Annotated in this window: 53 protein-coding genes (1 of these 53 cut by a window edge); 31 read left to right on the forward strand and 22 right to left on the reverse strand. The window is 72.7% G+C overall.

The genetic code is table 11. The features are described 5' to 3' along the window. Positions 1-15: 15 nt before the first annotated feature. The 9 genes from Mco01_RS13140 to Mco01_RS13180 form a co-directional block, all read right to left on the reverse strand. Entirely contained in the window at positions 16-606 is a 591-nt protein-coding gene (locus Mco01_RS13140) for a cob(I)yrinic acid a,c-diamide adenosyltransferase (protein ID WP_204057177.1), read from the reverse strand. Positions 607-680: 74 nt separating this feature from the next. After that, complete coding sequence (locus Mco01_RS13145) at positions 681-1,220, reverse strand: TetR/AcrR family transcriptional regulator (RefSeq protein ID WP_239103580.1); 540 nt, start codon at positions 1,218-1,220, stop codon at positions 681-683. A 294-nt stretch (positions 1,221-1,514) separates the two neighbouring features. After that, entirely contained in the window at positions 1,515-2,132 is a 618-nt protein-coding gene (locus tag Mco01_RS13150) for a response regulator (protein WP_204057251.1), read from the reverse strand. 32 nt (positions 2,133-2,164) lie between these two features. After that, positions 2,165-3,382 (reverse strand): sensor histidine kinase, encoded by a 1,218-nt coding sequence (locus tag Mco01_RS13155; protein ID WP_204057178.1) that lies wholly within the window; start codon positions 3,380-3,382, stop codon positions 2,165-2,167. Further along, positions 3,379-4,224 carry an ABC transporter permease gene (locus tag Mco01_RS13160; protein ID WP_204057179.1) on the reverse strand — a complete coding sequence of 282 codons (846 nt, stop codon included), beginning with the start codon at positions 4,222-4,224 and terminating at the stop codon, positions 3,379-3,381. Before Mco01_RS13160 ends, Mco01_RS13155 begins: the two co-directional genes overlap by 4 nt. Positions 4,225-4,242: 18 nt before the next feature. Further along, on the reverse strand, positions 4,243-5,073 hold the full coding sequence (locus Mco01_RS13165) for an ABC transporter ATP-binding protein (RefSeq protein WP_204057180.1): 831 nt from the start codon (positions 5,071-5,073) through the stop codon (positions 4,243-4,245). A gap of 88 nt (positions 5,074-5,161) precedes the next feature. Further along, positions 5,162-5,836 carry an endonuclease NucS gene (nucS, locus tag Mco01_RS13170; RefSeq protein ID WP_036327388.1) on the reverse strand — a complete coding sequence of 225 codons (675 nt, stop codon included), beginning with the start codon at positions 5,834-5,836 and terminating at the stop codon, positions 5,162-5,164. Positions 5,837-5,989: 153 nt separating this feature from the next. Further along, positions 5,990-6,763, reverse strand: a complete 774-nt coding sequence (locus Mco01_RS13175; RefSeq protein ID WP_204057181.1) for a GNAT family N-acetyltransferase — start codon at positions 6,761-6,763, stop codon at positions 5,990-5,992. 48 nt (positions 6,764-6,811) lie between these two features. After that, the gene (locus tag Mco01_RS13180) at positions 6,812-7,792 is read right to left on the reverse strand and encodes an RNA polymerase sigma factor (protein ID WP_204057182.1); all 981 of its coding nucleotides are present in this window, start codon (positions 7,790-7,792) and stop codon (positions 6,812-6,814) included. Between the two features lie 488 nt (positions 7,793-8,280). On the opposite strand from Mco01_RS13180, the gene Mco01_RS13185 reads away from it, so the two are divergent. From Mco01_RS13185 to Mco01_RS13205, 5 genes are all read left to right on the forward strand, one after another. Next, positions 8,281-9,792 carry a 3-hydroxyacyl-CoA dehydrogenase family protein gene (locus tag Mco01_RS13185; protein ID WP_204057183.1) on the forward strand — a complete coding sequence of 504 codons (1,512 nt, stop codon included), beginning with the start codon at positions 8,281-8,283 and terminating at the stop codon, positions 9,790-9,792. Positions 9,793-9,861: 69 nt separating this feature from the next. After that, complete coding sequence (locus Mco01_RS13190) at positions 9,862-10,179, forward strand: Rv1322 family protein (RefSeq protein ID WP_036327378.1); 318 nt, start codon at positions 9,862-9,864, stop codon at positions 10,177-10,179. 27 nt (positions 10,180-10,206) lie between these two features. Further along, positions 10,207-10,911: an alpha/beta hydrolase gene (locus tag Mco01_RS13195; RefSeq protein ID WP_204057184.1), complete on the forward strand. Its 705-nt coding sequence runs from the start codon at positions 10,207-10,209 to the stop codon at positions 10,909-10,911. 75 nt (positions 10,912-10,986) lie between these two features. Further along, a complete protein-coding gene (locus Mco01_RS13200) occupies positions 10,987-11,757 on the forward strand; it encodes an alpha/beta fold hydrolase (protein WP_204057185.1) in 771 nt (256 codons plus the stop codon). Between the two features lie 148 nt (positions 11,758-11,905). Continuing rightward, positions 11,906-13,102, forward strand: coding sequence for a cellulose binding domain-containing protein (locus Mco01_RS13205; RefSeq protein WP_204057186.1), 1,197 nt, complete (start codon positions 11,906-11,908; stop codon positions 13,100-13,102). 96 nt (positions 13,103-13,198) lie between these two features. Here Mco01_RS13205 and Mco01_RS13210 read toward each other — a convergent pair whose 3' ends face one another. After that, positions 13,199-14,497, reverse strand: a complete 1,299-nt coding sequence (locus Mco01_RS13210) for a DivIVA domain-containing protein (RefSeq protein WP_204057187.1) — start codon at positions 14,495-14,497, stop codon at positions 13,199-13,201. A 186-nt stretch (positions 14,498-14,683) separates the two neighbouring features. Beyond that, the gene (gene mce / locus Mco01_RS13215; RefSeq protein ID WP_204057188.1) at positions 14,684-15,106 is read right to left on the reverse strand and encodes a methylmalonyl-CoA epimerase; all 423 of its coding nucleotides are present in this window, start codon (positions 15,104-15,106) and stop codon (positions 14,684-14,686) included. Between the two features lie 104 nt (positions 15,107-15,210). Here mce and Mco01_RS13220 point away from each other — a divergent pair, with 104 nt between their 5' ends. Then, positions 15,211-16,404 (forward strand): acetyl-CoA C-acetyltransferase, encoded by a 1,194-nt coding sequence (locus tag Mco01_RS13220; RefSeq protein WP_204057189.1) that lies wholly within the window; start codon positions 15,211-15,213, stop codon positions 16,402-16,404. Between the two features lie 19 nt (positions 16,405-16,423). Then, positions 16,424-17,422 carry a methylmalonyl Co-A mutase-associated GTPase MeaB gene (gene meaB, locus Mco01_RS13225; protein WP_204057190.1) on the forward strand — a complete coding sequence of 333 codons (999 nt, stop codon included), beginning with the start codon at positions 16,424-16,426 and terminating at the stop codon, positions 17,420-17,422. Between the two features lie 52 nt (positions 17,423-17,474). Here the strand turns inward: meaB and Mco01_RS13230 are convergent, their stop codons facing one another. Together Mco01_RS13230 and Mco01_RS13235 are read right to left on the reverse strand one after the other, a co-directional pair. Further along, positions 17,475-18,164 (reverse strand): DUF4230 domain-containing protein, encoded by a 690-nt coding sequence (locus Mco01_RS13230; protein ID WP_204057191.1) that lies wholly within the window; start codon positions 18,162-18,164, stop codon positions 17,475-17,477. 31 nt (positions 18,165-18,195) lie between these two features. Beyond that, positions 18,196-20,208: a hypothetical protein gene (locus tag Mco01_RS13235; RefSeq protein ID WP_204057192.1), complete on the reverse strand. Its 2,013-nt coding sequence runs from the start codon at positions 20,206-20,208 to the stop codon at positions 18,196-18,198. A 398-nt stretch (positions 20,209-20,606) separates the two neighbouring features. Between Mco01_RS13235 and Mco01_RS13240 the strand changes: the two genes are divergently transcribed. Beyond that, a complete protein-coding gene (locus tag Mco01_RS13240; RefSeq protein ID WP_239103581.1) occupies positions 20,607-21,152 on the forward strand; it encodes a MarR family transcriptional regulator in 546 nt (181 codons plus the stop codon). A 57-nt stretch (positions 21,153-21,209) separates the two neighbouring features. Here the strand turns inward: Mco01_RS13240 and Mco01_RS13245 are convergent, their stop codons facing one another. Next, positions 21,210-22,949: a S8 family serine peptidase gene (locus tag Mco01_RS13245; RefSeq protein WP_239103582.1), complete on the reverse strand. Its 1,740-nt coding sequence runs from the start codon at positions 22,947-22,949 to the stop codon at positions 21,210-21,212. Positions 22,950-23,146: 197 nt separating this feature from the next. Here Mco01_RS13245 and icmA point away from each other — a divergent pair, with 197 nt between their 5' ends. From icmA to Mco01_RS13270, 5 genes are all read left to right on the forward strand, one after another. After that, positions 23,147-24,826: a coenzyme B12-dependent isobutyryl-CoA mutase large subunit gene (gene icmA / locus Mco01_RS13250; protein WP_204057193.1), complete on the forward strand. Its 1,680-nt coding sequence runs from the start codon at positions 23,147-23,149 to the stop codon at positions 24,824-24,826. 144 nt (positions 24,827-24,970) lie between these two features. Next, the gene (locus Mco01_RS13255) at positions 24,971-25,888 is read left to right on the forward strand and encodes a tetratricopeptide repeat protein (RefSeq protein ID WP_204057194.1); all 918 of its coding nucleotides are present in this window, start codon (positions 24,971-24,973) and stop codon (positions 25,886-25,888) included. 41 nt (positions 25,889-25,929) lie between these two features. Continuing rightward, the gene (locus tag Mco01_RS13260; RefSeq protein WP_204057195.1) at positions 25,930-26,559 is read left to right on the forward strand and encodes a cytidylate kinase-like family protein; all 630 of its coding nucleotides are present in this window, start codon (positions 25,930-25,932) and stop codon (positions 26,557-26,559) included. A gap of 137 nt (positions 26,560-26,696) precedes the next feature. Next, positions 26,697-28,106: an NAD-dependent malic enzyme gene (locus Mco01_RS13265; RefSeq protein WP_204057254.1), complete on the forward strand. Its 1,410-nt coding sequence runs from the start codon at positions 26,697-26,699 to the stop codon at positions 28,104-28,106. Between the two features lie 103 nt (positions 28,107-28,209). Beyond that, positions 28,210-28,785 carry a YqgE/AlgH family protein gene (locus Mco01_RS13270; RefSeq protein ID WP_036327350.1) on the forward strand — a complete coding sequence of 192 codons (576 nt, stop codon included), beginning with the start codon at positions 28,210-28,212 and terminating at the stop codon, positions 28,783-28,785. Positions 28,786-28,877: 92 nt separating this feature from the next. Here the strand turns inward: Mco01_RS13270 and Mco01_RS13275 are convergent, their stop codons facing one another. Both Mco01_RS13275 and Mco01_RS13280 read right to left on the reverse strand, forming a co-directional pair. Continuing rightward, positions 28,878-30,299, reverse strand: a complete 1,422-nt coding sequence (locus Mco01_RS13275; protein WP_204057196.1) for a cellulase family glycosylhydrolase — start codon at positions 30,297-30,299, stop codon at positions 28,878-28,880. Positions 30,300-30,535: 236 nt separating this feature from the next. Continuing rightward, positions 30,536-31,201, reverse strand: coding sequence for a TetR family transcriptional regulator (locus Mco01_RS13280; RefSeq protein ID WP_204057197.1), 666 nt, complete (start codon positions 31,199-31,201; stop codon positions 30,536-30,538). A gap of 133 nt (positions 31,202-31,334) precedes the next feature. On the opposite strand from Mco01_RS13280, the gene Mco01_RS13285 reads away from it, so the two are divergent. The 6 genes from Mco01_RS13285 to Mco01_RS13310 all read left to right on the forward strand — a co-directional run bounded on the left by Mco01_RS13285 (position 31,335) and on the right by Mco01_RS13310 (position 38,493). Beyond that, positions 31,335-32,900, forward strand: coding sequence for a DHA2 family efflux MFS transporter permease subunit (locus Mco01_RS13285; RefSeq protein WP_204057198.1), 1,566 nt, complete (start codon positions 31,335-31,337; stop codon positions 32,898-32,900). Between the two features lie 77 nt (positions 32,901-32,977). Further along, the gene (locus Mco01_RS13290) at positions 32,978-33,229 is read left to right on the forward strand and encodes a DUF3039 domain-containing protein (RefSeq protein ID WP_036328960.1); all 252 of its coding nucleotides are present in this window, start codon (positions 32,978-32,980) and stop codon (positions 33,227-33,229) included. A 71-nt stretch (positions 33,230-33,300) separates the two neighbouring features. Then, a complete protein-coding gene (locus tag Mco01_RS13295; RefSeq protein ID WP_204057199.1) occupies positions 33,301-34,602 on the forward strand; it encodes a zinc metalloprotease in 1,302 nt (433 codons plus the stop codon). 228 nt (positions 34,603-34,830) lie between these two features. Next, positions 34,831-35,511 (forward strand): hypothetical protein, encoded by a 681-nt coding sequence (locus Mco01_RS13300; protein WP_204057200.1) that lies wholly within the window; start codon positions 34,831-34,833, stop codon positions 35,509-35,511. Positions 35,512-36,070: 559 nt separating this feature from the next. Further along, positions 36,071-36,511 (forward strand): hypothetical protein, encoded by a 441-nt coding sequence (locus Mco01_RS13305; RefSeq protein WP_204057201.1) that lies wholly within the window; start codon positions 36,071-36,073, stop codon positions 36,509-36,511. Between the two features lie 230 nt (positions 36,512-36,741). Then, the gene (locus Mco01_RS13310) at positions 36,742-38,493 is read left to right on the forward strand and encodes a DEAD/DEAH box helicase (protein WP_204057202.1); all 1,752 of its coding nucleotides are present in this window, start codon (positions 36,742-36,744) and stop codon (positions 38,491-38,493) included. A gap of 61 nt (positions 38,494-38,554) precedes the next feature. Here the strand turns inward: Mco01_RS13310 and Mco01_RS13315 are convergent, their stop codons facing one another. From Mco01_RS13315 to Mco01_RS13325, 3 genes are all read right to left on the reverse strand, one after another. Further along, positions 38,555-39,163 carry a hypothetical protein gene (locus Mco01_RS13315; protein WP_204057203.1) on the reverse strand — a complete coding sequence of 203 codons (609 nt, stop codon included), beginning with the start codon at positions 39,161-39,163 and terminating at the stop codon, positions 38,555-38,557. 131 nt (positions 39,164-39,294) lie between these two features. Beyond that, entirely contained in the window at positions 39,295-39,867 is a 573-nt protein-coding gene (locus Mco01_RS13320; protein WP_204057204.1) for a nicotinamidase, read from the reverse strand. Positions 39,868-39,925: 58 nt separating this feature from the next. Next, complete coding sequence (locus Mco01_RS13325) at positions 39,926-41,209, reverse strand: nicotinate phosphoribosyltransferase (RefSeq protein WP_275410488.1); 1,284 nt, start codon at positions 41,207-41,209, stop codon at positions 39,926-39,928. A 39-nt stretch (positions 41,210-41,248) separates the two neighbouring features. Between Mco01_RS13325 and clpS the strand changes: the two genes are divergently transcribed. From clpS to Mco01_RS13350, 5 genes are all read left to right on the forward strand, one after another. Then, positions 41,249-41,536, forward strand: a complete 288-nt coding sequence (gene clpS, locus Mco01_RS13330; protein ID WP_204057205.1) for an ATP-dependent Clp protease adapter ClpS — start codon at positions 41,249-41,251, stop codon at positions 41,534-41,536. A 20-nt stretch (positions 41,537-41,556) separates the two neighbouring features. Beyond that, complete coding sequence (locus Mco01_RS13335) at positions 41,557-42,081, forward strand: DUF2017 domain-containing protein (RefSeq protein ID WP_036327329.1); 525 nt, start codon at positions 41,557-41,559, stop codon at positions 42,079-42,081. Between the two features lie 9 nt (positions 42,082-42,090). After that, positions 42,091-42,504, forward strand: coding sequence for a M67 family metallopeptidase (locus Mco01_RS13340; RefSeq protein ID WP_204057206.1), 414 nt, complete (start codon positions 42,091-42,093; stop codon positions 42,502-42,504). Between the two features lie 231 nt (positions 42,505-42,735). Next, complete coding sequence (locus tag Mco01_RS13345) at positions 42,736-43,014, forward strand: MoaD/ThiS family protein (RefSeq protein ID WP_036327325.1); 279 nt, start codon at positions 42,736-42,738, stop codon at positions 43,012-43,014. Continuing rightward, positions 43,015-43,962, forward strand: a complete 948-nt coding sequence (locus tag Mco01_RS13350; RefSeq protein ID WP_204057207.1) for a PLP-dependent cysteine synthase family protein — start codon at positions 43,015-43,017, stop codon at positions 43,960-43,962. Positions 43,963-44,240: 278 nt separating this feature from the next. Here Mco01_RS13350 and Mco01_RS13355 read toward each other — a convergent pair whose 3' ends face one another. Next, positions 44,241-45,878: a DUF3352 domain-containing protein gene (locus Mco01_RS13355; RefSeq protein WP_204057208.1), complete on the reverse strand. Its 1,638-nt coding sequence runs from the start codon at positions 45,876-45,878 to the stop codon at positions 44,241-44,243. Between the two features lie 160 nt (positions 45,879-46,038). Here Mco01_RS13355 and Mco01_RS13360 point away from each other — a divergent pair, with 160 nt between their 5' ends. The 7 genes from Mco01_RS13360 (at position 46,039) to Mco01_RS39080 (ending at position 54,172) form a co-directional block, all read left to right on the forward strand. After that, entirely contained in the window at positions 46,039-46,833 is a 795-nt protein-coding gene (locus tag Mco01_RS13360; RefSeq protein ID WP_204057209.1) for a thioesterase family protein, read from the forward strand. Between the two features lie 66 nt (positions 46,834-46,899). Further along, positions 46,900-47,736, forward strand: a complete 837-nt coding sequence (gene murI / locus Mco01_RS13365) for a glutamate racemase (protein WP_036327319.1) — start codon at positions 46,900-46,902, stop codon at positions 47,734-47,736. Next, a complete protein-coding gene (locus Mco01_RS13370) occupies positions 47,733-48,485 on the forward strand; it encodes an MBL fold metallo-hydrolase (protein ID WP_204057210.1) in 753 nt (250 codons plus the stop codon). Before murI ends, Mco01_RS13370 begins: the two co-directional genes overlap by 4 nt. A gap of 5 nt (positions 48,486-48,490) precedes the next feature. Further along, positions 48,491-49,216 carry a ribonuclease PH gene (rph, locus tag Mco01_RS13375; protein WP_204057211.1) on the forward strand — a complete coding sequence of 242 codons (726 nt, stop codon included), beginning with the start codon at positions 48,491-48,493 and terminating at the stop codon, positions 49,214-49,216. Continuing rightward, positions 49,213-49,815 (forward strand): RdgB/HAM1 family non-canonical purine NTP pyrophosphatase, encoded by a 603-nt coding sequence (gene rdgB / locus Mco01_RS13380; protein WP_204057212.1) that lies wholly within the window; start codon positions 49,213-49,215, stop codon positions 49,813-49,815. The genes rph and rdgB overlap by 4 nt, the downstream gene beginning before the upstream one ends. A gap of 76 nt (positions 49,816-49,891) precedes the next feature. Next, on the forward strand, positions 49,892-51,631 hold the full coding sequence (locus Mco01_RS13385) for a molybdopterin-dependent oxidoreductase (protein ID WP_239103583.1): 1,740 nt from the start codon (positions 49,892-49,894) through the stop codon (positions 51,629-51,631). Between the two features lie 132 nt (positions 51,632-51,763). Continuing rightward, complete coding sequence (locus Mco01_RS39080) at positions 51,764-54,172, forward strand: toxin glutamine deamidase domain-containing protein (RefSeq protein ID WP_239103584.1); 2,409 nt, start codon at positions 51,764-51,766, stop codon at positions 54,170-54,172. A gap of 95 nt (positions 54,173-54,267) precedes the next feature. Here the strand turns inward: Mco01_RS39080 and Mco01_RS13395 are convergent, their stop codons facing one another. Together Mco01_RS13395 and Mco01_RS13400 are read right to left on the reverse strand one after the other, a co-directional pair. Then, positions 54,268-56,745 carry an ABC transporter permease gene (locus Mco01_RS13395; protein ID WP_204057213.1) on the reverse strand — a complete coding sequence of 826 codons (2,478 nt, stop codon included), beginning with the start codon at positions 56,743-56,745 and terminating at the stop codon, positions 54,268-54,270. Between the two features lie 3 nt (positions 56,746-56,748). After that, positions 56,749-57,079, reverse strand: the end of a protein-coding gene (locus Mco01_RS13400; RefSeq protein ID WP_204057214.1) for an ABC transporter ATP-binding protein. Its footprint extends 413 nt past the window's final position; the window shows 331 of its 744 coding nt (coding positions 414-744); the start codon falls outside the window, past its right edge — the gene reads right to left on this strand; its stop codon occupies positions 56,749-56,751.

Genomic DNA, 57,079 nt, shown 5'->3' on the forward strand with positions numbered 1-57,079 from the left:
CGGGCGAGGCAAGTGTTACCGCGTGGCGCCGGGTTTCCAGAGGATCTCCTGGCCGGCTGACGCGATCCGGCACAGGATGAACATGAGGTCGGACAGGCGGTTGAGGTAGGTCGCCGTCACCGGGTTCACGTCGTCGTGGGCCTCCAGCGCCGCCCAGGCCGACCGCTCTGCCCGCCGTACGATGGTGCGGGCGAGATGGAGGAACGCCGTCGCCGGGGCGCCGCCGGGGAGGATGAAGCTGCGCAGCGGCGTGAGGGCGGCGTTGAAGAGGTCGCACTGCTCCTCAAGCCAGGCGACGTACGTCTCCTCGATCCGCAGCGGCGGGTACTCGGGGTCCTCCACGACCGGGGTGCACAGGTCCGCGCCGACGTCGAAGAGCTCGTTCTGCACGCGCGCCAGGACGGCCGTCACGTCCTCGGGCAGCCCGCCGGCGGCGAGGGCGACCCCGATGGCGGCGTTGGCCTCCTCGACGTCGGCGTACGCCGCCAGCCGGGCGTCGGTCTTGCGCGTGCGGCTCATGTCGCCGAGAGCGGTCGTGCCGTCGTCGCCGGTCTTTGTGTAGATCTTCGACAGCACGACCGGCTTGTCGTTGTCAGCTCGGGTCATGCGCTCAGCGTAGCCACCGGCCCGGCTCCGCCCGCGCCGTCACCGCTCACGGCGGAGTGCGCGAACGGTCCGGGTCATGTGGCGAAGGTGCGGCGGAAGATGTGCACGGACGCGTCGATCAGTTCGTCGATCGGCGGCGCCGGGTCGGCAAGCACCCACTCGATGAGCAACTCGGTGATGGCCCCGATGAGGCCGAGCGCCAGCAGGTGCAGGTCGATGGGGAGCGTGTTGGGAAGCTCCTGCACCGAGCTCTCGATGATCTTCGTGAACGCGCTCACCGCGTTCTGCCGGGCGCCGCTGAGCACGTCTCCCGCCCGCCGGACCTCCAGGTGCATGATGCGTGCCCGCCGCACGTCCTTGGTGACGAAGCGGACGTACTCCCCGATGCCGGCCACGATCCGGTCGTCGAGGGTGGGCGGGGCGCTGTCGATGGCGCCGTTCACCGCGTCGAGCGTCTCGTCCACGCAGCGCTCGTACACGGCTCGCATGAGGTCCTCGCGACTGGAGAAGCACTCGTAGAAGGCGCGGTTGGAGATGCGGGCCGTGGAGCAGAGCCGCTCGATCGTGGTGGCGTGGAAGCCGGGATGGGCGAAGAGGGTGTAGGCCGCCGACACCAACCTTTCTCGACGGTCGGCCAGCCTTTCCGCGGCCGACATCCCCCGGTAATCCCGTCCCACCACTTTTCACCTCACGTTGTCATGGCCCCCCCAGAACTCACCATTATGAACGCAAGATCCTTTATGCGGAAGTGCCGTGAAATCAGCAGCTCCCGGTCATGCCAAAGACGCTGGTCAGCTTGACAGCCCCGTCAAGTATGTTTCAAATTGAGCGCAGTTACTCCACCCGGTCTGTGCAATTGCATTTGCATGTGATTCGGCAAGAGCAGGTGGTAAGCCCCTCAACGAGGGTCACAGCAGACCCCGGTCGAGGGCCGTGGTGACGGCCGCCGTCCGGTCGGAGACGCCCAGCTTGCCGAAGATCCGCAGCAGGTGGGTCTTCACCGTGGTCTCGCTGATGAACAGCTCCCTGCCGATCTCGGCGTTGGTCAGTCCCCGCGCGACCAGGGCGAGCACCTCGGTCTCGCGCCTGGACAGCGACCCGCCGGGAGGCGTCCGCAGCCGTGTCACGAGCCGGGTCGCGACCGAGGGGGACAGCACGGTCTCGCCGCGCACCGCCGCCGCCACCGCCGTGAGCAGGTCGGCGCGGGAGGTGTCCTTGAGCAGGTAGCCGGCGGCGCCCGCCTCCACGGCGCGGATGATGTCCTGGTCGTTCTCGTACGTCGTCAGCACGATCACCCGGGCGTCCGGGTGGCCGGCCAGGATCCGTGTGGTCGCGCTCACGCCGTCGCCGCCCGGCATGCGCAGATCCATCAGCACGACGTCGGGCCGCAACGCCGCCGCCCGGGCCACGGCCTCGTCGCCCGAGCCGGCCTCCCCGGCGACCGCGACCCCGTCGGCCGACTCCAGCATGCCGCGCAGCCCCTCCCGTACGACGGGATGGTCGTCCACGATCAGCACCCGGATCACGGCGGCGTCTTCCATCTCGTTCCTCGCCGTGCTCATGGGGCGGCCGGCAGCGTCACGGTCAGCGTGGTGCCGTCGCCCGGGGCGCTGTCCACGCCGAGCGAGCCGCCCTCCTGCTCCACCCGGGTGCGCATGGCCCGCAGGCCGAACCCGTGGGCCGTCCCGGCGTCGAACCCGCCCCCGTCGTCGCGCACCCCCATCCGCACATCCGCCTCGCCGTACGCGAGCGAGACCGTCACGGACGACGCGCCGGCATGCCTGCGGACGTTCGCGAGGCCCTCCTGGGCGGCCCGGACCAGCACGACCTCGACGTTCGGGGGAAGCGGCCGGGACCGCCCCGACGTGGTGAACGCCGCCTCGACGCCGAGTTCCTCGCCGAGCCGCGCGGTGACCCGGCGCAGCGCCTCCTCAAGCGTCGAGCCGTCCAGCGGGGGCGGGCTGAGCGCGGCGATCAGGGCCCGGGCCTCGGCCAGGTTCTCCCGGGCCGTCTGGACGGCGAGGCCGAGGTGCCGTGTGGGGTCGGGCTGCGCCTGGGCGGCCTGGATCAGCATGATGATGCTGGTCAGACCCTGGGCCAGGGTGTCGTGGATCTCGCCGGCAAGCCGTTCCCGCTCGGCCAGCGCGCCCCGCTCGGCGTACAGCCGGGCCGCCTCCGCCCGGCTGGCCTCGAGTTCGGCGATGAGCTGGGCGCGTTCGGCGCTCTGGGCGATGATCCGGGAGATCCACGGCCCGAAGACCAGCGTGAACGTCAGGACGACCGCGGCCGACGCGCCGAACAGCAGGACGCGGGCCGGCCCGGCCCCGGGCGCGGTCAGGAACCGGATCGCCGGTGCGACGTTGAGCACGATCACGGCCCCGGCGGCCGTCCGGGTGCCGAGCGTCATGAACGCCTGCGGGCACAGGGCGAACAGCGCGAACGACGCGGACGGGCTCAGCACGGTCGCCGGTACGAACGTGACGAGGACGACGGCCCAGTAGGCGAGGGCACGCCGCCCGCCGTCCTCGTCCTCGAGGATCGCGGGCCGTCCCAGCAGCACGTACGCGACCACGTCGACGACGAGCAGCGCGACGCTCACGCCGCGGGTGACCGGCGAAGGGCCGTCGCCGACGACCACGAAGAGCACAGCCACCGCCACGGAGAGGCCGAACAGCACCTCCCAGCCCCGGAGGGCCTCCCACGCGTGCGGCCCCGGCGTCGCCGGGCCGGCGGCGTCCTGGGACCGGCACTCGCCGGCGGTCGTGACCCCGGTCATCCGTCCCGCCGGCCCTTCCACCGGAACGTGGTCAGGCACAGGACCAGGCCGCCGACCAGCCAGGCCGCCAGGACCAGGGCGACCCGGTCCAGCTCGTACGACTTGGCCAGCTCCAGGGAGGCCCCCGCGTCCCCCAGGAACACGGACCGGAAGCCCTGGCACATCCACTTGAGGGGGAACAGGGACGCCACGTTGATCAGCCAGGGCGGCATCTGGGTGAACGGGATGAACACCCCCGAGATGAACTGCAGCACCACGAACGGCATGCTGATCACGGCGGCCGCGCTCTTGGCCGAACGGGGCAGGCTGCTCGCGGCGACGCCGAGCAGGGCCGAGGCCGACACGCCGAGCACGAACACCCAGGCGAAGGTGAGCCAGCCGGAGACCTCGCCGGGCAGCTTCAGGTCGTACAGCGCCACCCCGATGGCGAGCAGGATCGCGACCTCGAGGAACGCGATCACCAGGACGTTGACCACCTTGCCGATGAAGTAGGCCGCGCGGGGCATGGGCGTGCCGGCGAGCCGCTTGAGCGTGCCGTCGTCGCGGTCGCCGGCGATGCCGATCCCGAGGCTCTGGAACCCCGCTCCCATCACGCCGGCGCCGATGAGCCCGGCCGTGTAGAGCTGGGAGAACGTGATGCCGGTGCCCGCGAGGCCGCCGGAGAAGATCGAGCCGAACAGCACGAGGAGGATGATCGGGAAGGAGAACGTGAAGACGACGGCGTCCTTCTCCCGGAAGAACATCTTCGTCTCGACGGCGCCGCGGGCAAGGCCGAGCGCGAGCGTCGACGGCATGCGGGCGGGGGCGGCCGCCGGGGCGACGGCCTGGGCGATGTCGGTCATGGGGGTGTGCTCCGCTGGTCAGGAGGGGTGCTCGATGAGCCGGAGGTAGACGTCCTCCAGCGTGGGACGGGTGACCGACAGGCCGGGGACCTCGCCGCCGTACCGCCGGCCGAGCTCGGCAACGGTCGCGGTCGGGGTGTCGGTCTCGACCGTGCCCTCCGACCACGCGACGCGGGCCTTGGCGGTGGCCCGGCCGCCCAGCGTGGCGGGGTCGCCGAGGGCGACGACCTGGCCGCGCGCGACGACCGCGACCCGGTCGGCCAGTGTCTCGGCCTCCTCCAGGTAGTGGGTGGTGAGCACGATCGTGGTGCCGTCGTGGGCCAGGTTCTCGATGAGGTCCCAGAACTGCCGCCGGGCCTCCGGGTCGAACCCGGTGGTGGGCTCGTCGAGGAACAGCAGCTCGGGCCGCCCGACCAGGCCGAGCGCGACGTCGACGCGCCGCCGCTGGCCGCCGGACAGCTGGCGGACCCGCTTGCCCGCGCTCTCCGTGAGGCCCACCTGGGCGATCACCTCGTCCGCGTCGCGCGGCGAGGGGTAGTAGCGCGCGAAGTGCCGCACGGTCTCGCGGACGGTCAGCTCGGCCGCGTCGTTGGCGGTCTGCAGGACGATCCCGATGCGCGAACGCCACTCCCGGGTGGGCCGGGCCGGATCGGCGCCGAGCACCGAGACCTCCCCGGAGTCGCGCGAGCGGTAACCCTCCAGGATCTCGACCGTGGTGGACTTGCCCGCGCCGTTGGGCCCGAGGATGGCGAACACCTCTCCCTGCTCGATGTCCAGGTCGAGACCGGCGACCGCCTGGACGTCGCCGTACCGCTTCGTCAGCCCGCGGACGTGAATGGCCTGTTTCATGCCTCAAGGGTCCACGGTTGCCGGCCCCCGTGGCACCCCCGACCGGATGAACGCCGTGTCCTCCGAACGATGGACACGCGATCGGGACCTAGAAGAGCGTGGGGTTCTCCGGCTCGATGCCGCGCAGGGCGTCGTAGTCGAGCGTGACGCACTCGATGCCGCGGTCGGCGGCGAGCACCCGGGCCTGCGGCTTGATCTCCTGAGCCGCGAAGATGCCCTTGACGGGGGAGAGCCGGGGGTCGCGGTTGAGCAGCTCCAGGTAGCGCGTCAGCTGCTCGACGCCGTCGATGTCGCCGCGCCGCTTGATCTCGACGGCCACCGTCCCGCCGAGGTGGTCGCGGCACAGGATGTCCACCGGCCCGATGGCCGTCATGTACTCCCGGCGCACCAGGCTCCAGCCGTCGCCCAGCGTGGTGATGTGCTCGGCCAGGAGCTCCTGGAGGTGGGCCTCCACGCCGTCCTTGATGAGCCCGGGGTCGACGCCCAGCTCGTGGCTGGAGTCGTGGAGGACCTCGTCGATCGTCAGCACCAGCTTCTCGCCGGTCTTGCCGTGGACGACCGACCAGGTGATCGCGCCGTCGATCGTCTCCTCGCGGACCTTGCACGGCGGGTTCATCCAGTTCAGCGGCTTGAACGCCCGGTCGTCGGCATGGATCGACACAGAGCCGTCCGCCTTCATCAGGATGAGCCGGGGCGCCATCGGGAGATGGGCCGTCAGCCTCCCCACGTAATCCACGCTGCACCGCGCGATGACCAGCCGCATGGGGCAAGGCTAGCCGGTCCCGATCGCCAGAGAGGCCCCCATGGCGTGGGACCCCCACAGGTCGATCAACTCGGCCATGCGCGCCACCGCCGTCGTCCGTGTCGTGCGACGACGGTGGTGGCCAGGGTCAGGACGTCCTTCCGGGCTTCCCGGTCAGTGCTCCTCCGCCGGATCGAACTGGAACAGGCGGTAGTGGGAGATGGTCCTGAACCCGATCCGCTCGTAGACTGGCCGGCCCTCCGCGCTCGCCTGGAGCGTGGCGACGTCCAGACCGGCTGACCGTGCGACCCGCAGCGACTCCAGCGTGAGGGCCGTCGCCACGCCACGGCGCCGGTAGTTCTCATCGGTGGCGATGCAGTAGAGCGCCGCGACGTCCCCGCTCAGCGACACGACCGCCGTCCCGACGGTCTTCCCGTCGAGGACGCCGGCGAGATGGATCAGCTCAGGATCCCGCGACAGGTACTCCATGTGACGCTCGGCCATCGCGTCGGCGGCGTCCCGCGGGAAGCCGAGCGGCCCGGCGTACGCGTTCACCAGGTCCCGCATGCCCGGCCGGTCGGTGACGTGCCGGATCGTCAGGCCTTGGGGAATCGGCAGTTCCACCACGTCGGTGAGGTCCGCCGCCATGACGGGCATCTGGCTGATCTGTTCGGCGCCGTGAGCGACGAGGTGATCGGCCACCTTCTCGTCGCTGTCGCCTCCGACCCACCACGCCCACGACGACCCGGCCAGCCGCTGCTTCGCCTCGGTGACCGCCTCGTCGAACGGGTGGTTCCGCACATGCATGACTCCGTTGAAGAGCACGTGCGGGATGTCCGAACGGTAGATCGACGGGTCGGCGTCAGGATCGTCGCCGGCCCAACCGGTCCAGAACCGCCGGTTCGCGGCCAGCTGGGGCTCTAGGTCATCGATGGAGTGTCGTGTCATGCCAACGTGACGCGGGCCGGAGGCACGAAAGTTCGATCCCATGCCCGTTCACCCCGAGTGATCTGAGTCACACACACGTGCCGGGCGCGGAGCATGGAAGAGACGCACCGACTGGATCCGGCCCTCCGACTCTCTGAGCAGCCAGGTAGCCGCGGGAGGACAGTGGTCCGGGTCCTCCGGGGGGTTGACGAACTGGTTCTCCCAGACGGTGATGTCAGGGCCCGCGACGACGTTCGTCACGCGGTATCGGACGCCGTCGGCGTAGTCGGAGGCGAAGGCCTCGAACAGCGAGGAGAGACCGATCCGCCGGTCGCCCTTCGGCCAGATGATCTCGGCGTAGGGCGACCACCGCCCGCCGAAGAACGCCTGCGGCGTGGCGGACGGGACCGACGACAGCAGCGCGATCGCCTCCTCACGGCGTTCGGCCGTCAGCGCTCCGACGTCGCGATGCCGCCCGGCGACCGTTTCGGGTAGTGCCTCGGCGAGCCGCCTCCGTGCCTCGCTGAGGCGGCTCCGCACCGTTCCCACCGGGACGCCACACGCACGCGCGATCTCCTGATAGGAGTTCATCCGCGTGAAGTACCGCAGAATCGCGGCATCACGCAGGGCCGGGGTCAGCCCCATCAAGCCGTCCCAGATCCAGTCGCGCGTCGCGTGACGCTCGATGATCTCAGCGGGATCGTCGGCACAGGCCATCAGGGCCGAGTCGTCGGGAAGACCCACGGGAACCGGCAGCCTGGTCCGAAGCCGGACGATGCAGTTGTTGCGGACGATCGCCTTGAGCCAGGGCCCGGCCGCGGCGGGGTCACGCAGGTCCGTCAGCCGGGCCATGGCCGTGATGGCGGCGTCCTGGCAGACGTCCTCGGCATCGGCGCCGTTTCCGAGGATTCGGTAGGCGACGGCGTACATCCCGGCGTAATGAATCGTGAGTAGGAGTCCGAGGCTTTGCAGATCACCTTGCTGTGCCGCACGGGCTAGATCGATCTGAGCATGTGCAGCGGCTTCCGACCGCTTTCGTCCCGACGACATGGCGTGAAATCTAGCAGCGCTCACCGCATGGTCTGCCCTGGGCGGAAGACGATGGCGCCGAGCCCGGCCTGACCTCAATCCCGATCGAATTCGATGAGCCCATATAGCGCGGACTTTCTCGGCAGCCCGTGCCGGCGGGAGGGGCCGCGGGGGACGGACTCCAGCTCGGCCAGGGCGGCCTCGTGCTCCTTCATCGCCCTGATGGCGGCGTTCGCGCCGGCGCCTCCCGGCTTCATGCCGACAGGTACGTCTTCAGGAATTCCGCTCCCAGAATTTCATGTATCGGCTTTTCGCCTCGGCGGCCTTGGCGGAGGAAGAGGTCTCCGGCGAATCGTCGGGGAGTTTCCGTATGGCCGAACCGAGTAATACCTCTCAGTGCACGGGCGGAAAATCACGCCGACGAACCGGTCGTTTCCATCAGGATGAGCCAGGGCGCCAACCCCACCGGGGGTGGGGCGGCCCGGCGGCACTCTGGGAGACTGGCTGCCATGACGCGGACGTTTGAGACGGTCGGAGTCGTCGGACTCGGCACGATGGGCGCCGGCATCGCCGAGGTGTTCGCCCGCGCCGGGCTCCGCGTGATCGGGGTCGAGGCCGACGAGGCGGCCCTGTCCCGCGGGCGGGGGCACCTGGAGGGCTCGACGGGCAGGGCCGTGGCCCGGGGCCGGATGACCGCCGAGGAGCAGGCCGCCCTCCTCGGCCGGATCGCGTTCACGACCAGCCGGGACGACCTGGCGGGCGCCGACCTCGTGGTCGAGGCGATCCCCGAGGTGATGGAGTTCAAGCGGGGCCTGTTCGCCGACCTCGACCGCATCTGCAAGCCGTCGGCCGTCCTCGCCACCAACACCTCCTCGCTGTCGGTCACCGCCATCGCCGCCACCACGTCACGGCCGGCGCAGGTGATCGGCATGCACTTCTTCAACCCCGCCCCGGTCATGCGGCTGGTCGAGGTGGTCCGCACGGTGGTGACCGAGGACGGGCTGCCGGACGAGATCGCCGGCCTGGCCCGCCGGCTCGGCAAGACGCCCGTCACGGTCGGCGACCGGGCCGGGTTCGTGGTCAACCGGCTGCTGCTGAGCTACCTCAACCACGCGTGCGCGCTGCTGGAGACGGGGCTCGCGAGCCGGGACGACATCGACGCCGCCATGCGCCTCGGCGTCGGGCTGCCGATGGGCCCGTTCACGCTGCTCGACCTGATCGGCCTGGACACCTCCTACGAGGTGTGCGAGGTGCTGTTCCGGGAGAGCCGCGAGCGCCGCCACGCGCCCGCGCCGATCCTGCGCGAGCTGGTCACCGCGGGCCTGCTGGGCCGCAAGACCGGACGCGGCTTTCACTCCCACGACCGGGACGCCCCGGAGACGGCCGGCGAGCCCGGAGGCAGGCCCGAGATCTCCCTGGTCGGCCTGGTGGGCGGCGGCCCGGACGCCGCGACCGTCCTGGAGGCCCTGGAGGCGGCCGGCTTCAAGGCCGCGGTGGCCGAGCCCGGGGACCTCACCCCGGTCGCCGAGGCCGACGTCGTGGTCGCCCTGTCGGACACCCCCGTCGTCGAGCTCGCCGTACGGCTTCCGCGTCCCGAGCGGCTCGTCGGCCTGCACCTCGTGGGGGAGCGGGTGGCCGAGGTGGCCGCCACCGTCGTCACCTCGCGGGAGGCGGCCGAGACCGTACGCGACCTGGTGCGGATGATCGGACGGACCCCCGTGCGGTGCGGAGACCGGGCCGGGTTCGTGGTGAACGCCCTGCTCTACCCCTACCTGAACGACGCGGTCCGGATGCTGGAGGCCGGGTACGCGTCGGCCGCCGACATCGACGCCGCGATGCGGCTCGGGTGCGGCTACCCCGCCGGGCCGTTCGAGATGCTCGACGCCATCGGGATCGAGCGGGTCAGGGACGGCCTGCGGGCGCTGTACGCCGAGTATCGCGAGCCCTCCTTCGCGCCCGCGCCGCTCCTCGACCAGCTCGTCACCGCGGGCGTGCCGGGCATCCGGGCGCACGTGGGCTGACCGGTCCTGGAAGAATGTGCGCCGGTCGCCCGTTCTGCCTGACATGAGCCCCCCGGAAGGACCGCTGTCGTGAGCCCTCGCCGCGCCCGGCGCCTCGACCCGTTCGAGCGCCCGGACGGCCGCGGAGCCGCGCGGCCGGTCACGTCCGTGCCCGGCGTGGACCGCGTGGAGAGCGCGCCCGACGGCGACTGGGTGGTGCGCAACGTCGCGGGCGCCGCGCTGGGCAAGAGCTACCGCTGCCCGGGCTGCGAACAGGAGATCCGGCAGGGCCTGCCGCACGTGGTGAGCTGGCCCGCGTGGCCGGGCGGCGAGGAGGAGCGGCGCCACTGGCACACGGCCTGCTGGCGGAACCGGGCCAACCGCGGCCCCGGGCGCAGCCGCTACTGACACATGACGACGAGGGGTTCTGTGGGAATGGACATCAGGGCGTCCACGGTGCTGGCGGCCCGGCGCGAGGACATCGAGCTGCACACCTCCGACGGGCTGACGCTGGTCGGCGAGCTGGCGCTGCCCGAGAGCAGGCCGCCCGTCGCCACCCTGGTCTGCCTCCACCCGCTTCCCACGCACGGCGGCATGATGGACAGCCACGTGCTGCGTAAGGCGTCGTACCGGCTGCCGGCCCTGGCCGACCTCGCCGTGCTCCGCTTCAACACGCGTGGCACGACCTCCGAGCGCGGCACCTCTCAGGGGGCCTTCGACGAGGGCGAGGGGGAGCGGTGGGACGTCGCCGCGGCCCTGGAGTATGCCGACTTCGACGACCTGCCGCGCCCCTGGCTCGTCGGCTGGTCCTTCGGCACCGAGCTGGCGCTGCGGTGGGGGCGCGACCCGCTCGTGGAGGGCGCGATCCTGCTGTCGCCCCCGCTGCGCCGGGCGACCGACGCCGACCTCGACGCCTGGGCCGCGTTCGGTCGGCCGCTGGTGGCCCTGGTGCCGGAGTTCGACGACTACCTGCGCCCCGAGGAGGCCGTCCGGCGGTTCTCGCGGGTGCCGCAGGCCGAGATCGTGGGCGTCGAGGGGGCCAAGCACCTGTGGGTGGGCGAGCCGTACGTGCGGATCGTCCTCGACGAGATCGTCAAGCGGGTCAACCCGGCGGCCGCTCCGCTGCCCACCGCGGTCTGATTCCCCGGCGGCCGGTGAGATCCCGGTTCGGTGACGAACCGAGGGGGGCGGCCGGGTGCGCGTTACCGTGACCTGATGCGGCTCTACTCGCGATCGGCCGGAAGCGGCCTGCCCGTCGTTTTGCTCCACGCGTTCCCCCTCTCCTCGGCCATGTGGCTCGCGCAGCGGGAGGCGCTGGCCCCCGTCTGCCGCGTGATCACGCCCGACCTGCGTGGTTTCGGCGGGTCGCGGCTGGGGGACGACGAGCCGTCGATCGACGCGATGGCCGACGATGTGGCGCAGCTGCTCGACGAGGAGGGCGTCGAGCGCGCGGTCGTGGGCGGCCAGTCGCTGGGCGGGTACGTGACGATGGCGCTGTGCCGCCGCCACCCCGGCCGGGTGGGGGCGGTGATCCTCGCCGACACCAAGGCCGCGGCCGACACCGAGACCGCCAAGGCCAACCGGGAGCGGATCGCCGAGGCCGTGCTGCGGGACGGCACCGGGATCCTCGTGGACGAGAACATGCCGGCCATGCTGGGCGCCACCACCAGGGAGCGCAGGGGGATGGTCGTCGGCCGGGTGCGCGCCCTGATCCAGGCGGCGCCACCGGCGGCCGTGGCCTGGGCGCAGCGGGCGATGGCCGCCCGCCCCGACTCGTTCGGCACCCTCCGGTCCCTGGGCGTCCCGGCCCTGGTCGTCGTCGGCGACGAGGACGGGCTGACCCCGCCGGCGGACGCCGAGGCCATGGTGGAGGCCATCCCCCAGGCGACGCTCGCCGTGATCGAGAAGGCGGGCCACCTGTCGGCCATCGAGCAGCCCGAGGCGTTCAACCGGGTCGTGGCGGAGTTCGTGAAGACCCTCGCGTAGCCCTGAACGTTTCACCCGCTGACCTGGGAAGAGGCGGCCGCCGGGCGATCTCGCGTTGACGCGGCCGAGGTGGCGGATCACCATCGCGGCGAGAGGCGCCGGGGCGGCCCGGGGCCGGTTCCGAGCGCCCAGCCGAGGTGAGCCGTACATGAGACCGCGCACGCCGATGACCGTGACGGGGATCGTCAGCGCCGCCCTCCTGGCGGGCGCCGCCCCCGCCCTCGGAGCCGTGAAAGCCGTCGACGCCGTGGCGCCGCACGCGCCGGCCGCGGTCCACGCGGGGATCGCGGCGGCGGACGTGTCGCCGCCGTCCCGGCCGTCCGGGCTGCGGGCCTGCCCGCCTCCGGTGCCGTCGGGCGGCACGACGGGCTACGTGGGCCTGTGCTGGACCGCGTCGTCCGACGACGTGGGCGTCGCGGGCTACGACGTCTACCAACTGGGCTCGGACGGCTTCCAGAAGGTGGCGAGCGTCACCTCGGCCACCGCCATCCTGAGCGGGCTGCGGCCCGCCCGCGACTACACGTACTACGTCGTCGCGCGGGACGCGGCGGGCAACGTCAGCCCGCCGTCCTCGCTCATCACCACGGTCGCGGTGGCGGGCCCGTACGTCAGTCCCACGCCCATCCCGGGCGACACCACCCCGCCGTCGGCGCCCACCGGGCTGCGCGATTACTGCGTGGCCGACCTGGAGGGCGTGAGCTTCTGCTGGAACGCCTCCACGGACGACGTCGGGGTGGCCCGGTACGACGTGTACCGGCAGACCGACACCGCGTGGACGAGGGTGGGCACGCGCACGTCCACCTGGTTCTACGAGCAGGGACTCGTCGTCGGCCGGTCGTACACCTACGTGGTGGTGGCCGAGGACGCGGCCGGCAACGTCAGCGCGCCGTCGGCGCCGCTCGTGGCGGTGGCCCACCAGGGGTACCCGACCGCCAGCCCCACACCGACTCCGACGCCCACGCCGACGCCCTCGCCGACGCCCACACCCACTCCGACGCCGTCACCGACGCCCTCGCCGTCCCCGGCGACGTGCGCGGTGTCGTACGGCGTCTGGTCCTGGAACGGCGGGTTCAGCGCGAGCGTGACGATCGGCAACACCGGCACGGCCCCGATCGACGGGTGGACCCTGCGCTTCACGTTCCCCGACGCGGGGCAGCGGCTGGTGAACGGCTGGTCGGCTGCCTGGTCGCAGTCGGGATCCGCCGTCTCGGCCACCGACCTGCGCTGGAACGCCGTGATCAAGCCCGGCGCGTCGGTCCTGATCGGCTTCAACGGAGCCTTCACCGGGGCCAACCCCAGCCCCTCCGCCTTCACGCTCAACGGCCGTCCCTGCACGAAGGCCTGAGGCGCCCCCACGAGGACGCGCACGCGAAGCGGGGCCCGGCGAACCGCCGGGCCCCGCTCGATAGCCGTCGTGAGACTCCCCGATGTGCGCCAGTGGCTACTCCTGCCACCACTCCGCGTCGTCGTCGCTCTTGACCGGGGCGGGCTCGACCGGAGCGGCGGACACGACGGGCTTCTCGGCGACCGGCGGCGCCGCCGACAGGGCCGGCTTCTGCGGGGCGGCGGTGACCGGAGCGGGCTCCGGCTCCATCCCCGGCAGGGCGGCGCCGCCGAGCAGCTGACGCAGCTGGGCGAGGTGGCTGGTGATGCTGTCGCGCTGGCGGGTGAGCTCGTCCACCTGGCGCTGCATGGCGGTGCGGGTGCGCTCGGCCTCGCTCTTGGCGTCGCTCACGATGGAGTCGGCGCTCGACTTGGCCTCGGCGACCAGCTGGTCGGCGTTCTTCCGCGCGTTCGCGAGCAGCTGCTTGGCGTGGGTGTCGGCCTCGCGCCGGGTCTGCTCCGCCTGCTGGGTGGCCTTCGCGGCCCGCTGCTCGGCGGTGGCGGCCCGCTGCTCCGCCTCGGCGACCAGCTTCTGCGTGTTGGCCTGGGCGGTGGCGTGCCGCTCGGCCTCCTGCCGCTCGGCCTCCTCGCGGCGGGCGGCGAGCTGGATCTCGAACTCGGCCTCGTCCTGGGCCCGCTTGGCCTCGGACTCCTCCAGGATCCGCTGCGCCTGCGCGCGCATCTCGTCCGCCTGACGCTTGGCGGTGGTGAGCACCTCGTCGCGCTCGCGCTTGGTGGAGGCCCGCAGCTGGGCGACCTCGCGCTCGGTCGTGGTGCGCAGCTTGGCGATCTCCCGCTCGGCGTCCGCCCGCTTCTCGGCGACCTCGTGGTCGGCGGTGGCGCGGATCTTGGCGACCTCGCGCTCGGTGGTGGCGGTCAGCTCGTCGGCCTCGCGACGCGCGGTCGACCGGATCTCCTCGGCGTCCCGCTCGGCGCTGCTGCGCAGCTCCTCGGCCTCCCGCGTCGCGAGGGCCCGCTTCTCGGCCGCCTCGTTCTCCGCGGCGGCGCGCAGGTCGGCCGCGTCGACCTTGGCCGCGGCGCGGATCTCGTTCGCCTCGGACCTGGCCGCCTGCACCAGCTCGGTGGCCTGCTCCTCCGCCAGACGCAGCAGCTGCTCGATGCGGGCGCCGAGACCCGAGTACGTCGGCCGCTCCTGCTCCTGCAGCTGGCGCTGGGAGTCCGACAGGTCCCGCTGGAGCGCGGTGACCTGCTCCTTGGCCTGACGCAGTTCGGTGTCGAGCGTCTTCAGGTGGTCGTGGACCTGGTGCCGGTCATAGCCCCGGAGCACCACGTCGAATTCGCGAGAAGGGGCGTCCTCGAAGAAGTTGTTTAGCTGGGCGTCGATGTCGGACTGCATGAGGCTCGATCCTGGTTGTCGAGACGGCTACAGGGGGGCCGGACGGGGGGTCAGACTTCCGAGGCGGGGAGCCGAAATGGCGCCCACGTCCGGTGGTACGCCAGCGTACTCCGGTACTGCCGCGTTGGAGGCCCCCTCCGACTTTCTGCGCGACTTGTTACGTATGAACCTTTCTTGCGTTCGGGATCAGCGCCTGGGGGTCTCCACGAGCTCCGTGAGAACCCCTCCCACGTCCTTCGGATGCAGGAACGCGATCGACGCGCCCATGGATCCGTGCCGGGGCCGCTCGTCGATCAGACGCACGCCCTTGGCCCCGATCTCCTCCAGGGCCTTGGTGACGTCCGTCACGCCGTACCCGACATGATGCACGCCCTCGCCCCTCTTGGCGAGGAACCTGCCCACCGCGGTGTCGGGGTGGAGGGGCTCAAGGAGCTGGACGTACGACCCCCCCTGGGCGCCGTCGGCGACGTGCAGCATGGCCTCGCGGACGCCCTGCTCCTCGTTCACCTCGCGGCTCACGACGGTCAGGCCGAACACCGACTCGTAGAACTCGATCTTCTCTTCCAGGCTGTGACAGGCGATTCCGACATGGTCGATCCGGAGAAGCACTGTCGTCTCCCTTTCCCTTGCGCTGACATACGGCCGGGCGGGGGCGCCGGGCTACTCATGGGTATGGTGGCACCGTCGCCCTGATCTCGTGATGGAGGCCCCCAATGTCTGGTTCCGTCATCGTCGCCGGAGCGCGCACGCCCATCGGACGGCTGCTGGGGTCGCTCGCCGACCTGCCGGCCGTCGACCTCGGCGGCATCGCCATCGAGGCGGCCCTGTCCCGCGCCGGCGTGTCGCCCCACCAGGTCCAGTACGTGATCATGGGGCAGGTCCTCCAGGCGGGGGCGGGCCAGATCCCCTCGCGCCAGGCGGCCGTCAAGGCGGGCATCCCGATGACGGTCCCCTCGCTCACGATCAACAAGGTCTGCCTGTCGGGCCTCGACGCCATCGCGCTCGCCGACCAGCTCATCCGAGCCGGGGAGTTCGACATCGTCGTCGCGGGCGGCATGGAGTCGATGACGAACGCGCCCCACCTGCTGCCCGGCCTGCGCAAGGGCGTGAAGTACGGCAACGCGGGCGTCCTCGACTCGATGGCCCTCGACGGCCTCACCGACGCGTTCGACCAGATCGCGATGGGGGAGTCCACCGAGCGGCACAACGCCCGCCTCGGCCTCACCCGCGAGGAGCAGGACGCGTTCTCCGCCCGGTCCCACCAGCTCGCCGCCCAGGCGACCAAGAACGGGCTGTTCGACGACGAGATCGTCCCCGTGCCGCTGCCCCAGCGGAAGGGCGACCCGATCCCGTTCACGGCCGACGAGGGCATCCGTCCCGACACCACGGCCGAGGCGCTCGCCAGGCTGCGCCCGGCGTTCACGAAGGACGGCACGATCACGGCCGGGTCCGCCTCGCAGATCTCGGACGGCGCGGTGGCCGTGGTCGTCATGTCCCGGGCCAAGGCCGAGGAGCTGGGCCTGGAGTGGCTCGCCGAGATCGGCGCGCACGGCAACGTGGCCGGTCCGGACAACTCCCTGCAGTCGCAGCCCGCCAACGCCATCAAGCAGGCGCTCGGCAAGCAGGGCCTCACCGTCGACGACCTCGACCTGTTGGAGATCAACGAGGCGTTCGCCCAGGTCGTGCTGCAGTCGGCCAAGGAGCTTGGCGTCGGGCTCGACAAGGTCAACGTCAACGGCGGCGGCATCGCCCTCGGCCACCCGATCGGCGCGTCCGGCGCCCGGATCGTGCTGACGCTCGCGCACGAGCTGCGCCGCCGCGGCGGCGGGCTGGGCGCGGCGGGCCTGTGCGGCGGCGGCGGGCAGGGCGACGCCCTGATCATCCGGGTCCCGTCCCGCGCGTCGTGAGCCGGCGAGGGGGGCGCGCGTGAGCGAGCAGACCGCGGCGACCCGGGCCCGGACCGCGCCGGACCTGGGGGAGCTCGTCGAGCAGGCGCGGCAGGGCCGTCCGCGGGCCGTGGCCCGGCTGATCTCGCTCGTCGAGAACGCCGCCGGATCGGCGGTCCCGTCCGCGCCGCTGCGCGCCGTCATGGCGGCGCTCGCCACCGGCGCCCGCCGGCCGTACGCGGCCCGGGTCATCGGGCTGACCGGCTCGCCCGGCGTGGGCAAGTCGACGGCCACCGGCATGCTGATCCGGGCGTTCCGCCGCAGGGGCGCCCGGGTGGGCGTGCTCGCCGTGGACCCGTCGAGCCCGTTCACCGGAGGCGCCCTGCTGGGCGACCGGGTCCGCATGCAGGAGCACGCGACCGACCCCGGCGTCTACATCCGCAGCATGTCCAGCCGGGGACACCTGGGCGGGCTGGCCTGGGCCACCCCCCAGGCCCTCCGGGTGCTCGACGCGGCCGGGTGCGACGTCGTCCTCGTCGAGACCGTCGGGGTCGGGCAGGCCGAGGTGGACGTGGCCCGGCTCGCCGACACGACCGTCGTCCTGGTCGCGCCCGGGATGGGCGACGAGGTCCAGGCGGCCAAGGCGGGGATCCTGGAGGTCGCCGACGTCTTCGTGGTCAACAAGGCCGACCGCGACGGCGCGCAGTCGGCCGTACGGGAGCTGCGGTCGATGGCGGGCCTCGTGGACGCCCCCTGGCGGCCCCCGATCGTCCCGACGGTCGCGGCGCGGGGCGAGGGCGCCGACGACCTCATGGCCGCGCTCGACAAGCACCAGGCGTACCTGGAGGAGTCGGGCGAGGCGGAGCGCCGCCGCCTGGCCCGCGCGCGCGACGAGATCGAGGCCGTCGCGCTCGCCGCGCTGCGCTCCCGGTTCGCGAACCTGCACGGTGACCGGCTCGACGCGCTCGCCGCCCGCCTGGTCGCGGGGGAGACCGACCCCTACGCCGCCGCAGACGACCTCATCGCCGCCCTGGCCTGACCCCCGGCCCCGTACGGCTCTCGCGTCCCGGCGGCCGACGGGCCGGGACACGTCAGGGCTCGTCCTCGTACTTGACGATCACCGTGGTGAAGCCGAGGGACTTCAGCATGCCCTCCAGCATGGCCTTGGTGTTCTGGTCGGCCCGGTTGCGCAGGTCGCTGGCGGTGGCCGCCTCCCCGATCTTCCGCTCGGCCAGCAGGTAGAGCTCCTGCTGGTTCTGCGGCGACGACGACAGCAGGTCGGAGATGCGGTCGAAGATCCCGCGCTGCTGCGCGAACACGTACGACCGTTTGTTGTCGAGGTTGGGCTTCTCCAGCTGGGCGTGCGGGATCCGCACGGTGACCGTCTTGCGGTCGGCGGAGACCGTGATGGCGTCCTTGGGCAGCGAGGAGAAGTCGACGTAGGCGTCCACATTGCCCGCGCCCACGAACAGGGTCCTGGAGCCCTTGATGGCGTCGGGCAGGAATTTGGCGTCCTTCTCGAGGTCGACCACGACCTGGAAGTTGCCGGTCGCGGCCTCGAATCGGCTCAGGTTCTGCATCGACTGCAGCAGCACCGGGCCGCTCCGGTCGATCGTCTGCTCGCCCAGCGGGTTGAGCCACGACAGGGTCAGCCGCGCGCCCACCAGCAGGAGGAGGGCGACGAGCAGCAGCCCGGCGAGCCAGCGCCACGCGCGCCGGCCGGGTCGCGGGGAGCCCTCCGCGGGGGCTGACGCGGGGAGGGCACTCGTCTGACGGTCCACGGAAATGAATCTTCCCGTGAATGTCGCGATCTCACCTTTCCATCCCGTCCACGGGGAGAAGTTCCGGCGGCACGAGGCCGGGCTCGGCCGGCGGCGGCGACGCGGACCGGGTGGGGACCTGCCGGGAGACGCCGGATCCGGCGCCGGTCCCGCCCCTGCCGCCGGTTCCGGTCCCGGCCTTGGCGGCGCCGGTCCCGGCCTTGGCCGCCGTGCCGGTTCCCGCCTTGCCGCCGGCGCCGGTGCCGCTGCCGGTGGCGCTGCCGGCCCCGGCCTTGGCGGCGGTGGGCGTCCTGGCGCCGGACGCGGCGCCGGTCCTGGCGTTGGACGCGGCGGGCGTCGCGCCCGCCGCCGAGCCGGTCGAGCCGTTCGAGCCGGAAGAGCCGGCAGAGCCGGACGGGCCGGACGACGGCCGGTCACCGTGCCGGTGCCAGCCCCAGTGAGGGTGGCGGTATCGGGGGTCCCGGTTGAAGCGCGGACGGTGCGGGAAGCGGTGCCCCCACGGGCGCATGCTCGCGTACGGACTGCCCGACTGGGAGGGGAGGCCGGACGAGGGCGCGGAGGACGGATCGTCCGAGGACCCCGGGGTCGGCTCGGGTGACTGCCCGCCGGGTGTGGTCGGCTGCCCGGGCGAACCGGGGGGTCCCGACGTTCCGGGCGTACCCGGCGTGCCGGGAGCGCCGCTCGGGATCCCAGGAACGCTGGGCGACCCCGGCCCGCTCGGCGGCCGGCCCGGGACGGACGGCGGCCGGGCGGGCGACGTCGCCGGCCTGACCGTGTACGGCGGCGTGGGGGCGACCGGATAGGCGCCCGGCGAGTACGCGGCGGCGGGGTTGACGGGGTAGCCGGTGATGCCCGGGTCGCTCCGCCGGGAGCCGCCGCCGAAGTGCCTGCTCTGCAGCCCGCAGGAGACGAAGTCGGAGTAGAACATGCGCAGCCAGTCGTGCCGCTGGGCCTCGGTGAGCTCGGAGAACCACAGGGCGGCGATCCGGTGCTCGGCGAGCGGGCCCGGCGGGAGCGGGTTGCCGCGCAGCCACGCCACCACGATCGCCCGGTAGCCCGCGGCGACCCGGCCCGGGCACGGCCGGGCCAGCCGGTCGAGGAACTCGGTGGCCGCCCGCTGCGCGAAGCCGGTGCCCAGGTCGTCGAGGTGGATGACCACCACCCCGGGCGGGGCGGGGGCGTCGTCCCCCGGCGCGCGCTGCTCGACCCGCCGGAACTCGGCGGGGGTGCCGGCCAGCCGGAGGGCGAGCGGGGTGAACACCTCGGCCAGGTCCGGCAGCCCGCCGCGCAACGTGGGGCGCACGCACACGCTGATCGGCCACTCCTGGCAGCTGTACACGATGCGCTCGCTGGCGGCCATCGTCCGCGGCTCGGCCACCAGGCGGGCCGCGCCGGTGCCCGCCGCCAGCACGGCGGTCGCGGCCGCCGCGAGCGCCAGGACGCGGCGGGTGACCAGCGCCACCCACCCGAGCAGCAGCGCCGCGCTCAGGCCCAGCAGCCACAGCGTCTGGTTGGCGAAGGCCGTCTCGCTGACCCCCGCGAACAGGTCGTACGGCTCCCGCGTCGTGGGCGCCAGCCGGACGGCCCACGCCGAGCGGTCGGCGAGCAGGGTGAACAGGCCGTAGGTCCCGGCCCCGGCCAGGACGGGGGTCACGGCGAAGGGCAGCAGCCAGCCGGCGATCCAGCCGACCACGACGTACAGCGCCAGCCCGGCCACGGACATCGCCAGCCCGCCCGGCATGAGGGGGCCCGACTGGCCGGTCAGCGCGGCGCGCAGCCCGAGCAGCGCGACGGTCGCGCCGAACGACCCCGTGACGAGCGCGAGGATCGCCAGCGGCGCCGTGGCGGCCCGCCACGGCGTCAGCGCGTGCCCGCGCTCGGCCCGCCGCCTGCGCGTCGCGACCCACGCCGCGAACGCCGCGGCCACCGGGCCGGTCAGCCGCAGCGAGCCGATGACGCCCAGCACGATGTCGTCCCAGTCCATGAAGCCAGGAATGAGGACGCTCCACGCGGCGACGAGCCCGAGCGCGAGCAGCACGGTCACCACGACGACCGTGCCCTGCCTCAGCTCCCCACGTGGACCGCCCCTGTGGTCACCCACAGCCCGGCGCGGCCCCCGGCCACGCCGTCATCGGCGTCCGGCGCGCATGCGGCGCCGGGACAGCGGTGCTGCCCATCGAGAAAACCCCCCGTGTCTGTGTGAGTGGCCGGCGTCGGACCGCGCCCTTCCCCGTGACGCCTGTCCGCCGGACGAGCTCGTCCCGCCTGCGGTTAGCAGACGCGACTCCCCGTGCCGCCGGGTTTGCCGCCGCCTCACCTTTCGACGTGGCAACCATAACGGAGCGTGACCCTGAGGGAGGGAGTTCTGGGGTCAAGGAATGAATCCGGTTACGCTACGTGCGCCGGTCGATCACTCCCGGGGCCGCGCTACCGTATATCGCTGTGTCCGTCCCGCCCAGTTCAGACCATGTGCCCGCCGGCGGCGCCAGGCCGCTCAAGCTGCCGTTCGACCCGATCGAACGGGCGGCCGCGACCTGGCGCGAGACCTTCGGGCCGTCGTCGGCCATGGCCGCCGTCACCTCGATCATGCGGGCCCACCAGATCCTGATCGCCCAGCTCGACGGGCTGCTGAAGCCGTACGACCTGACCTTCGCCCGGTACGAGGCGCTGGTGCTGCTCACCTTCAGCAGGACGGGCGCGCTGCCGCTGTCGAAGATCGGCGAACGGCTCATGGTGCACCCGACCAGCGTCACCAACACCGTCGACCGCCTGGAGCGGGCCGGCCTCGTGCGCCGGATGCGCAACCCGAGGGACGGCCGCGGCGTGCTCGCCGAGATCACCGACGAGGGCCGTGACGTCGTCCGCCGGGCCACGGGCGACCTGATGGGCGCCGGCTTCTGCATGGGGATGTACGAAGAGGACGAGCTGGGGGACATGTTCGACCTGCTGAAGACCCTGCGCGTATCCGCGGGCGACTTCAGCGTCTGAGACGGCGGACGGCCGCCGCGCCAGGTGCGCGGCGGCCGTCCCGGGACGCGGACGGGGTCAGCGTCCGACGGCCCGCAGGGCGTCGACGATGCCCCTGCCGTAGAAGCCGTTGTTCTGCGGCGTCCCCTCGCAGGTGTGCGTGGCGGTCACCGTGGTGCCGTTCGGCAGGTGGCGGACGTAGGTGTAGGCGGGCGGGTTCGGGCAGGGCGTCGGGGTCGCCGTGCCCTTGAGGACGCCCTCGACGACGTCCGGGTCGAGCGTCAGGCCGCCGTGGACGTGGTCGCGGTGGCCGTACCGGCTGACGATCAGCGCCGCGACGCCGGCAGCGCGCGGCGAGGCCATCGAGGTGCCCTGCAGGTACTGGTAGTAGCCGCAGGTCGAGCCCTTGCAGTCCTTCACGACGTACGGCACTGTCGGGTCGCCGTTGGCGTCGATCTCACCGTTGGCGACGGCCAGCGCCTTGGGATAGGCCGCGAGCGTGGCCTTGGTGATGTCCCGCGTTTGGTCGGGCGTGTCGTAGACGTCGCCGCCGGGGGACGCGACGTCGATGTAGCCGTTGCCGTAGTCGGAGTAGTACGCCTTACGGGTGCTGATGCCGGTGGAGGAGACGGAGATGACGTGCTCGCCCTCGCTCGGCATCGAGACGCAGCTCGCCGGGATGGTCCGGCTGCGGGGCTGCTGGCCGGCGAAGGCGGCGAAGTCCGGGCTGGAGGCGTCGACGATGGTCTTGGTGTAGTCGGTCGCCCCGTTTCCGGCCGCGGAGACCAGTGTGACGCCGTGCCGGTGGGCGTAGTCCAGCGCCCGCTGCACGGCGGCGATGATCGTCCGCTGGTCCTGCTGCTCCTGCGGCGAGTCGGCGGGGTTGTCGGTGCAGTTGAACAGCCAGGGGTCGACGTAGTAGCTCATGTTCACCACGTCGACGCCGATGTTCCCGGCGTAGGTCAGGGCGTCCACGGTCGGCTGGAGGAAGAAGTAGCCGGAGTCCTGGCCCGCCCGAAGGTTCACCAGCGTCACCTTCGGCGCCACGCCCGCGATGCCGAGACGGTTGATCGGGGAGGCGATCGAGGAGGCGACGTGGGTGCCGTGGCCGTCCTCGTCCACGTCGTTCGGGTCGGTGCAGGAGCCGTCGGGGTCGCTCTCACAGGGGCCGTCGATGACGGTGCCGTTGGCGTCGGCGGGCAGGTCGACGGTGAAGTTGCGGCTGAGCCGCCGGTCGAAGTTCGGCGCGATGTCGGGGTGCGAGCCGTCGATGCCGGTGTCGAGGACGCCGACCAGGACTCCCTTGTCGCCGGGCTCGTACGCGTGGGCCTTGTCGGCGTGGATCTGCTTCATGTCCCACTGCAGGTCCGCGAGCGGCTCGTCCTTGGCGCCGCGCCGCCACGTGGCGGGCGACGCGCCGTCCCGGCCCTCCTTCTCGACGGCCCTGCTCCTGGCCTGGGCGGCCTGCGCAGCGGCCCGCGCGGCCGTCGCGGACGCCTTGGCCTCGGGCGGCACGCTGCCGATCACCCGGTTGCGGGCCACTCCCTCGATGGCGGCGGAGCCGCGGAGGGCGTCGGCGAAGCCGGCGTCGCCCGTCCTGACCGTGGCCAGTCCGACATCGGTGTTGACCGTGACGACGCTGCCGCCCGCGGCCTCGATCGCCTTCTGGGCGTCCGCGGGGGCGGCGCCCTCCTTGTAGAGCACCAGGTACTCGGTCTGCTCTGCCGAGCCGGCGGCCGTGGGGACGGCCTGCGCCGGCGCCGTCAGGGCCGCCGCGATCATCGCCGCGGTCGCGGCGACGACTGTCACGCGCTTCACATCCACCTCCGTGTGGATTCTCGGGGGGCGTTGCCCATCGTTGAAGAGATCGGGGGTCTGTCATAGATCCGTAAGAATTCGCGACCAACGTGTGACATGAGCGCGACGCGGGCGAGGTTCCGGAGGGGAGGCCTGGTGGCAGGAAACTACTAGGACGTCCTAGTATTTTCTCGACGACCACATCAGCGGAGGGGCGCATGGAACCGGAACCCACGAGCGCGGCGGCCATCGAGGCGGGCAGGGCGCGCTGGCAGGCGCGCCACGACGCGGCGTACAAGCGGGCGCGCGAGTTCCGGACCCTGTCCGGCCTGGACGTCGACCCGGTCTACGGGCCGCCCGGCGACGACCCCCGGTTCGAGCGCATCGGCTGGCCCGGCGAGTTCCCCTTCACCCGCGGCCTGTACGCCACCGGGTACCGGGGCCGGCCGTGGACCATCCGCCAGTTCGCCGGCTTCGGCAACGCCCGGCAGACCAACGAGCGGTACAAGATGATCCTGGGTGCGGGCGGCGGCGGCCTGTCGGTGGCCTTCGACATGCCGACGCTGATGGGCCGCGACTCCGACGACCCCCGCTCGCTCGGCGAGGTCGGCCACTGCGGGGTCGCGATCGACTCGGCCCTCGACATGGACCTGCTGTTCGACGGCATCCCGCTCGGCGAGGTCACCACCTCCATGACCATCAGCGGGCCCGCCGTGCCGATCTTCTGCATGTACGTCGTGGCCGCCGAGCGGCAGGGTGTTCCGGTCGGGCGGCTCAACGGGACGCTCCAGACCGACATCTTCAAGGAGTACATCGCCCAGAAGGAGTGGCTGTTCGCCCCCGAGCCGCACCTGCGGCTGATCGGCGACCTCATGGAGTTCTGCGCGGCGGAGATCCCCGCGTACAAGCCGCTGTCGGTCTCCGGCTACCACATCCGCGAGGCCGGGGCCACGGCCGCCCAGGAGCTCGCCTTCACGCTGGCCGACGGCTTCGGGTACGTCGAGCTGGGCCTGTCGCGCGGCCTCGACGTGGACGTGTTCGCGCCGGGCCTGTCGTTCTTCTTCGACGCGCACATCGACTTCTTCGAGGAGATCGCCAAGTTCCGCGCCGCCCGGCGCATCTGGGCCCGGTGGATGCGCGACGTGTACGGCGCCCGCACCGAGAAGGCCCAGTGGCTGCGCTTCCACACGCAGACGGCGGGGGTCTCGCTCACCGCCCAGCAGCCGGACAACAACATCGTCCGCACCGCGATCGAGGCGCTGGCGGCCGTGCTCGGCGGCACCAACTCCCTGCACACCAACGCGCTGGACGAGGTGCTCGCGCTGCCGTCGGAGAAGGCCGCCGAGATCGCCCTCAGGACGCAGCAGGTGATCATGGAGGAGACCGAGGTCGTCAACGTGGTCGACCCGCTCGGCGGCTCCTGGTACGTCGAGGCGCTGACCGACCGGCTGGAGGCCGAGGCGGAGAGGATCTTCGCGAGGATCAGGGAGATGGGCCGCGGCGACATGACGTCCGGCATCCTGCGCGGCATCGAGGACGGCTGGTTCATGTCGGAGATCGCCGAGTCGGCCTTCGATTACCAGCGCAAGCTGGAGAAGGGCGACAAGAAGATCGTCGGCGTGAACTGCCACACCTCGACCGTCGAGGAGCCGCTGGAGATCCTGCGGATCAGCCACGAGGTCGAGCTGGAGCAGCGCCGGGTGCTCGCCGGGCGCCGCGCCGCCCGCGACCAGGTGGCGGTGGACACCGCCCTGGCCGCGCTGGCGGCCGCCGCCCGGACCGGCGAGAACATGATCCCGCCCATGCTCGACGCCGTGCGCGCCGAGGCCACCCTCGGCGAGATCTGCGACGTGCTGCGCGCGGAGTGGGGCACCTACACCGAGCCCGCGCGGTTCTGACCGCCGTCAGGCACTCAGCGGGGCCGGGAAACCGGCCGGTCCAGGGCCCTGTCCGCCGAACCGCGGGCGGCGTCCGGAGGAACGGACGTCGAAGGAGGCGGGGATGGCACGGATCAGCCGCGAGGGTACGGCAGGATTGGGGGTATGGCAGCGGAGTTCTCTCGACCTGGATCGCTCTACGGCGCCGTGGACCTCGGCGCGCGCAAGCAGGCACTCGAAGCGCAGGCGCGGCGCGAGGCCGCCGGTCCCGCCGGGGCCGCCGAAGCGGACGTCGTCGACGTCACCTCGGCCACGTTCAACGCCGAGGTGGTGGAGCGCTCGCTGAGCGTTCCGGTGATCGTCGAGGCGACGGTGACCCGGGCCGAGCAGGTCCGCCAGTTCAGCGCCGTCCTGGAGAAGCTGGCCGCGGAGGCCGCCGGGGCGTGGGTCCTCGCCCGCGTCGACGTGGAGGCCGATCCCCAGCTCGCCCAGGCCCTGCGCATGCGGGCCGTGCCCACCGTCTACCTGGCCGTCCAGGGCCAGCTCATGCCCCTGTTCGAGGGGCCGCTGCCGGAGTCCCAGCTCCGGCAGGCCCTGGCGCAGGTCTTCGAGCAGCTCGGCATCGAGCTGGGCGCGCCGGCCGAGGCGGAGGCCCCGGACGAGCCGCCGCTCGACCCCGACCTCGCCGAGGCGGAGCGGGCCATGGACAAGGGCGACCTCGACGCCGCCGCGGCGGCCTTCGAGCGCCTGCTGGCCCGCTCGCCCGGCGACGAGGGCGCGAAAATCGGCCTGGCCGGGGTCGGGCTGTTCCGGCGCATCCAGGACCTCGACGCCGCCGACGTGCTCCGGCGGGCCGCCGAGGACCCGGCCGACCTCGACCTCCAGACGCAGGCCGCCGACCTGGAGATGGTGAACGGCCAGGTGGACGAGGCGTTCGACCGGCTCATCCGGCTCATCCGGCAGACGAGGGGCGCCGACAGGGACAAGGTGCGCCTCCACCTGCTCAACCTCTTCGAGGCGCTGCCCGCCGACGACCCGTCGGTGTCCAAGGCGCGCCGGGCCCTGGCGAACGCGCTGTTCTGAGCCCACTCGTACAAACCCAGATGTAGGGGCATAAAGGGGACGTGCAGGTCGTCACCCTCTCCGCGACGTACGGCACGGGCGGGAGCGTCATCGGCCCGGCGGTCGCCGAGCGGCTCGGCGTGCCGTTCCTCGACCGGGCGATCCCGGGCGCGGTCGCGCAGGACCTCGGGGTCACGCTGGAGGAGGCCCTGGCCCACGACGACCGCGCCGAGAGGGGGCTCGCCCGGCTGCTCCTGGGGATGACCCGGCTGCCCAGCGTGACGTGGGGCGGCGTGGAGGCCCACCTGCCCCCGTCGGCGCCGCTGACGCCGGAGGAGTTCACCCAGCGGACCGAGCAGGTCATCAGGGAGACCGCCCGGACGACCGGAGGGGTCTTCCTGGGGAGGGCCGGCGCCGTCGTGCTCGCCGACCATCCCGGGGCCCTGCACGTGCGCCTCGACGGGCCGCTGCGGCGGCGCGTGCTGCAGACGGCCGCCTTCTCCGGCGTCGACGAGCGCGAGGCCCGGCGGGTCGTCTGCGCCAACGACCGGGCCCGGGCGGCGTACGTGCGGCAGTTCTACCGGGCCGACCCGGCCGACCCCGGCCTCTACCATCTGGTGCTGGACAGCACCGTCGTCCCGGTCCCGACGTGCGTGGAGCTGATCGTGACCGCGTCGCTCTCTTTGGGCTGAATCACCCGGTCGGGGATGGCACGATGGATACACCCACGGAGCCGTCGAGCCGGGCGCGTGAGCGTGGCCCCGAGTGGCCCGCGCGGGAGCAGCCGGGTGAGCGCGGCCGGACATACCCCGCAAAGGAGCGGATGAACGTGGCCACCGTGCCCAGCGTTTCCTACTCGATCACCGTCCGTCTCGAGGTGCCCGCGGGGGGCAAGGCCGTCAGCCTGCTCACCCACGCGGTGGAGAACGCGGGCGGCGTGGTGACCGCCCTCGACGTCACCAACGCCGGCCACGAGAAGCTCAGGATCGACGTGACCTGCGCCGCCAAGGACGCCGACCACGTCCAGGCCATCGTCGACAGCCTCGGCGCGGTGGAGGGCGTGGCCATCCACAAGGTGTCCGACCGGACGTTCCTCATGCACCTCGGCGGCAAGATCGAGATGCAGTCGAAGGTCCCGCTGCGCAACCGCGACGAGCTGTCCATGGCGTACACGCCGGGTGTGGCCCGGGTGAGCCTCGCCATCGCGCGCAACCCGGAGGACGCGCGCCGCCTCACGATCAAGCGCAACTCGGTCGCGGTCGTGACCGACGGGTCGGCCGTCCTCGGGCTCGGCAACATCGGCCCGGCCGCCGCCCTGCCGGTGATGGAGGGCAAGGCCGCCCTGTTCAAGCGGTTCGCCGGCATCGACGCGTGGCCGATCTGCCTCGACACCCAGGACGTCGACGAGATCGTCCGCACCGTGCAGCTGATCGCGCCCGGCTTCGGCGGCATCAACCTGGAGGACATCTCCGCGCCCCGCTGCTTCGAGGTCGAGCGGCGGCTGCGCGACCTGCTCGACATCCCGGTCTTCCACGACGACCAGCACGGCACCGCGATCTGCGTGCTCGCGGCGCTGACGAACGCGCTGAAGGTGGTGGGCAAACGCCTGCCCGACGTGCGGATCGCGATGGCCGGGGCCGGCGCCGCCGGCACCGCCGTCCTGCGCCTGCTGCTCGCCGCCGGGGCACGCAACATCATCGTCTGCGACTACCTCGGCTCCGTGCACCTCGGCCGCGACGACCTCGACACGTCGCTCCGGTGGATCGCCGAGCACACGAACGGCGAGGGGTACGGCGGCGACCTGCGCGGCGCGGTCAAGGGCGCGGACGTCTTCATCGGCGTGTCCGCGCCGGGGATCCTGACCGGCGACGACGTCGCGACCATGGCCGAGGGCGCCGTGGTGTTCGCGCTGGCCAACCCCGAGCCGGAGGTGTCGCCCGACGACGCGAGGGAGCACGCCGCGGTGGTGGCGACCGGCCGGTCCGACTACCCCAACCAGATCAACAACGTGCTCGCCTTCCCCGGCGTCTTCCGCGGCCTGCTGGACGCGCAGGCGACCGAGGTCAGCCAGGAGATGCTGCTCGCCGCGGCCAAGGCCCTCGCGGCGGTCGTGAGCCGCGAGGAGCTCGGGCCCAACTACATCATCCCGAGCGTCTTCCACCCCGACGTGGCCAACGCGGTCGCGGCGGCGGTGCGGGAGTCGGCCGGGGGACGGCCCCGCGGCTTCACCGAGGCCTGATCCACGTCACGTTCCGTAACCATTTCAGACCGGTCGGTAATAGACGGCGGGCAAATAGGGGGTGACGTACCCGATTCGCCATTCCTCCCTCATCATGGGAAGTATGGCGGAAGCGATCTACGTCGGCGGGTTGCTCGTAGCGACGCCACTGCTCGACGACCCCAACTTCCGGCGTAGCGTCGTGCTCGTCCTGGAGCACGACGAGGACGGCGGCACCCTGGGCGTGGTCCTCAACCGGCCCAGTGAGATCTCGGTGACCCAGGTCCTGCCCTCGTGGGACTCCCTGGTCACCGGCCCCCCGGTGCTGTTCGAGGGCGGCCCGGTCCAGACCGACAGCGCGCTCGCCCTCGCCGTCGTGCTCAGCGGCGAGGAGCCGCTGGGCTGGCGGCGGCTGCAGGGCAGGGCGGCGGTCTCCCGCCTCGGCACGGTGGACCTCGACGCGCCCCCGGAGATCCTCGCGGGGGAGATCTCCCAGATGCGGATCTTCGCGGGCTACGCCGGCTGGACGGCCGGGCAGCTCGAGAACGAGCTGCGCGAGGGCGCCTGGTACGTGGTCGACTCCGAGCCGGGGGACACCTTCCACTCCGATCCCGAGACGCTGTGGCGCACCGTGCTGCGGCGCCAGCAGGGCGACCTCGCGCTGGTCGCCACGTTCCCCGACGACCCCATGCTCAACTAGCGGAGCGGGTCCGGCGCGCGTGGAGGCGTGCGCCGTGCGGATGTTGGGGGCCGGGCGCGGTCCCGCGCCCGGCCACCGGTCCCCGATCCTGCTCAGGCCGCCGTGCAGGAGGGCGACGGCACGCCGTTCGAGCCGTTCCACGACCCGAGGAATCCGAAGGTCGTGCTCGCGCCCGCGCCGAGCGAGCCGTTGTAGCTCACGTTCCCGGCGGTCACGGCCGAGCCGCTCGTCGTCACCGACGCGTTCCACGACTGGGTGACCGTCTGGCCGTTCGCGAACGTCCAGGTGACCGTCCACCCGCCGATGGCGGCGTTGCCGGCCTTGACCGCGACCTCACCCTGGAAGCCGCCGCCCCACTGGTTGACGACCTTGTACGTCGCCGTGCACCCCTTGGAGCCCGGGGACGGCGAGGGGCTGGTCGAGGGGCTGGGCGACGGACTGGGCGACGGACTGGGGGAGAGGCTGGGGGAGAGGCTGGGGGAGAGGCTGGGGGAGAGGCTGGGGGAGGGGCTGGGCGACTGCGGAGGGTTCCCGCTGTAGACCGTCGCCTCCTTCGCGGTCGCCTTGATGCCGTTGGCGCCGTTGAACAGCCGCTGTCCCCACGAGGTGAGCTGGCTGACGGTGAAGTTCGTCACCTGGTCGAGGTACTCGACGCCGCCGCCGTTGCCGCTCCACGACCAGCCGAGGTAGCCGATGCCCCGCGACTGGGCCTGCGCCATGATCGTGTCCTCGTCCGGGTCGCCGTCGGAGTGCATGTAGCCGAACTCGCCCACGACGAGCGGGAGTCCCGCGGTCTGGAACGCCTGCATGTAGTCGGTGACCTCGGCCGCCGTGTCGTACACGCCGTACATGTGGATGGAGAAGACGGTGTTCCTCTGGGGGTCGGCGTTGAACACCGCGGCGGCGTTGTCGCGCATCGTGAAGCTCCAGTCCTGGCCCCAGTTCGGCGCGTCGACCATGATCAGGTGCTGGAAGCCGTTGCTGCGCAGCCGGCTGATCGCGTTGCTGGTCGCGGCGGTCCAGCCGGAGGTGTTCGTGTTGCCGTACGGCTCGTTGCCGATGTCGATGACGACGTAGTTCTCCTGGCCGGCCAGCACGCTCTTGAGGCCGAGCCAGTAGGTCACCGCCTGGTCCAGCGTGTAGGCCGCGCCGTCCTCGCCGTAACCGGTGGTGTCGTGGTCCTCCAGAACGCAGATTAACCGGTTCTGCTTGCACAGGGAGATGACGTTGGCGACATCGCTCGCCGTGTTCGCCGTCCAGCGGCCGCCGCTCAGCACGACGCGGACCGTGTTGGCGCCGAGCGACTTGATGTTCGCGAAGGAGCCTGTCTGCGAGGGGAACCACGTGTGCGCGTGGCTGGTGCCCCGCATGACGAACGTGCTGCCGTTGGCCTCGAGGATCTTCGTGCCGCTGACGTGGAGGCCGGTGGCCGCCTGGGCGGTCCGCGTCAGGGCGGTCACCGACATCAGGAGGGCGAGGATGGCCGTGCCCACGGCGATGATTCGTGTTCTCATGCTCTACCTCGGGTGGGGGGATCGGCGCGCGTCCGGGCGCCGCACGCACGATAGGCAGGGCGGAGCGAGGCCGTACAGGACGCGGGCCGGCGCGCGGCCGAGGCGGCCCCGGCGCCTGCTGAACCGGTTCGGTTGGGCAGGTGCCGGGACCAGCGGGATCCCCGCAGACGCGGTCCTTCGCGGGGTCGCGTCACCCGGGCGGGACGGGTGAAACGTTCACCCGGGCCCGCGGCCCCTCATGTGGCCGGGGACGGCCGGGGGACGGTCGCCGCGGCCGTCTCGGGGGTGCCGGTGGCGGCGGGCTCCAGCCGGTCCCAGCCCGGGCGCAGGGACGCCGCGGCCAGATCCAGCAGGTCCTCGAACCGCTGCACGATCAGGCGCGGATCCTGGCACCCGCCGTAGCAGACGATGCCCATCGAGGCGAACAGCGACACGACGAACTGGGCGCGCAGGTCGTCCGGGCCGGCCCCCATCCGGCGGGAGACCTCGGCCACCATCTGCCGTTCGTTGTCCATCATCAGCCGCAACTGTCCCGCGAGCAGGGCGGGCGTGGCCTGGATGAGCTCCTGGAGCCGCAGGAAACGGGTTGCCTCGGCCGGCTCGAGCCCCCGTAGGATGCCGAGCACCGCGCGCATGGCCTCGGTGAGCGCGGTGAAGGGGGGCTCGTCCGCGGGGCGCGCGGCCAGTTCGGCGATGAAGACCTCGTGCTGGTCGGCCAGGAGCGACAGCGCGGCCTCCTCCTTCGAGGCGAAGTACCGGAAGAACGTCCTGGTCGAGACATCCACCTCCGCCGCGATCCGGTCGACCGTCGTCGCCTCGTAGCCCTGGGCCAGGAAGAGGTCGACAGCCGCGTCGATCAGGGCGGTCCTCGTCCGGTGCTTCTTGCGCTCGCGAAGACCCATGGCCGTCACCTCCTGGAAATTCGGGGTTCACACACTGCCAGATGTCACCGTATGTCGGATAAAAGGATTTGTCATCTGTCATCGACTGACATAAATTACGACGCGTTGACGAGGTCAAAGGGGGGAACCATCCATGGCTCAGGCTGTCGCCGTAGACGCCGAAGCGCCGCCGGGACAAGGGCTCGGCCGTCCGTGGCTCACGCTGCTCGCCGTCTCGCTCGGCGTCATCATGGTCATGCTCGACGGCACGGTCGTCGCGATCGCGAACCCGGTGATCGGGGTCGATCTCCACGCGTCGCTGTCGGACCTGCAGTGGATCACCAGCGGCTACCTGCTCGCGCTGGCGGTCTTCCTGATCACCGCCGGAAAGCTCGGCGACCTGTTCGGCCACAAGATGGTCTTCCTGATCGGCGTCGCCGGGTTCGCCCTGAGCTCGCTCGCCATCGGCCTGACCTCGTCGGTCGGCATGCTGATCGCCCTCCGGGTACTGCAGGGCCTGTTCGGCGCGCTGCTGCAGCCCGCCGCGCTCGCGCTGCTGCGGTCGGCCTTCCCCGGCGAGAGGCTGAACATGGCGATGGGGGCGTGGGGCGCCATCATCGGCCTGTCGAGCGCTGCCGGCCCGATCGTGGGCGGCCTGCTCGTGGAGAACGTGAGCTGGCAGTCGGTCTTCTTCATCAACGTGCCGGTCGGCGCGGCGGCCCTGATCTTCGGCCTGCTGGTCCTCAAGGAGAACAGGGCGAAGACGCTGTCGAGGGTCGACTGGCTGGGCGTGCTGCTGCTGTCGCTCACGATGTTCGCGCTGGTGTGGGCCATCATCAAGGCGCCGGAGTGGGGCTGGGGCGACGCCCGGACGATCGGCTTCCTGGCCGCCGCGGTGGTCGTCGGGGGCGTGTTCCTGTTCTGGCAGGCGCGCGTGCGTGAGCCGCTGCTCCCGCTCAGCCTGTTCCGCAACGTCTCGGTCTCCATCGGCACGGCGCTGATGATCCTCATGGCGTTCTCGATGTTCGGCGCCATGTTCTTCCTGACGTTCTTCTTCCAGGGCGTCCACGGGCTCAAGCCGCTGGACTCCGGTCTGCGGATGCTCCCGATGAGCGCCGGCATGATCGTCGCGTCCCCCATCGCGGGCGTCCTCATCGGGAAGCTCGGCGCGCGGATCACCATCGCGGGCGGCATGGTGATCACCGCGGTCGCGATGTTCCTGATGTCGCGGCTCGGCGTCGACGCTTCGTTCGTCGACAGCGGGATCCCGTTCGCTCTGCTGGCGTTCGGCCTGTCGCCGGTGTTCGTCGGCGCGACCGAGATCATCGTGGGCAACGCCCCCGAGGAGCTGAGCGGCGTCGCCGGCGGCGTGCAGAACTCGGCGATGCAGGTGGGCGGCGCCCTCGGCACCGCCGTCCTCGGCGCGATCGTGTCGGCCCGGGTGGCGAGCGTGTTCCCCGGACACCTCGGCCCGGCGGCCGCCGCGATCCCGCCGGCCCAGATGGAGGGACTCAAGAGCCTGGCCGCCGTCGGCATGGCCCCTCCCGGGCTCACCGGGCCCGCGGCGAAGGTCATCGCCGACGCGTCGCACCTGTCGTTCATGGACGGCCTTCACCTCGGGTTCGTCGTGAGCACGATCGTGGCCGTGGTCGCCGCGATCCTCGCCCTGTTCGTGCGCGCCGGCCGCAAGACCGAGGGCGCGGCGGTCCACATCGGCTGATCCCGCACCCGTCCGTACGGCTCCCGCTCACCCGCGGGAGCCGTACGTGTGCGAAGGGGTCAGTAGACTCGGTGACCGTGAGCAGCACGAAGATTCTTCCCGAGAGCGACACCACGCCGAGGCTGTCGCACGGCGACGGCGACCACGAGCGCTTCTCGCACTACGCCGACAAGAACAAGATCACGGAGAGCTACGTGACCGGCAACCCGGTCCGGGCCCTGTGCGGCAAGGTGTGGGTGCCCAGCCGGGACCCGAAGAAGTACCCGGTGTGCCCCGAGTGCAAGGAGATCTACGAGGGTCTGCCCAAGGGCGAACCGTCCGGCGACTGAGTGTCGGTCCGGGCCGGGCACCCCGCGGACGGCTAACGTCAGGCTCCTGACCAGCCGTATCGGGGGAACGAATGGCCCGGCGCTCGATCGCCGTCTTCTTCGCATGCCTGTGCGCCTGTGGCGCGCTGTCCGGCCGGGCCGACGCCTCGGCCCGTCCGGGGGCCGCCGGGGCGCACGCCCAGGGGGTGACCGGGGCCGAGCGCGTCGTCGCGTCCGCGCGCGGTCGCGGCGGACGGGCGGCCCGCCTGTCCGCCTGCGCCGCCCCGACGCGGCATCCCGGCGCCGAGGAGCTCACCCACGCCCTGGAGCCGCGTGACCCGGGCCCCGCCGAGGTCGCCCGGATGGACGCGGACCTGCGGCGCCGGCTCAGCGGATCGGCGACCACGGACGCCGCCCACCGCGACCCCGACGCCGTCCGGGAGATCCGGGTGCCGGTGTGGGTGCACATCATCAGGGACGGCTCCCTCGGGCTCCCCGACACCTCCGTTCCCCGCCAGATCGCCATCCTCAACCAGGCGTACGGCGGGAGGTTCGGCGGCGTGGACACCGGCGTGCGGTACACGCTCGCGGGCGTGACGCACACGGCCAACCGGGCGTGGTTTCGCGACCCGCTCGGCAACGAGGCCGCGATGAAGGAGAAGCTCCACGTCGGCGGCCCCGAGACGCTCAACCTGTACGTCGCGCAGTTGGGCGAGCTGGTGCTCGGCTACGCCACCTACCCGTACTGGTACAAGGACGAGCCCCTCCTGGACGGCGTCGTGATCGACTGGCGCAGCGTCCCCGGCGGGCCGCTCCGGCAGTTCGACCGGGGCTTCACGGCCGTCCACGAGATCGGCCACTGGCTGGGGCTGCTGCACACCTTCGAGAACGGCTGCAAGGCGCCCGGCGACTCCGTGGCCGACACCCCCGCCGAGGCGTATCCCACGACCGGCTGCCCGGCGAAGAAGGACAGCTGCCCCGCCTCCGGCGGGGACCCCACGCACAACTTCATGGACTACGGCCAGGACCGGTGCATGCGGGAGTTCACGGCCGGGCAGGCCGTGCGGATCCGGCAGATGTGGGACGCCTACCGCCGCCCGAGCCCCGCGGCCGCCGCCATCGCATCGTCCGCCGACGCCTCGTCCACCGCCGCTTCGTCCACCGTCCCGGCCGCGGTCGCCCCGCCCGCGCTCGCTCCCGCAGCCATGGCTCCGCCCGCGGTGGCTCCGCTCGCCCCGGTCGGTCACGCGGCGAGTACTTCGGCAGCCCTTGCTCACTCGGCGGGTGCTCCGCGCGCGGTCGCGCCGGCTGCGGTCGCTCCGCCCGCCTTCGCTCCGCCCGCCCTCGACGCCCCCGACGCCGCCGTCGCCCAGCCTGTAGCTCCTGGCCTGTAGCTGCGGTGCCTTCCGCCGCGCGGGGCCGCGGTGCCTCAGGGCACGCGGGCCCTGGTGCCGGTTTTTCGCGACGCCGGGTCCTCCGCCGCGTGCGGGCTGGGGCTGCACTTCGCCGCGGTGGGCGGTGACGGGTTCCGGGCGGCTGCGGGGGCCGTTGACGTCGCGGCGCGCGTATGAGTAACTCCTCAGCAGCGCTCATGCCCCCCATGGGCGGCTCCGGGAGGCTTCGTGGACGATCAGTGGACCCGCCGGGTCTGGCCGCCTGAGGGGCACGGGGAGCCGGCCCCGCAGGAGGAGGACCTGCCGCCCTCGGCCCGCTGGTACGGCACGCCCGCCCCGCCGCCTCGCCGGATGCCGCGCTGGCTCCAGCGCCTGCTCGTCGCGGCGGCCGCTCTGGTGGCCGCCGGGGCCGTGATCGGCGCGGTCACCGTGACGATCCTCGGCCGTGCCGAGAGCGCGCCGCCGCCCGTGGTGAGCGACCCGCTCGCGGGCGTGTCCTACACGCTGCCGCCCGGCTGGAGCGAGGGGGTGGTCGCGCCCGTCACCGGGTTCACGTCGGTCGCGGCGCACGGCGACCTGGCCACCGTGATGGCCCGGCCGGGGGACCGGGTGGACCCGCCCAACCTGCGCTCGGCCGTCATCGACCTCGGCGACCTCTACACGAGCCTGCTGCTCCACGGCGACACGGTCGAGGTGGTGGACGACCATGCGGTCACCGTCAACGGCCGTCCCGGCCACACCCGTGCCGTACGGGCCGCCTACCGCGACGTGGTCAACGAGCCGGCCTTCATGCGGGTGACGCTGCTCACCCGCCCGGACGGCGGCAGCACGGTCATGCTCGGGCTCGCACATCCCGACGATCCCCGGTCCCGCGCGGACATCGAGGCCGTGATGGCCGCCGCCCACTGAGCCCGCCCGCTGAGGCCTTCCTCCGGGGCGCCGGCCCGCAGGGACCTTCCGTACCCGCCGGCCCGGGGTTCGGACGCCTCCCGCCGGGTGGTGGCCCCGGCACATCACCATGCCGTGACTCGGTAACGCCCGGCCCTGAGGCGCCGGCCGGATGCGGCGAATTTGCGAAATGGGAAGCGAGTGGCTTTCGTGCCGACGGCACGGCATCGAGTGGAAATCGGCCACCGTGCTCGCCGTGCAATACGCGTGAATCGTCCCGGTCATTCCAGGCGAGAATCCGCCGAACGCCCTTGAAGAGAGTCGATGCCCTGACGTCGGGAAAGATGAGCATTATGCGGTCGCCCTTTTCGATAGGCGGAGCATCTGTTTGCCGTCACCCAATACGTGCCTCGCTGCCCAGCTTTTCCTCGACAGGTAACTTCGGGGACGCATCGCTAACGCGGTGACCCGGAAAGACCAACTCTCATATGGGGGGAATCAATTGATTTCTCGTAGGAGCAGCTCGGCCTCAGGCGCGCGTGGCGCCGTTCGCCTGCTGACGTTGGGCGCCGTTGCCGCGGTGGCCTCTGCAACTGTCGGACTGTCGGGCTCGATGGCGGCCGACGCCGCCACCGCGACGACGAAGGCCGTTCCCGGCGACCACAAGGTGAACGGGCCGGCCCAGGACCGGCAGGCGGAGAACCGGCCGGCCCTCGACTCGACCCTCGTCCGGGGCGTCGTCTTCACGGTCTCGGCGAACTACGGCGTCCCGTACGTCAACGACCCGCGCAGCACGCCGACCCGCTGGCAGAACCTGCGCCGGGTGCCCGGCAGCCAGGGCGCCTACGTGACCAACATCACGGCGACGGAGGACGCGAGGTCCACGACCCTCGCGCCCGCGCTGCGGATCACGGCCCGGACCTCCGACAGCCACATCTTCTACACCGTCTGCACCGTCACCTCGGCGCTGCCGACCACGGGTGCCCTGCCCTGCACCACGTGGGCGCCGCTCCCGGCCTGACGACTCCGCCGAACGGATGACGCCCTGGGCGGATCGCGTCCCCGGGCCTGACGGCTCCGGGGGCGGTCCGCCCTCGCGCGTCCGGTGGGCGGCGTAGAACAAGGGGTGAATCCGGGCCAGGATCGCGATCGGTCGGCATGTCTTGTCGGTGGGTCGGGCTACTCTGAGGTCACTGTGAGGGAGCGAACCGATAGAGGCAGCAGTGTTCCGACGAGCTCGGGGAGGCGTTGTTGAGCGTTTCGGCCGCGTCCCATCTGTCCCCCTCCTATCCCGACCGAGCCGCCTGGGGCACCGCGCCCAAGCTCCGCGCGTGGCAGCAGGAGGCGTACGACCTCTACGTCCAGCGTGAGCCCCGCGACTTCCTGACCGTCGCCACCCCCGGCGCCGGCAAGACCACGTACGCCCTGCGGATCGCGAGCGAGCTGCTCAGCCGGGGCGTCATCCGGGCGGTGACCATCGTCACCCCCACCGAGCACCTCAAGCGCCAGTGGGCCGACGCGGCCGCCAGGGTCGGCATCGGCATCGACCCCGAGTTCAAGAACAGCCAGGGCGCGACCTCGCGCGACTACACCGGCGTCGCCGTCACCTACGCCCAGGTCGCCATGCATCCGGCGCTCCACCGGGCCCGCACCGAGGCCCGCAAGACCCTGGTGATCTTCGACGAGATCCACCACGCGGGCGACGCGAAGTCCTGGGGCGACGGCGTGCGCGAGGCGTTCGAGCCGGCCACGCGGCGGCTCGCCCTCACCGGCACGCCGTTCCGGTCCGACGACAGCCCGATCCCGTTCGTCTCCTACGTCGAGGACGGCGACGGCGCGCTGCGCAGCGTCTCCGACTACTCGTACGGGTACGGCCCGGCCCTGGCCGACGGCGTTGTGCGGCCGGTCATCTTCCTGGCCTACTCGGGGGAGATGAAGTGGCGCACCAGGGCCGGCGACGAGATCACCGCGACCCTCGGCACCCCGCTCACGAAGGACCAGCTCTCCCAGGCCTGGCGGGCGGCCCTCGATCCGAAGGGCGACTGGATCCGGCAGGTCATCCACGCGGCCGACCGGCGTCTCACCGAGGTGCGCCGCGGCATGCCCGACGCGGGCGGCCTGGTCATCGCCTCCGACCACGAGTCGGCCCGCGCCTACGCGCGGCACATCCGGGCGGTGACCGGGCAGGGAGCGCACGTCGTGCTCTCCGACGACCCGGGCGCGTCCAAGAAGATCAAGGACTTCGCGGCCTCCGACGACCGGTGGCTGGTCGCGGTGCGGATGGTCTCCGAGGGCGTCGACATTCCCCGGCTGGCCGTCGGCGTCTACGCGACGAGCACCTCGACGCCGCTGTTCTTCGCCCAGGCCGTCGGCCGGTTCGTCCGCGCCCGCAAGCGCGGCGAGACCGCGTCGGTGTTCCTGCCGTCGGTCCCCATCCTGATGGGCCTGGCGGGCGAGATGGAGGCCGAGCGCGACCACGTCCTCGGCCGCCGGCGCGACGAGGACGGGCTCGACGACCTGCTCCTGGAGCAGGCCCAGCAGGAGAAGAAGCAGCCCGACGCGCTGGGCGACGAGCTGCCCTTCCAGACGCTGGAGGCGTCGGCCACCTTCGACCGGGTGCTGTTCGACGGCGGCGAGTTCGGCACGGCCGCCGAGCCGGGGTCCCCGGAGGAGGAGGACTTCATCGGCCTGCCCGGGCTCCTCGAGCCCGACCAGGTGGCGTCGCTGCTGCGCAAGCGCCAGGCCGACCAGCAGGCCGCTCGGCGCAAGACCAAACCCGACCAGGCTCCGCAGCCGCTCGCCCCGCACGAGCAGATCCACGAACTGCGCAAGGAGCTGAACGGCCTCGTCGGCGCGTGGAACCACCGTACCGGCCAGCCGCACGGTGTGATCCACGCGGAGCTGCGCCGTTCCTGCGGCGGCCCGCCCATCGCGCAGGCCACCGCCGAGCAGGTCCGTGAGCGGATCGCGATGATCCGCAAGTGGGCCACCCAGCGCCGCTGACCCGGCCCCCGCTCGCCGTAACCGCCGGACCGCCGGTCGGCCGGGGCGGCCGGGGCTCACGTCAAGCGCGGTGGCGCTGGGGGATACGGCGCCCGGTGTGGCCGTTGATCGCGACATAGCGGCGGTGGTGCCGGATGGGCTGGGTGAGGCGCAGGTCGAGCGAGGCCGTTCCGCCGTTCACGTGCACCGGCACGGTCTGCAGGCCCTCGTGGTGGCGGCTCGGCGTGCCCTCGTGCAGCCACAGCCGCAGCCGTCCCCCGTCGTGGTGCAGCGCGACCGCCGCCGTGTCGCACTCGGCGAACGAGGCCGGCCAGTAGAGCGTGATGCCGTGCAGGACCCGGCCGCGCAGCGACAGCCGTACGGCCTCGGGGGCGAGCATCCGCGAGGCGCAGTCGTCGCCTGCCGAGGGCCGGGCGGCCGCCCCCGGCGGGAGCGGAAGCACCGGCAGGGCGCCCGGCGCCCCCGCACGGGCCGCGGGGCGCGGAGTGAGCACGGCCTCCCGGGTGAGCGGCTCCTCGATGAAGCCGTAGGCCATCGTGGCCGCCTGCAGGCCCGTCAGCGTGACCCCCGCGAGCACGCGGAGCGACGCGGCGCGGTGCCGCCCGAACAGGAGCCAGACGCAGACGGGGGTCAGGACGAGCCAGGAGAGTCCGAGCAGGATCGCGAGCATCGGGCCGCCAATCGACGAGGAGCTGTCGCTCTAGGTAATACACCCGTGACGCTGCGTGGTGAAGTCATTGACCGCCCCGCCGCTCCCGCGTCGGCGAATCTCCCCGGCGCCCGCGACCCTCGGAAAGGCCGTCAGGACCGGACGACGGGCGTCCCCACGAGCTCCACCCCGGCTCCCGACAGCTGGGTGAGCGCGGCGTCCGTGGTGGGCCGGGCCACCCCGGCCGTCAGGTCGAGCAGGATCCGTACGCCGAAGCCCTCGCGGGCCGCGTCCAGGGCGGTCGCCCGCACGCAGTGGTCGGTGGCGATGCCGACGACGTCGAGGGCCTCGACGCCGCGCTCCCGCAGCCATGCGGCGAGCCCGGTGCCGCCGGCCGTGGCGCCCTCGAAGCCGCTGTACGCCGCCTGGCGCTCGCCCTTGCTGAAGACCTCCTCGACCTTCGCGGTGTCGAACGCCGGGTGGAACTCGGCCCCCGGCGTCCCCACGACGCAGTGGGCGGGCCAGGTGTCCACGTAGTCGGGCTCGGCGGCGAAGTGGGCGCCCGGGTCGACGTGGTAGTCGCGGGTGGCCACCACGTGGTCGTACCGGTGGGCGGCGACGTGGCGGCTGATCGCCGCGGCGACCTCGGAGCCGCCGCCGACCGGGAGGCTGCCGCCCTCGCAGAAGTCGTTCTGCACGTCGACGACGACGAGCGCTGTCTTCATGGGATCACCTCGCGATCGCGAGAGACCGGCGTCGTCCTCAAGCGCCGGTCTCCCGCGATCAATTGAAGATAGTAGGGACTGCGGGGTCTCCAGGGGAGAGGCTGCACGCTTCGAGCGGCAACTCCTCCAGCGTCGCGCGGTGCCGCTCCCGGGCCGCGCCGAGCGGTTCGCGGCCGACGACCTCGCCCTCGCGGACCAGTTCGGCCAGCAGCGGACGGTCCCGGCCCTCGATGGGGGCGCCGGTGACGATCTCACCGATGGCCGTGCCGCCGCTGGTCCGGCGGTAGGCCCACTTGCGGCCGCCCCTGCTCGGCTTGCCCACCGACCGCTTGGCGACGGGCAGCATCTCGCCGCCGGGACCCTCCCGGGCCACCAGCTTGTACACGAGGCTGGCCGTCGGGTGGCCAGAGCCGGTGGACAGGGCCGTCCCCACCCCGTACGCGTCGACGGGGGCGGCCGTGAGCGCCGCGATGGCGAACTCGTCCAGGTCGCCGGTCACGACGATCTTGGTGTGGTCGGCGCCGTACCCGTCGAGCTGCTTGCGCACGTCCACGGCGGCGGCCGCGAGGTCGCCGGAGTCGATGCGCACGGCGCCGAGGTCGGCCCCGGCCAGCTCGACGGCGGTGCGGACGGCCTTGGCCACGTCGTAGGTGTCGACGAGCAGGGTGGTGCCGAGCCCCAGCGAGTCGAGCTGGGCCCGGAACGCCTCCTCCTCCGAGTCGTGGAGCAGCACGAACGCGTGGGCCGCCGTGCCCGCCGTGGGAACGCCGTACAGGCGCCCGGCCATCAGGTTGGACGTGGAGGAGAAGCCGCACAGGTACGCGGCCCGGGCGGCGGCGACGGCGGCGCTCTCGTGGGTGCGGCGGGAGCCCATCTCGATCAGCGGCCGGTCGCCCGCGGCGCGGACCATCCGGGAGGCGGCGGCCGCGATGGCGCAGTCGTGGTTGAAGATCGACAGGATGACGGTCTCCAGGAGCACGGCCTCGGCGAAGGTGCCCTCCACCACCATGATCGGCGAGCCCGGGAAGAACGCCTCACCCTCGCGATAGCCGTACACATTTCCGGAAAACCGGTAATCGGCGAGAAACGCCAGAGTCCGCTCGTCGACGATCCGGGCCGCCCGGAGAAACTCCAGATCGTCGTCCCGGAAGCGGAACCCCTCCAGCGCGTCGAGGACGCGGGCGGTCCCGGCCACCACGCCGTACCGCCTCCCACCCGGCAGCCTGCGGGCGAACACCTCGAAGACGGCGCGGCGGTTCGCCGCCCCGCTGGCGAGGGCGCCCTGGAGCATCGTCAGCTCGTACTGATCGGTCAGCAGCGCGGTCCCGATGGTCGTTGGCACGTGTCGAAGACTACGACCGCGGTGGTGCAGGATGGTTACGTGGGTAGCACCGCTCCAGCCGAGGTTGAGCGTCCCGCGTCGGACGTGCGTCCCGACCTGCCCTGGCTCACGATCGTGTGGAACGACCCGGTCAACCTCATGTCGTACGTCACCTACGTGTTCCAGACGGTCTTCGGGTACTCCCGCGAGAAGGCCGAGAAGCTGATGCTGGACGTCCACCACAAGGGCAAGGCCGTGGTCGCCAGCGGCACCCGCGAGGAGATGGAGCGCGACGTGCAGATCCTCCACTCCTACGGGCTGTGGGCCACCGTCCAGCGGGACTCGTAGGCCGCGGGCCGAGGAGGGGCATGAGCACCGGTTTCAAGGCGACGCGCGACGGCGTCTCCATCCACCTCGACCCGGGTGAGGTGTCGATCCTGCGGTCGCTGGTGTCGCAGATCCTGGGCCTGGTCGAGCCGGGCTCGACGGGCGACGACCCGCTGGAGCGCGCTCTCGGCATCGGCTCGGCCGCCGCGCCCGCCGACCCCGTGCTCGCCCGGCTGTTCCCCTCGGCGTACGCCGACGACGAGGAGGCGGCCGACGAGTTCCGGCGCTACACGGAGGCGACGCTCCGCGACGGGAAGCGGGCCGACGCGGCCACCCTGCTGGAGACGGCGGCGCCCGGCAGGCTGCACCTCACGTCCGAGCAGGGGCAGGCGTGGCTGCGGGCCATCAACGACGTGCGGCTCGCGCTGGGCGTCCGGCTGGAGGTCACCGAGGAGATCCACGAGGAGATCGCGGCGATGTCCGAGGACGACCCCCGCTATCCGGCGCTGGTGACCTACGACTGGCTGACCTACCTGCAGGACACCCTGGTCCGCGCGCTTTGGTAGTTTGCCCGCATGCTGACGATCTCACGCGAGCTGGTCGACAGGATCGTGGCCCACGCCCGGGCCGACCACCCCGACGAGGCGTGCGGCGTGGTCGCCGGTCCGGCCGGCTCCGACCGGCCCGAGCGGTTCGTCCCCATGGAGAACGCCGAGCGGTCGCCCACGTTCTACCGCTTCGACTCGATGGAGCAGTTCCGCGTGTGGCGTGAGATGGACGACCGGGACGAGGTGCCGGTGGTCATCTACCACTCCCACACGGCGACCGAGGCCTACCCCTCGCGGACCGACGTCAGCTACGCCTCCGAGCCGGACGCCCACTACGTCCTGGTGTCCACGGCCTCCGACGACCCGCAGTTCCGGTCCTTCCGCATCGTCGAGGGCGTCGTCACCGAGGAGGACGTCAAGATCGTGGAAGCGTACGGCTAGACTGGCGGCATGCCCATGGATGACGCCCGCCGCGTGTCGTCTCCGGCTGTGCCGCGTCGCCGGGTGCGCCCCGGATCTCCTGTTCGGCCGTGCCTGTTCGCGCACACGCCGTCCGTCGTCGTGTACGACTGTCGCTGAGCGTTCCGCGCCGGAATCCACACCCACCTGACCATGTTCCAATCAGGTGGACGCCCACCAGTGACGACAAATGATCAAGGAGATTGAGCCGCGATGGCCATCGAGGTCCGCATTCCGACCATCCTCCGCACCTACACCGATGGCGCCAAGGCGGTCGACGCCACGGGATCCACCCTCGAAGAGCTGATCGGCGACCTGGAGTCGCGCCACCCCGGTCTGAAGGACCGGCTGGTGGACGGGGGCGCCCTGCGCCGCTTCGTGAACGTCTATCTCAACGACGAGGACGTCCGTTTCCTCGGCGGCCTGGAGACTCCCGTCTCGGACGGCGACACGGTGACCGTGCTGCCGGCCGTCGCGGGCGGAGCCCGCTAGATGCGCTTCGACTCGTTGATCGACTCGGTCGGCCGGACCCCTCTGGTCGGCCTGCCCCGGCTGTCGCCGTCCGGCGACGTGCGGATCTGGGCCAAGCTGGAGGACCGGAACCCGACCGGGTCGATCAAGGACCGTCCCGCGCTGTGGATGGTCGAGCAGGCCGAGAAGGACGGGCTGCTCACGCCCGGCTGCACGATCCTGGAGCCGACGTCCGGCAACACCGGCATCTCGCTGGCCATGTCGGCCCGCCTCAAGGGGTACCGGCTGATCTGCGTCATGCCGGAGAACACCTCGGAGGAGCGCCGCCAGCTGCTGCGCATGTGGGGCGCGGAGATCATCTCCTCGCCCGCGGCGGGCGGGTCGAACGAGGCCGTCCGGGTCGCCAAGGGCCTGGCCGCCGAGCACCCTGACTGGGTGATGCTCTACCAGTACGGCAACCCGGCCAACTGGCGGTCCCACTACGAGTCCACCGGCCCGGAGATCCTCGAGGACCTGCCGACCGTGACCCACTTCGTCGCCGGCCTCGGCACGACGGGGACGCTCATGGGGGTCGGCCGCTACCTGCGCGAGCACGTCCCCGACGTGAAGATCGTCGCGGCGGAGCCCCGCTACGGCGAGCTGGTGTACGGCCTGCGCAACGTCGACGAGGGCTTCGTCCCCGAGCTGTACGACGAGTCGGTGCTGACCACCCGCTACTCGGTCACCTCCGCCGACGCCCTGCGGCGCACCCGCGAGCTGCTGGCCACCGAGGGCATCTTCGCGGGCATCTCGACCGGCTGCGCCCTGCACGCGGCGCTCGGCATGGCCCGCAAGGCCGTCGAGGCGGGAGAGCGGGCCGACATCGTGTTCGTCGTCGCCGACGGCGGCTGGAAGTACCTGTCCACCGGCGCCTACGAGGGCACGCTCGGCGAGGCCGAAGACCGCCTCGAGGGCCAGCTCTGGGCGTAGGTCGTCTTTCGCGGACCATGGGCGGGGCGGCCTCCGCCGGACACTCCCCCGACTCCCTTCGGGGGTCCCCGGTTCTTGCGCCGTTCCGGCCCAACCGCGGAGCGGCGGGCCGGACGGTGGCCTACGATGTGCAGTGATCTTGCAGAAGCGTGTGTGCAGCGCGCGGACCAGCGCCGCCACTCGTCGTGGTCGTGGTTTCGGCGCGCGATCCCACGCCCACGGGCGGCGCCGCCCAGGTCCGCTCGCCACGTGCTTCTGCAAGATCACCAGGGTTGTGCTCAGTCGAAGACGACGCGGAGGGCGAAGGTCGTCTCGGTGGGGGTCTGCCGGCCGCTGAGCCCGACGGCCCGCAGCGCCTGGACGTCGGCCCGCTCGCCCTCGGGCAGGCCGTTCAGGTAGAGCTTCTCGGCCTTGTCGAGGTCGGCGTAGACCGCATAGGTGGCGTTCGCGGCGTCCGGCACGGCCAGGCGGAAGGTCTCGTCGTCGCCCAGCGCGCCCTTCTGCGCCAGCCTGCCGGCGTACTCCTGGGAGCTCGCCACCACCACAGTGCCGTCACCGGAGCTCCGTGCGAGCTGGACGGGCTCGCCGGAGTCGGCGAGGAACTTCTCCAGCTTGTCCAGCACCTGCCCGGCCTTGTCCGGGTCGGTCGCGAGTACGGCGCCCACGTTCGGCTGGTCGCCGTCGAGGCCCTGCTCGTCCACGGCGACGGTGAGGCTCGTGCCGAGCAGCGTCACCAGGTCGTCCGGGAGCGCCAGGCCGTACTGCTGCTTCGCCTGCTCCACGAAGCGGGTGAAGGACTCGCCCTCCGCGCCGGAGCGGGCCGTCTCCTCGATGGCGGGCCACTGCCGTCCGAGGATGTCGCCGAGCCCGGAGAACGCGGCCGCGCCCACGGTCGAGGCGGGCAGCTCGCCGATCCGGACGGGCCGAGCCGACCCCGTCGTCAGGGTGCCGCCGCGGGCGACGCCCGCGAGCTCGGCGTAGCTCCCGTCGAAGCGGAGGGCGCCCGCGAGGCGCGCGCCGCGCAGGGGCTGGAGCGCCGCGCTGGACTCCTGTCCCGCGGCCGACGCGACCTTCTCCAGGTCGGCCCAGAAGGACAGCACGCCCTGCTCGCCGAGGGCCTTCATGTCGCCGTCGAAGCCCGGGTCGCGCGACAGCGGGGCGGCCGCCGCGTAGGCGTCGGCCTGCCGCTGGGTGGGGGCGAGCAGCGCGTAGCCGTCGCGGAACGCGAGGCCGGCGTGGTCCGCGCCCAGCTTGGCCAGCCCCGAGCGGGCCGCCGCCTCGTCCTTCACCTGGACGGCCAGCGCGACGTCCGGCTCGCCGCCCTTCCCGCGCTGGGGGAGCACGGCGAGGCCGATCCGGTCGCCAAGCCACGGCTCGACGTCCCGCGCGTAGTCGACCGACGCCAGGTCCTGCTCGCCCTGTCGCAGGGCCTCGAACACGGCCTTCCTGGGGTCGTCGCCGGTGAACGAGTCCCGCGTGGCGGAGAACTTGCGGGCGATCTGGAAGAGCGCCACCTTCTGCCCGGCCGACGGGTCGAGGTCGAGGCGGACGTAGGCGATCGCGCCGCCCGGCAGGACGTCCTGCGGCTGGCTGCCGCCCCCGCTGAGCCGGGACATCGCCCACACGCCGCCGCCGGACAGCAGGCCCACGACCACAGCCGCCACGATCGCGACGATCCAGCCGCGGCCCTTACGACGAGGAGCGGCCGGGGGCGGCGCGGCCGGGCCGGGGACCGTGCCGTACCCGATCTCCTCGGGCTCGTCCCACTGGGGCAGCCGCCGGGTGTGCCCGGCGTCCTGCGGCGCTCCGGCGGAGGGGCCGGCGGGCCGGAAGGCCCGGGGCGTCCGGTAGGCGACGGTCCGGTCCAGGTCCTGGTCGTCCGGGAAGGGGTACCCGGAGGTCGTGTCGGAGGGCATGGCTCACTCGCTAGGGGGAGTCGTCGGTGGTCGCCCCGACCGTAGGCCGGGACGCTAGCGAGTCGCTTGCATCACACTTGACCGCCCTCGGGGGGCCGGTGGGAGCCGCCACGCTACAGTAATGAACAGAACAACATTCGGGAAAAGAGCGAGGGGTGCCGTGACGAAGTTCGACGAGGCAACGCAGGCGATCCGCGTCGACGACACGACCTATGACGTGTGCCTCGACGACGCCTACTCCATCGGCGGCCCCCTGAACGGCGGATACCTGCTGGCCACCGTCCTGCGGGCGGTCGTGGACTCCTCGCCGCACGCGCACCCCGTCTCGACGAGCGCCCAGTTCCTGCGGGCCCCCGCCCCCGGCCCGGCCAGGGTCGAGGTCGAGACGCTCAAGGCGGGGCGGACCGCCGCCATGAGCCGGGCCCGGCTGGTCAGGGACGGCGTGCCGTACATCGAGACGCTGGTCACCACGGCCACCCTCGACGCGGAGGCCGAGCCGTTCTGGTCGGACACGCCGTCGGCGCCGATGCCGGCCTCGGACGGCTGCGTGCGGCTGCCGGACCCGAAGCCCGAGTCGAACATGAACTTCAACGCCCAGGTGGAGCTGCTGTTCGACCCCCCGACGATCGGATGGCTCTCGGGCGAGCCGACGGGCAGGCCCGAGTCGCGGGCGTACTTCCGGATGGCCGAGCCGCAGGACCCCGACCCGTACGTCCTGGCGCTCGCGGTGGACGCGCTGCCGCCCGTCGTGTTCTCGGCCGGGGGACGCGGGTGGGCCCCGACGGTCGAGCTGACCTGGCATCTGCGGGCGCTGCCCGCGCCCGGGTGGCTGACGCTCATCGGCGGCGGGCGGCTCGTCAGCGACGGCTGGTTCGACGAGGAGGTCGAGGTGTGGGACGCGGCCGGCCGCCTGGTCGCCCAGTCACGCCAGCTCGCCCGGGTGGGCAGGGGCTGAGAGTTTCCCGCCGTGTGAGGATTCTTACCGTGATCGGTTCCGGGCGGTCCCCTAACCTTGGGAACCGTGCCGGACAACAGCGGGGCCATCGGGATCTTCGACAGCGGGGTGGGCGGCCTGACCGTCGCCCGGGCCATCATCGACCAGCTGCCCCATGAATCGATCTTCTACGTGGCCGACACGGCGCGTCAGCCGTACGGGCCGAAGACCATAGCCGAGCTCCGCGCGTACGCGCTGGAGGTGATGGACCACCTCGTCGAGCACGACGTGAAGATGCTGGTCATCGCCTGCAACAGCGCCAGTTCCGCGGTGCTGAGGGACGCCAGGGAGCGGTACGACGTCCCGGTCGTCGAGGTGATCCAGCCCGCCGCCCGCCGGGCCGCCCAGGCGACCAGGAACGGCAGGGTCGGCGTGATCGGCACGCGGGCCACCGTCGAGTCGATGGCCTACCACGACGCGTTCGCCGCCGCCCCGCAGATCGAGCTCGTCACGGTCGCCGCTCCGCTGCTCGTCGACTTCGTCGAGCGCGGCGAGACGATGAGCGACGAGCTCATCGAGGTCATCCGGGGCTACCTCAAGCCGATCCAGGACGCCGGCTGCGACACGCTCGTCCTCGGGTGCACCCATTACCCCCTGCTGACCGGCGCCCTGTCATACGTCGCCGGAGACGGGGTAACGCTCGTGTCCAGCGCGGAGGAGACCGCCAAGGACGTCTACCGGATCCTGCTCGACCGGGGGCTGTCCAACGGCGAGGCCCACCCGGTGCACCGCTTCCGCGCCACGGGCGACACGGCCCTGTTCGAAGAGCTGGGGCAGCGGTTCCTCGGGCCCGAGATCCAGTCCGTGGAGCCCGCGCCGGTGGGCGTCCGCCCCGGCGAGGCCGGCTTTGGGAGGTCGCGATGAAGGTGACGATCATCGGGTGCTCGGGCAGCTTCCCCGGCCCCGACAGCCCCTCCTCCTGTTATCTCCTGGAGGCCGAGGGCTTCCGGCTGCTGGTCGACTTCGGCAACGGCGCGCTCGGGGCGCTCCAGCGGCACCTCGGCCTGTACGACGTCGACGCGATCCTGCTGTCCCACCTGCACGCCGACCACTGCCTCGACCTGTGCGCCTACCACGTCGTACGGACCTACACGCCGCGGGGCCCGCTGCCGAGGGTGCCGGTGCACGCCCCCGGAGGGGCCGCCAGGCGGCTCAACGCGGCGTACGGCATGCCGGACGAGCCGGTCCTGGAGAGCTCCTTCGACTTCGTCCGCCTGTCGGCCGGCACCCGGCACATCGGCCCGTTCGAGGTCACGGCCGCGCCGATGAACCACCCCGTCGAGACGTACGGCGTCCGCGTCTCCCACGGGGGCCGCTCGGTGGCGTACTCCGCCGACACGGGCGAGTCCGCCGAACTGGTGAAGCTGGCCCACGAGGCCGACCTGCTGCTGTGCGAGGCGTCCTTCCTCGACGGGCCGTCGCTGACCCCCGGCCTCCATCTGACCGGCCGGCAGGCGGCCGAGCACGCGGCGCGGGCCGGGGTGGGCACGCTGGTCCTCACGCACCTCGTCCCCTGGCACGACCCGCGCCGCGTCCTGGAGGAGGCGGCGGACGGCGGGTTCGGCGGCCGGATGGAGTTGGCGCGGAGCGGGGCCGTCTATGACCTAGGGTGACCACTATGGCTCGTATCGACGGTCGCCTGCCCGACCAGCTTCGTCCTGTGACAATCACCCGTGACTGGCTCGCCCACGCCGAGGGATCGGTGCTGGTCGAGTTCGGCGGGACGAAGGTGCTGTGCGCCGCGACCGTCGAGACCGGCGTCCCCCGCTGGCGCAAGGGAAGCGGGCTCGGCTGGGTCACCGCCGAGTACGCCATGCTGCCCCGCTCCACGAACACCCGCAGTGACCGCGAGTCGGTCCGCGGCAAGATCGGCGGGCGCACCCATGAGATCTCCCGGCTGATCGGCCGGTCCCTGCGGGCCTGCGTGGACTACAAGGCCCTGGGGGAGAACTCGATCCTCCTCGACTGCGACGTCCTGCAGGCCGACGGCGGCACCCGGACGGCCGCGATCACCGGCGCGTACGTCGCGCTCGCCGACGCCGTGGCCTGGATGCGCAAGCGGCGGATGTGCCCGGGCGACCCCCTGGTCGACTCGGTGGCGGCCGTCTCCGTCGGCATCGTCGGCTCCGAGCCCCTGCTCGACCTCGACTACAGCGAGGACGTCAAGGCCGAGACCGACATGAACGTGGTGATGACCGGCCGGGGCGAGTTCGTCGAGGTCCAGGGCACGGCCGAGGGCGCGCCGTTCGACCGGGCCGTGCTCGACGGCCTGCTCGACCTGGCCGCCGCGGGCTGCGCCGAGCTCACCCGGGTGCAGGCCGAGGTCCTGGGAGTGCCGGCATGACCAGGGTGGTCCTGGCCACGCGCAACGCCGGGAAGATCGTCGAGCTGCGCCGGATCCTGGCCGAGGCCGGGGTGCCGGTCGACCTGGTCGGGCTCGAGGAGTTCCCGCACATCGGAGAGGTCGCCGAGACCGGTCTCACCTTCGCAGAGAACTCCCTGCTCAAGGCGCACGCCGTCGCGTCCGCCAGCGGCCTGCCCGCCGTGGCCGACGACTCGGGGCTCTGCGTCGACGCGCTGAACGGCATGCCGGGGATCTTCTCGGCCCGCTGGTCCGGCAGCCACGGCGACGACAAGGCCAACCTCGACCTGCTGCTCGCGCAGGTCGGCGACGTGCCGGACGGCCGCCGGCAGGCCCACTTCGCGTGCACGGCCGCGCTCGCCCTGCCGTCCGGGGAGGAGCACGTGGTCGAGGGCTTCGTCCACGGGGTGCTCATCCGCGAGCCTCGGGGGAGCAACGGGTTCGGGTACGACCCGATCTTCGTGCCGGACGGCGAGACCCGCACGACGGCCGAGATGTCGGCCGAGGAGAAGGACGCCATCAGCCACCGCGGCAAGGCCTTCCGCGCCCTCGCCCTGATCATGGGCAGGGTCCTCGCCTGACCGGCGGACGGCCCCGCCTCGGTCGCGTAATCGGCCCGTAAGACCTCGGCCGGCGGCCGGGCGTAGCGTTCGACGTGTGAACGCACAACCCTTCCGCGTGCCCGCGTGGGCGGCGGCCCTGGCGGGTGTGGCCGCCGGAGCGGTGGCGCTGGGCACGTCCCAGCTCGTCGCCGGGCTGACCAACCCGGAGGCGTCCCCGGTGGTCGCCGTCGGGGACGCCGTGGTCGACGCCACCCCCGCCGGCCTCAAGGAATGGGCCATCCGGACGTTCGGCTCGTCCGACAAGCTCGCGCTGATCGGCGGCATCCTCGTCGTGCTCGCGCTCGTCGCCGCCGGGCTCGGCCTGCTCGCCCGCCGCCGGATCCGGTACGGCACGGGCGGTCTCGCCGTGTTCGCGCTCGTCGGCGCCGTGGCGGCGGTCACCCGCCCCGACTCGGGGGCGCTCGACGTGCTGCCGTCCGTCCTGGGGGCCGCGGCGGGCGCGTGGGCGCTCACGCGGCTGTTCCGCCGCGCCGAACCCGAGGTGCGGGAGTGGGACCGGCTCGCCGCGCCCGCCGACACGACCGCCTGGACGTCGCCCTTCGCCGAGCCCGTACGGGCGGGCGCCGACGCGGCCACCCTCGCCGACACGGGAGGCGGGCCCGTCCGCACCGCGCCGGCCGGGACGTCGGACTCCGGCGGCGAGGCGGAGGGGACGGCGGCGGAGAGGCCGCCCGTCATGCGAGCGGGCGGCGAGCCCTACGCGTTCGACCGGCGGCGGCTGCTGACCGGCGTGGCGGTGACCGTCGGCGTCGCCGGTGCGGCGGGGCTGGGCGGGCGGCTGCTGTCCGGCTTCCGGGACGTCGACCTGGCCCGCCGGGACGTCGCCCGGACGCTGCCACGCGCCGCGGTCCCGGCCCGGCCCATCCCCGCGGGGGCCGATTTCCGGATACCCGGCCTGTCGCCGTTCGTCACGCCCAACACCGACTTCTACCGTGTCGACACGGCCCTCGTCGTGCCCTCGGTCGACCCGGCGGCCTGGACGCTGAAGATCCACGGCCTGGTGGACCGGCCCGTCGAACTGACCTTCGCGGAGCTCCTCAAGCGGCCTCTCGTCGAGGCCGACGTCACCCTCACCTGCGTGTCCAACGACGTCGGCGGGCCGTACATCGGCAACGCCCGCTGGCTCGGCGCCCGCCTGGCCGACGTGCTGCGCGAGGCCGGCATCCGCCGCGACGCCGACATGCTGCTCAGCGTCTCCCAGGACGGCTGGACCTGCGGCACCCCGGTCGACATCGTCATGGACGGCCGCGACGCCCTGCTCGCCGTCGCCATGAACGGCGAGGTGCTCCCGGCGGCCCACGGATTCCCCGTGCGCCAGGTCGTCCCCGGCCTGTACGGGTACGTCTCCGCGACCAAGTGGGTCACCGAGATCAAGGTCACCCGGTTCGACAGCGACGAGGCCTACTGGACCCCGCGCGGCTGGTCGGCCAAGGGGCCGATCAAGACCGAGTCGAGGATCGACGTGCCCAGGGACGGGGACGACGTCTCGGGCGGCCGCACCACGATCGCGGGCGTCGCATGGGCCCAGCACCGGGGGGTCGCGGCGGTCGAGGTGCAGGTCGACGGCGGGCCGTGGCGTCAGGCGACGCTGGCGGACGTCCCCGGGCCGGACACCTGGCGGCAGTGGTCGATCCAACAGGACCTCCCGAAGGGCCGGCACACCATTTCCGTACGGGCGACGGACGTGACCGGCTACACCCAGACCCCTGTGGAGGCGCCGCCCGCCCCCGATGGAGCCACCGGATACCACTCGATCGTGGTCCAGGTTCGCTGACCGCCCATCGACGGCCATTTCCGGGCGAACCACGGGGCCGTACGTCTGGAGTTGGAAAAACCCGCCGTAGCGTCCGCCGGGCCGCCTCTAGCATCGGCACCCTGATGTGCGCGAGGGAGGGGGCCACAGCGCGTGAACCAGGAAAGGGCCCGACGGCACGCCAGGTGGCGGTTGCCGTCGGGCGTGTACAACCCCGTCGTGACGGCGGACGGCCGCCGGTGGCGCGACTACGAGCAGGCCGCCGAGGCGCCGGCTCCGTCGCTCGAGGACAGGCGGATGGAGCTTCTCGTCCCGGCCCTGACGAACGGCGCGCAGGCCTTGGGCGTCGCCGTCGCGCACGGCCGGGGAAACGGCGTGACCGGCGGGAACGGCACGTCACCGGCGGCGGTCGGGGGGAACGCCGCCGGAGACGCCCACGACGCCTCGGGTGACCGTTCGGACGCTGATCCGGATGCTGTCTCGGGTGCCGTGGAGCAGACGGACCGGGTCCCGGAGGAGACCTCGGCGGTGTCCGGGGACGAGGAGCCGGACGCCCCTGGAGAGGCTCCGGCGGCCGCCGGGTTACCCATGTCTCGGGCTGGCGAGGCGCAGGCCTGCGCCTCCGAGCCGGGAGAACCGGGAGAGCGATACGAGCCCGGCGAGACGACGCCCCCGGCCGAGGCGTGCCCGGACCTCGCGGTGCCCGGCGCGCTCGGCGCCGAAGAGACCGTGCGGGACGCCGCCACGCCCGCGCCGGTTCCGTCGCAGAGCTCAGAGGGCCACCGCGATTCCGGCCTGGCGGACGAGCGGCCCGGTCTCGCCGCTCCCGGCGCAGACGCCGCGCACGGCTTCGGCGAGCCCGGTCCCACGCCGATGGCGGGAGATGGCCGGACCTGTGACGCTGCGGACGGTCGTGGCGAGCCGGGTCCCGTGCCGATGGCGGAAGATGGCCAGACGGGTGACGCCGCGGACGGCGGTGGCGCGGTCGAGCGGTCCGAGGCCGTGGACGCGGGCGATCCGGACGGTGACGAAGAGCCCGACCTGGACGAGCACGACCGGACCGGGTCGGACGTTCCCGTTGATGCTCTGGGCGAGTCCGCCGAAGGGCAGGGCGCCGCCGCGTATGACGCCCTCGCCCCGGTCGGCGACGGTGACGGCGCCGGTGCCGCCGTTCCTGTCTCGGCCCGGCGGGCCGGGCAATCCGCGGCGGAGGCCGCGATCGCCACGGCGTACCCCCTTGAGAGCGTGCGGCCCGCCGACGAGTTCCCGCTCTCCGGCCTCGCCGTGCCGCCCCGCCAGGCGGTGCAACCGGACGGGGTAGAGCCGGACGTGATGGCCCGGGCCCGCCTTGCGGCACGGGTGCGGCAGCCGGAGGAGGCGGAGGAGAGCACCGCTGTGCGGGCGGAGACGCCGACCGATCCGCTGCCGTACCCCCTGGCCGCCCCGGTGGCCGCGGACCACCGGGAGCCCGGGTTCGCGGCACCGCCTCACGGGCCCGCGCCCACGGCGGACCCCGACCTCCCGGCCCGCGTCGCCCACCAGCCGAGCCAGAGCGTGCGGCGCACGCCGGTGGCGGACGCGGTCCGCGCGTTCAAGGCCGAGGCGATGGCCGCGGCCTACGACGACACGGCCGACGCAGCCGACGCAGCCGCCGAGGACGCGACTCAGGACGTGGTCGCCGCGAACCCCGACGGGTCGGCCGGTGGAGGGACGGCCGTTCCTCACGGGCCGGAGGCCGGCACCGATCGCCTCCCGGGCGGGCGCATGGGCGACCTGATGGCCGACCTGCTGGGGAGCCCGGCACGGCCCGAACCGAGATCGGCGCACCCCGAGCTGACGGCCAGGCCGCTGCCCGGCCTGAACGGCGACCCGCTGGCGGACGCCCTGGCCGCGAAGCTGTTCACACAGGTCGAGGGCCTGTGGACGACCGCCTTCGACGAGGCGGAGCGTGACTGGCTCGACCGGTCGTCCCGCCCGCCGAGGCTGGAGCACACCCGCCCGTACGGCAGGCCGGGAGGGCTCGCCGAGCCCGACCCGGAGACGCGGCAGAGCCTCGTCCAGGCCGTGAGCGGACGCTTCCCCGACCCCCGGGGCACGTGGATCAGGCTGATCAACGCCGAGGGGCCGTCGGAGGACCCGTTCAGGTCGAACAACGCCGTCGACTGCGCCCTGTCCGTCATGTCCACCTGGCACGGCGAGCCGGTGGTCGCGGCGCGGCGGCTGCCGGAGTTCGACCCGAACGGACGGCCGCTGCTGACCGGCGAGACGGGCGGGGTGACCCGGGCCGAGGAGTGGCTGGGGCAGCGCTTCGAGTACGTGGGGCACGGCCGCCGCGCCTACGTGGCCATCGCGCAGCGGCTGATCTTCGGCGGGCACGGCGCCGCCGCCGTCCTCATCACCCGCTGGCCAGGCGGCGGCAGCCACGCCTGGAACGCCGTCAACTGCCGGGGCGAGGTGCTCTGGATCGACGCGCAGCGCGGGCACATGGCCCTCGAACCGCCGTACGAGGACGTGACCGGGGTGTTCGCGGTGGTCATCGACCGCCAAGGCCAGCGGCTCTGACCCCGGCGCACGGAAGGGGCGGGCCGGTCGGCCCACCCCTTCCGTCGTCGGTCCCGCCGGCCCCAGCTACCCGGCCGCCATGGGAGCGGGACTTCTCAGGCGCTCGCCAGCGAGCCCACGATGGAGGCGCGGGCGGCCCTGCGGGCGGGCAGCACGGCGGCCAGCACGCCGGCCAGGGCGGACGCGACGATGAACAGCAGGATCTGCGTCACGGGCAGCCGGAAGCTGATGTCGTCCCTGAGGGTCTGCGTGGCGGCCCAGCCGTACACCGTCCCGAGCACGACGCCGACGAGCGCCCCGACGAGCCCGAGCACGAGCGCCTCGACCGACAGCATGCCCCGCAACTGCGGCCGGGTCAGCCCGAGGGCGCGCAGCAGCGCCGACTCCCGGGTCCGTTCGTGGACCGACAGCGACAGGGTGTTCGCGATGCCGAGCAGCGAGATGACGATCGCGAGCCCGAGCAGCCCGGTGACGATCATCAGCATGCTGTCGAAGGCGCCCTCGAACTGGCTGCGGATCTCCGTCGTGCTGCCCACCTTGACCGCGGGGTAGGCCCTGGTGGCGTCGTCCACGACCCTGTGCGCGGTCTCCGCGGGAACGCCGTCCTTGCGGTCGACGAGGATCTGCGCGTCGTCAACGGCGCCGAAGTACCGCTGGAAGTCCTGCTCCGGCACGGTCACCGAGGGCAGCAGGGACAGGTCGGATGACAGCACCGCCACCACCCGCGCCTTCGCCTCGCCCTTGCTCCCTCCGATCGTGACGGTGTCGCCGACGCCGACGCCGAGGTTCTTGGCGGTCGACTCGTTCAGGGCGACCTGGCCGTGTCCGAAGCCGTCGAGGGTGCCCGAGGTCGCCTGCAGCTTGACGGCCGTGCCGAGCGACGACTGCGTCACGGTCCCGATCTGGTCCTCGTCGCCGTTCAGCGTGCCGTCCTTCGCGCGGAACTCCGTCACCGACGCCAGCTCCGGCCGGGCGCGCAGCGCGTCCGCCACCGACCGCGGCACCGTGCCCGACTGGGCGGCGACCAGGTAGTCGGCCGGGAACTGCCGGTCCAGCTCGTCGCCCACCGTCGCCCGTACGGTCGCGGTCAGCACGGACATGAACGTCATCAGCGTGACGCCGATGGTCAGCGCGACCGTCGTGGTCGCCGCCCGCTTGGGGTTGCGGCGCGAGTTGTCCACGGCGAGCCGTCCCGGCACCCCGAACAACCGCCCCGGCAGCCACCCCGCCAGGCCGCTCAACGGTCTGACCAGCACCGGGCCGAGGATCAGTACGGCGAAGAACACGAGCACGCCGCCCGCCATGACGACCATGAGCCCGGTCTCGCCCGGCGGCATGAGCACGGCCGCCGCGGTGAGCCCGGCTCCGGCGAGGCCGAACAGGGCGGCGAACACGACCCGGACGACGCCGGCGCGGAACGTGTGCTCCTCGACCTGGGTGCGCAGCGCCGCGATCGGCGGCACCCTGGTCGCCGTACGGGCCGGCAGCAGCGCCGCGCCCACGGTGACGAGGATCCCCGTGGCGAGCCCGATGACGATCGTCTGAGGGGTGAGACGGGCGGTCCCGCCCGGCAGGTCGGTGCCGAGCCGGCCGATGACGAGGATGGCCGCCGCCCCGAGCCCGAGCCCGATGAGCAGCCCGGCGACCGACGAGATCAGCCCGACGACGGCCGACTCCAGCACGATCGAGCCGAACACCTGCCGCCTGGTCGCCCCGATGCAGCGCAGCAGGGCCATCTCCCGCATCCGCTGGGCCACCAGGATGTTGAACGTGTTGTAGATGACGAGGGCGGCCACGAGCAGCGCCACCACGCCGAACAGCAGCAGCCCCACCGTCAGGAACCGGGTGTCCGTCCCCGCCCGCTGGGCCAGCTGGTCGGCCCGCTGCCTGCCGGTCTTCACATCGGCCGACGGCCCGACGGCCGAGGCGACCACGTCGCGCAGCCGCTCGGGCGACGGGCCCGCCGTGACCGCGTCGATCTCCCGGTAGCCCTTCTCGCCCGTCATGCGGCGAGCGGCCGCGGCGGTGAAGTCCACCGCGCCCCGGTACGCGAGGTCCTGGTCGACGCCCACGTCGAACAGCCCGACGAGCCGGAACTCATGCCGCGCGTTCTCGTGGTCGAGCACGGAGATCGTGCCGCCCACGGAGAACCCCTGGGCCTTCGCCGTGTTCCGGTCGAGCACGGCCTCGTCGTCGGAGGCGGGCGCCCGGCCCGCCGTCACCGTGAGCCGTCCCGCGGGAATCGACACACCGGCGGTGGGGACGTCGCCCACGGCCTTGCCGTCCCTGCCGATCAGGGCGGCGGCGCCGGCGACGACGGGCTGCGCGTCCCGCACCCCCGGCACCTTCCGTACGGCCGCCAGAACGCTCTCCCGCAGCGCGTCGTCCTTCGCCAGGACGACCACGTCGACCTTGTCGGCGTCCGCGGCGAACTTCTGCGAGAAGCCCGCCTGCAGGGTGTCCGTCAGCACGAACGTGCCGGCGATGAAGCCGACCCCCAGCGTGATCGCCAGTGAGGTCAGCAGCAGGCGCAGCTTGTGCGCCAGGAGCCCGGCGAGAGTGGTCCTGAACACGGCTCAGGCCTCCAGTGCCACGAGCGTGTCGAGGACGCCCTGCGGCGTCGGCCGCTCCAGCTCGCTCACCAGCAGCCCGTCCCGCAGGAACACCACCCGGTCGGCGTACGACGCGGCGACCGGGTCGTGGGTGACCATCACGATGGTCTGCCCGAGCTCGCGCACCGAACGGCGGAGGAACGACAGCACCTCGGCGCCGCTGCGGGAGTCGAGGTTGCCCGTGGGCTCGTCCGCGAAGATGACCTGGGGCTTGCTGATGAGCGCCCGCGCCACCGCCACCCGCTGCTGCTGGCCGCCCGACAGCTCGCTCGGCCGGTGCCTGAGGCGGTCGCGC

It is taken from the genome of Microbispora corallina, from assembly GCF_016863035.1.
GTDB classification, from domain to species: domain Bacteria; phylum Actinomycetota; class Actinomycetes; order Streptosporangiales; family Streptosporangiaceae; genus Microbispora; species Microbispora corallina.

Bases quoted from the DNA above. Each gene is read 5' to 3' on its own strand.
- Mco01_RS13140 (WP_204057177.1), bottom strand. From the start codon at position 606: ATGACCCGAGCTGACAACGACAAGCCGGTCGTGCTGTCGAAGATCTAC.
- Mco01_RS13155 (WP_204057178.1), bottom strand. From the start codon at position 3,382: ATGACCGGGGTCACGACCGCCGGCGAGTGCCGGTCCCAGGACGCCGCC.
- Mco01_RS13160 (WP_204057179.1), bottom strand. From the start codon at position 4,224: ATGACCGACATCGCCCAGGCCGTCGCCCCGGCGGCCGCCCCCGCCCGC.
- Mco01_RS13165 (WP_204057180.1), bottom strand. From the start codon at position 5,073: ATGAAACAGGCCATTCACGTCCGCGGGCTGACGAAGCGGTACGGCGAC.
- nucS (WP_036327388.1), bottom strand. From the start codon at position 5,836: ATGCGGCTGGTCATCGCGCGGTGCAGCGTGGATTACGTGGGGAGGCTG.
- Mco01_RS13175 (WP_204057181.1), bottom strand. From the start codon at position 6,763: ATGACACGACACTCCATCGATGACCTAGAGCCCCAGCTGGCCGCGAAC.
- Mco01_RS13180 (WP_204057182.1), bottom strand. From the start codon at position 7,792: ATGTCGTCGGGACGAAAGCGGTCGGAAGCCGCTGCACATGCTCAGATC.
- Mco01_RS13185 (WP_204057183.1), top strand. From the start codon at position 8,281: ATGACGCGGACGTTTGAGACGGTCGGAGTCGTCGGACTCGGCACGATG.
- Mco01_RS13195 (WP_204057184.1), top strand. From the start codon at position 10,207: ATGGACATCAGGGCGTCCACGGTGCTGGCGGCCCGGCGCGAGGACATC.
- Mco01_RS13200 (WP_204057185.1), top strand. From the start codon at position 10,987: ATGCGGCTCTACTCGCGATCGGCCGGAAGCGGCCTGCCCGTCGTTTTG.
- Mco01_RS13205 (WP_204057186.1), top strand. From the start codon at position 11,906: ATGAGACCGCGCACGCCGATGACCGTGACGGGGATCGTCAGCGCCGCC.
- Mco01_RS13210 (WP_204057187.1), bottom strand. From the start codon at position 14,497: ATGCAGTCCGACATCGACGCCCAGCTAAACAACTTCTTCGAGGACGCC.
- Mco01_RS13220 (WP_204057189.1), top strand. From the start codon at position 15,211: ATGTCTGGTTCCGTCATCGTCGCCGGAGCGCGCACGCCCATCGGACGG.
- icmA (WP_204057193.1), top strand. From the start codon at position 23,147: ATGGAACCGGAACCCACGAGCGCGGCGGCCATCGAGGCGGGCAGGGCG.
- Mco01_RS13255 (WP_204057194.1), top strand. From the start codon at position 24,971: ATGGCAGCGGAGTTCTCTCGACCTGGATCGCTCTACGGCGCCGTGGAC.
- Mco01_RS13270 (WP_036327350.1), top strand. From the start codon at position 28,210: ATGGCGGAAGCGATCTACGTCGGCGGGTTGCTCGTAGCGACGCCACTG.
- Mco01_RS13275 (WP_204057196.1), bottom strand. From the start codon at position 30,299: ATGAGAACACGAATCATCGCCGTGGGCACGGCCATCCTCGCCCTCCTG.
- Mco01_RS13280 (WP_204057197.1), bottom strand. From the start codon at position 31,201: ATGGGTCTTCGCGAGCGCAAGAAGCACCGGACGAGGACCGCCCTGATC.
- Mco01_RS13285 (WP_204057198.1), top strand. From the start codon at position 31,335: ATGGCTCAGGCTGTCGCCGTAGACGCCGAAGCGCCGCCGGGACAAGGG.
- Mco01_RS13295 (WP_204057199.1), top strand. From the start codon at position 33,301: ATGGCCCGGCGCTCGATCGCCGTCTTCTTCGCATGCCTGTGCGCCTGT.
- Mco01_RS13315 (WP_204057203.1), bottom strand. From the start codon at position 39,163: ATGCTCGCGATCCTGCTCGGACTCTCCTGGCTCGTCCTGACCCCCGTC.
- Mco01_RS13320 (WP_204057204.1), bottom strand. From the start codon at position 39,867: ATGAAGACAGCGCTCGTCGTCGTCGACGTGCAGAACGACTTCTGCGAG.
- Mco01_RS13335 (WP_036327329.1), top strand. From the start codon at position 41,557: ATGAGCACCGGTTTCAAGGCGACGCGCGACGGCGTCTCCATCCACCTC.
- Mco01_RS13340 (WP_204057206.1), top strand. From the start codon at position 42,091: ATGCTGACGATCTCACGCGAGCTGGTCGACAGGATCGTGGCCCACGCC.
- Mco01_RS13345 (WP_036327325.1), top strand. From the start codon at position 42,736: ATGGCCATCGAGGTCCGCATTCCGACCATCCTCCGCACCTACACCGAT.
- Mco01_RS13350 (WP_204057207.1), top strand. From the start codon at position 43,015: ATGCGCTTCGACTCGTTGATCGACTCGGTCGGCCGGACCCCTCTGGTC.
- Mco01_RS13355 (WP_204057208.1), bottom strand. From the start codon at position 45,878: ATGCCCTCCGACACGACCTCCGGGTACCCCTTCCCGGACGACCAGGAC.
- Mco01_RS13370 (WP_204057210.1), top strand. From the start codon at position 47,733: ATGAAGGTGACGATCATCGGGTGCTCGGGCAGCTTCCCCGGCCCCGAC.
- rph (WP_204057211.1), top strand. From the start codon at position 48,491: ATGGCTCGTATCGACGGTCGCCTGCCCGACCAGCTTCGTCCTGTGACA.
- rdgB (WP_204057212.1), top strand. From the start codon at position 49,213: ATGACCAGGGTGGTCCTGGCCACGCGCAACGCCGGGAAGATCGTCGAG.